Origin of the sequence: Glutamicibacter sp. HZAU (genome assembly GCF_004100365.1) — a bacterium.
GTDB classification, from domain to species: Bacteria; Actinomycetota; Actinomycetes; order Actinomycetales; family Micrococcaceae; genus Glutamicibacter; species Glutamicibacter nicotianae.
In genome coordinates this window covers 153173-209029 of record NZ_SCKZ01000006.1, presented here as the reverse complement: position 1 = coordinate 209029, position 55857 = coordinate 153173, and the positions used below count along the sequence as shown (strand labels likewise).

54 protein-coding genes, 3 rRNA genes and 1 riboswitch (1 of these 58 running past the window's edge) are annotated in these 55857 nt (G+C 63.0%); of the genes, 36 read left to right on the top strand and 21 right to left on the bottom strand.

Annotated elements, in window-relative coordinates; genetic code table 11:
* From thiD to EKH49_RS10710, 5 genes are all read right to left on the bottom strand, one after another.
* On the bottom strand, positions 1–309 hold the start of the coding sequence (gene thiD, locus EKH49_RS10730) for a bifunctional hydroxymethylpyrimidine kinase/phosphomethylpyrimidine kinase (protein WP_128470835.1). 1116 nt of this gene lie to the left of the window's left edge; only the first 309 of its 1425 coding nucleotides appear in the window; the start codon lies at positions 307–309; its stop codon lies off the left edge, out of view.
* Positions 306–947 carry a thiamine phosphate synthase gene (gene thiE / locus EKH49_RS10725; RefSeq protein ID WP_128470834.1) on the bottom strand — a complete coding sequence of 214 codons (642 nt, stop codon included), beginning with the start codon at positions 945–947 and terminating at the stop codon, positions 306–308. Before thiE ends, thiD begins: the two co-directional genes overlap by 4 nt.
* Positions 940–1734 carry a hydroxyethylthiazole kinase gene (gene thiM, locus EKH49_RS10720; RefSeq protein WP_128470833.1) on the bottom strand — a complete coding sequence of 265 codons (795 nt, stop codon included), beginning with the start codon at positions 1732–1734 and terminating at the stop codon, positions 940–942. The genes thiE and thiM overlap by 8 nt, the downstream gene beginning before the upstream one ends.
* Positions 1724–1818: riboswitch (TPP riboswitch) on the bottom strand. It overlaps the preceding gene by 11 nt.
* 34 nt (positions 1819–1852) lie before the next feature.
* Positions 1853–2221: a GntR family transcriptional regulator gene (locus EKH49_RS10715; protein WP_128470832.1), complete on the bottom strand. Its 369-nt coding sequence runs from the start codon at positions 2219–2221 to the stop codon at positions 1853–1855.
* Entirely contained in the window at positions 2218–3747 is a 1530-nt protein-coding gene (locus EKH49_RS10710; protein ID WP_128470831.1) for a hypothetical protein, read from the bottom strand. The genes EKH49_RS10715 and EKH49_RS10710 overlap by 4 nt, the downstream gene beginning before the upstream one ends.
* Before the next feature lie 89 nt (positions 3748–3836).
* Between EKH49_RS10710 and EKH49_RS10705 the strand changes: the two genes are divergently transcribed.
* Both EKH49_RS10705 and EKH49_RS10700 read left to right on the top strand, forming a co-directional pair.
* Complete coding sequence (locus tag EKH49_RS10705; protein ID WP_128470830.1) at positions 3837–5270, top strand: aldehyde dehydrogenase family protein; 1434 nt, start codon at positions 3837–3839, stop codon at positions 5268–5270.
* Between the two features lie 79 nt (positions 5271–5349).
* Entirely contained in the window at positions 5350–6798 is a 1449-nt protein-coding gene (locus EKH49_RS10700) for an amino acid permease (protein WP_038992683.1), read from the top strand.
* Here EKH49_RS10700 and pgm read toward each other — a convergent pair.
* Positions 6795–8393, bottom strand: coding sequence for a phosphoglucomutase (alpha-D-glucose-1,6-bisphosphate-dependent) (pgm, locus tag EKH49_RS10695; RefSeq protein ID WP_128470829.1), 1599 nt, complete (start codon positions 8391–8393; stop codon positions 6795–6797). The genes EKH49_RS10700 and pgm overlap by 4 nt on opposite strands.
* 56 nt (positions 8394–8449) lie before the next feature.
* Between pgm and EKH49_RS10690 the strand changes: the two genes are divergently transcribed.
* Positions 8450–8788: a DUF4190 domain-containing protein gene (locus EKH49_RS10690; protein ID WP_128470828.1), complete on the top strand. Its 339-nt coding sequence runs from the start codon at positions 8450–8452 to the stop codon at positions 8786–8788.
* A 64-nt stretch (positions 8789–8852) separates the two neighbouring features.
* Here the strand turns inward: EKH49_RS10690 and EKH49_RS10685 are convergent, their stop codons facing one another.
* Together EKH49_RS10685 and EKH49_RS10680 are read right to left on the bottom strand one after the other, a co-directional pair.
* Entirely contained in the window at positions 8853–10310 is a 1458-nt protein-coding gene (locus EKH49_RS10685) for a peptide MFS transporter (protein ID WP_083515630.1), read from the bottom strand.
* 52 nt (positions 10311–10362) lie between these two features.
* Positions 10363–11709 (bottom strand): amidase, encoded by a 1347-nt coding sequence (locus EKH49_RS10680; RefSeq protein ID WP_128470827.1) that lies wholly within the window; start codon positions 11707–11709, stop codon positions 10363–10365.
* A gap of 67 nt (positions 11710–11776) precedes the next feature.
* On the opposite strand from EKH49_RS10680, the gene EKH49_RS10675 reads away from it, so the two are divergent.
* Both EKH49_RS10675 and pheA read left to right on the top strand, forming a co-directional pair.
* Positions 11777–12103, top strand: coding sequence for a rhodanese-like domain-containing protein (locus EKH49_RS10675; RefSeq protein ID WP_128470826.1), 327 nt, complete (start codon positions 11777–11779; stop codon positions 12101–12103).
* A complete protein-coding gene (pheA, locus tag EKH49_RS10670; protein WP_128470825.1) occupies positions 12100–13023 on the top strand; it encodes a prephenate dehydratase in 924 nt (307 codons plus the stop codon). The genes EKH49_RS10675 and pheA overlap by 4 nt, the downstream gene beginning before the upstream one ends.
* A gap of 59 nt (positions 13024–13082) precedes the next feature.
* On the opposite strand, the gene EKH49_RS10665 is transcribed toward pheA, so the two are convergent.
* Positions 13083–14129 carry a diacylglycerol/lipid kinase family protein gene (locus tag EKH49_RS10665; protein ID WP_128470824.1) on the bottom strand — a complete coding sequence of 349 codons (1047 nt, stop codon included), beginning with the start codon at positions 14127–14129 and terminating at the stop codon, positions 13083–13085.
* Between the two features lie 38 nt (positions 14130–14167).
* Here EKH49_RS10665 and serS point away from each other — a divergent pair, with 38 nt between their 5' ends.
* Positions 14168–15445 (top strand): serine--tRNA ligase, encoded by a 1278-nt coding sequence (gene serS / locus EKH49_RS10660; RefSeq protein WP_128470823.1) that lies wholly within the window; start codon positions 14168–14170, stop codon positions 15443–15445.
* 124 nt (positions 15446–15569) lie between these two features.
* A complete protein-coding gene (locus tag EKH49_RS10655) occupies positions 15570–16400 on the top strand; it encodes an HAD family hydrolase (RefSeq protein WP_128470822.1) in 831 nt (276 codons plus the stop codon).
* A gap of 9 nt (positions 16401–16409) precedes the next feature.
* On the opposite strand, the gene EKH49_RS10650 is transcribed toward EKH49_RS10655, so the two are convergent.
* On the bottom strand, positions 16410–17012 hold the full coding sequence (locus tag EKH49_RS10650; RefSeq protein ID WP_128470821.1) for a hypothetical protein: 603 nt from the start codon (positions 17010–17012) through the stop codon (positions 16410–16412).
* Positions 17013–17118: 106 nt separating this feature from the next.
* Between EKH49_RS10650 and EKH49_RS10645 the strand changes: the two genes are divergently transcribed.
* The gene (locus tag EKH49_RS10645; RefSeq protein ID WP_161567505.1) at positions 17119–18258 is read left to right on the top strand and encodes a serine/threonine-protein kinase; all 1140 of its coding nucleotides are present in this window, start codon (positions 17119–17121) and stop codon (positions 18256–18258) included.
* Here EKH49_RS10645 and EKH49_RS10640 read toward each other — a convergent pair.
* Positions 18255–19508 (bottom strand): hypothetical protein, encoded by a 1254-nt coding sequence (locus EKH49_RS10640; protein WP_128470819.1) that lies wholly within the window; start codon positions 19506–19508, stop codon positions 18255–18257. The genes EKH49_RS10645 and EKH49_RS10640 overlap by 4 nt on opposite strands.
* The gene (locus tag EKH49_RS10635; protein WP_161567504.1) at positions 19505–21496 is read right to left on the bottom strand and encodes a vWA domain-containing protein; all 1992 of its coding nucleotides are present in this window, start codon (positions 21494–21496) and stop codon (positions 19505–19507) included. The genes EKH49_RS10640 and EKH49_RS10635 overlap by 4 nt, the downstream gene beginning before the upstream one ends.
* An 84-nt stretch (positions 21497–21580) precedes the next feature.
* Between EKH49_RS10635 and EKH49_RS10630 the strand changes: the two genes are divergently transcribed.
* Entirely contained in the window at positions 21581–22009 is a 429-nt protein-coding gene (locus EKH49_RS10630; protein WP_128470817.1) for a DNA-binding protein, read from the top strand.
* Positions 22010–22016: 7 nt separating this feature from the next.
* Here EKH49_RS10630 and yczE read toward each other — a convergent pair whose 3' ends face one another.
* Entirely contained in the window at positions 22017–22667 is a 651-nt protein-coding gene (gene yczE / locus EKH49_RS10625) for a membrane protein YczE (protein WP_128470816.1), read from the bottom strand.
* A 114-nt stretch (positions 22668–22781) separates the two neighbouring features.
* Complete coding sequence (locus EKH49_RS10620; protein WP_128470815.1) at positions 22782–23396, bottom strand: pyroglutamyl-peptidase I family protein; 615 nt, start codon at positions 23394–23396, stop codon at positions 22782–22784.
* 83 nt (positions 23397–23479) lie between these two features.
* Between EKH49_RS10620 and EKH49_RS10615 the strand changes: the two genes are divergently transcribed.
* Positions 23480–24688, top strand: coding sequence for a DNA recombination protein RmuC (locus EKH49_RS10615; RefSeq protein WP_128470814.1), 1209 nt, complete (start codon positions 23480–23482; stop codon positions 24686–24688).
* 73 nt (positions 24689–24761) lie between these two features.
* Here the strand turns inward: EKH49_RS10615 and EKH49_RS10610 are convergent, their stop codons facing one another.
* A complete protein-coding gene (locus EKH49_RS10610) occupies positions 24762–25241 on the bottom strand; it encodes an inorganic diphosphatase (RefSeq protein WP_038992659.1) in 480 nt (159 codons plus the stop codon).
* A gap of 97 nt (positions 25242–25338) precedes the next feature.
* Between EKH49_RS10610 and dacB the strand changes: the two genes are divergently transcribed.
* The 13 genes from dacB to panC all read left to right on the top strand — a co-directional run bounded on the left by dacB (position 25339) and on the right by panC (position 37596).
* Positions 25339–26703 (top strand): D-alanyl-D-alanine carboxypeptidase/D-alanyl-D-alanine endopeptidase, encoded by a 1365-nt coding sequence (gene dacB, locus EKH49_RS10605; protein ID WP_128470813.1) that lies wholly within the window; start codon positions 25339–25341, stop codon positions 26701–26703.
* Between the two features lie 17 nt (positions 26704–26720).
* Complete coding sequence (locus EKH49_RS10600; RefSeq protein WP_128470812.1) at positions 26721–27647, top strand: zinc-dependent metalloprotease; 927 nt, start codon at positions 26721–26723, stop codon at positions 27645–27647.
* On the top strand, positions 27644–28570 hold the full coding sequence (gene tilS, locus EKH49_RS10595) for a tRNA lysidine(34) synthetase TilS (RefSeq protein WP_236641126.1): 927 nt from the start codon (positions 27644–27646) through the stop codon (positions 28568–28570). Before EKH49_RS10600 ends, tilS begins: the two co-directional genes overlap by 4 nt.
* Positions 28571–28634: 64 nt before the next feature.
* Complete coding sequence (gene hpt / locus EKH49_RS10590) at positions 28635–29186, top strand: hypoxanthine phosphoribosyltransferase (RefSeq protein ID WP_128470811.1); 552 nt, start codon at positions 28635–28637, stop codon at positions 29184–29186.
* Between the two features lie 107 nt (positions 29187–29293).
* Positions 29294–31219, top strand: coding sequence for an ATP-dependent zinc metalloprotease FtsH (gene ftsH / locus EKH49_RS10585; protein ID WP_038992651.1), 1926 nt, complete (start codon positions 29294–29296; stop codon positions 31217–31219).
* A 9-nt stretch (positions 31220–31228) separates the two neighbouring features.
* A complete protein-coding gene (folE, locus tag EKH49_RS10580) occupies positions 31229–31807 on the top strand; it encodes a GTP cyclohydrolase I FolE (protein WP_073707224.1) in 579 nt (192 codons plus the stop codon).
* A gap of 7 nt (positions 31808–31814) precedes the next feature.
* Complete coding sequence (gene folP / locus EKH49_RS10575; protein ID WP_236641125.1) at positions 31815–32717, top strand: dihydropteroate synthase; 903 nt, start codon at positions 31815–31817, stop codon at positions 32715–32717.
* Positions 32704–33537, top strand: a complete 834-nt coding sequence (gene folK, locus EKH49_RS10570) for a 2-amino-4-hydroxy-6-hydroxymethyldihydropteridine diphosphokinase (RefSeq protein WP_161567503.1) — start codon at positions 32704–32706, stop codon at positions 33535–33537. Before folP ends, folK begins: the two co-directional genes overlap by 14 nt.
* Positions 33534–33995, top strand: a complete 462-nt coding sequence (locus EKH49_RS10565; protein ID WP_052253925.1) for a DUF3180 domain-containing protein — start codon at positions 33534–33536, stop codon at positions 33993–33995. Before folK ends, EKH49_RS10565 begins: the two co-directional genes overlap by 4 nt.
* The gene (locus tag EKH49_RS10560) at positions 33964–34461 is read left to right on the top strand and encodes a PH domain-containing protein (protein WP_128470809.1); all 498 of its coding nucleotides are present in this window, start codon (positions 33964–33966) and stop codon (positions 34459–34461) included. The genes EKH49_RS10565 and EKH49_RS10560 overlap by 32 nt, the downstream gene beginning before the upstream one ends.
* Positions 34458–35855 (top strand): PH domain-containing protein, encoded by a 1398-nt coding sequence (locus EKH49_RS10555; RefSeq protein WP_128470808.1) that lies wholly within the window; start codon positions 34458–34460, stop codon positions 35853–35855. Before EKH49_RS10560 ends, EKH49_RS10555 begins: the two co-directional genes overlap by 4 nt.
* A 2-nt stretch (positions 35856–35857) precedes the next feature.
* Positions 35858–36724, top strand: a complete 867-nt coding sequence (locus EKH49_RS10550) for a Rossmann-like and DUF2520 domain-containing protein (RefSeq protein ID WP_038992645.1) — start codon at positions 35858–35860, stop codon at positions 36722–36724.
* Between the two features lie 5 nt (positions 36725–36729).
* Positions 36730–37596, top strand: a complete 867-nt coding sequence (panC, locus tag EKH49_RS10545; protein ID WP_128470807.1) for a pantoate--beta-alanine ligase — start codon at positions 36730–36732, stop codon at positions 37594–37596.
* Here the strand turns inward: panC and EKH49_RS10540 are convergent.
* Positions 37593–38546, bottom strand: coding sequence for an NAD(P)H-dependent flavin oxidoreductase (locus tag EKH49_RS10540; protein ID WP_128470806.1), 954 nt, complete (start codon positions 38544–38546; stop codon positions 37593–37595). The two genes, panC and EKH49_RS10540, sit on opposite strands and share 4 nt — an antisense overlap.
* A gap of 446 nt (positions 38547–38992) precedes the next feature.
* Between EKH49_RS10540 and EKH49_RS10535 the strand changes: the two genes are divergently transcribed.
* The 3 genes from EKH49_RS10535 (at position 38993) to rrf (ending at position 44532) form a co-directional block, all read left to right on the top strand.
* A 16S ribosomal RNA gene (locus tag EKH49_RS10535) occupies positions 38993–40518 on the top strand.
* Positions 40519–41114: 596 nt separating this feature from the next.
* Positions 41115–44252: ribosomal RNA gene (locus EKH49_RS10530) — 23S ribosomal RNA — on the top strand.
* A 163-nt stretch (positions 44253–44415) separates the two neighbouring features.
* Positions 44416–44532, top strand: a 5S ribosomal RNA gene (gene rrf / locus EKH49_RS10525).
* Together the 16S, 23S and 5S rRNA genes form the textbook arrangement of a ribosomal RNA operon.
* A 377-nt stretch (positions 44533–44909) precedes the next feature.
* On the opposite strand, the gene EKH49_RS10520 is transcribed toward rrf, so the two are convergent.
* Complete coding sequence (locus EKH49_RS10520; RefSeq protein WP_128470805.1) at positions 44910–45431, bottom strand: hypothetical protein; 522 nt, start codon at positions 45429–45431, stop codon at positions 44910–44912.
* A 234-nt stretch (positions 45432–45665) separates the two neighbouring features.
* Between EKH49_RS10520 and EKH49_RS10515 the strand changes: the two genes are divergently transcribed.
* From EKH49_RS10515 to EKH49_RS10485, 7 genes are read left to right on the top strand one after another with little or no spacing between them, the layout of a single operon-like run.
* Entirely contained in the window at positions 45666–46223 is a 558-nt protein-coding gene (locus tag EKH49_RS10515; protein WP_038992024.1) for a dihydrofolate reductase family protein, read from the top strand.
* The gene (locus tag EKH49_RS10510; protein ID WP_161567502.1) at positions 46195–47301 is read left to right on the top strand and encodes a glycerophosphodiester phosphodiesterase; all 1107 of its coding nucleotides are present in this window, start codon (positions 46195–46197) and stop codon (positions 47299–47301) included. Before EKH49_RS10515 ends, EKH49_RS10510 begins: the two co-directional genes overlap by 29 nt.
* Positions 47302–47306: 5 nt before the next feature.
* On the top strand, positions 47307–47993 hold the full coding sequence (locus EKH49_RS10505) for a serine-tRNA(Ala) deacylase AlaX (RefSeq protein WP_038992022.1): 687 nt from the start codon (positions 47307–47309) through the stop codon (positions 47991–47993).
* Positions 47974–48705: an AzlC family ABC transporter permease gene (locus tag EKH49_RS10500; protein ID WP_236641124.1), complete on the top strand. Its 732-nt coding sequence runs from the start codon at positions 47974–47976 to the stop codon at positions 48703–48705. Before EKH49_RS10505 ends, EKH49_RS10500 begins: the two co-directional genes overlap by 20 nt.
* Positions 48702–49019 carry an AzlD domain-containing protein gene (locus tag EKH49_RS10495; protein WP_128470803.1) on the top strand — a complete coding sequence of 106 codons (318 nt, stop codon included), beginning with the start codon at positions 48702–48704 and terminating at the stop codon, positions 49017–49019. Before EKH49_RS10500 ends, EKH49_RS10495 begins: the two co-directional genes overlap by 4 nt.
* A gap of 53 nt (positions 49020–49072) precedes the next feature.
* Complete coding sequence (locus EKH49_RS10490) at positions 49073–49393, top strand: thiamine-binding protein (protein WP_128470802.1); 321 nt, start codon at positions 49073–49075, stop codon at positions 49391–49393.
* Positions 49390–50079: an O-methyltransferase gene (locus EKH49_RS10485; RefSeq protein WP_128470801.1), complete on the top strand. Its 690-nt coding sequence runs from the start codon at positions 49390–49392 to the stop codon at positions 50077–50079. The genes EKH49_RS10490 and EKH49_RS10485 overlap by 4 nt, the downstream gene beginning before the upstream one ends.
* A 9-nt stretch (positions 50080–50088) precedes the next feature.
* Here the strand turns inward: EKH49_RS10485 and EKH49_RS10480 are convergent, their stop codons facing one another.
* Positions 50089–50469, bottom strand: a complete 381-nt coding sequence (locus tag EKH49_RS10480) for a hypothetical protein (RefSeq protein WP_128470800.1) — start codon at positions 50467–50469, stop codon at positions 50089–50091.
* A 152-nt stretch (positions 50470–50621) separates the two neighbouring features.
* On the opposite strand from EKH49_RS10480, the gene EKH49_RS10475 reads away from it, so the two are divergent.
* Positions 50622–51128, top strand: a complete 507-nt coding sequence (locus EKH49_RS10475; RefSeq protein WP_236641123.1) for a GNAT family N-acetyltransferase — start codon at positions 50622–50624, stop codon at positions 51126–51128.
* 16 nt (positions 51129–51144) lie between these two features.
* Entirely contained in the window at positions 51145–51948 is an 804-nt protein-coding gene (locus EKH49_RS10470; RefSeq protein WP_128470798.1) for a spermidine synthase, read from the top strand.
* On the opposite strand, the gene EKH49_RS10465 is transcribed toward EKH49_RS10470, so the two are convergent.
* Both EKH49_RS10465 and EKH49_RS10460 read right to left on the bottom strand, forming a co-directional pair.
* Positions 51945–52454, bottom strand: coding sequence for a DUF2087 domain-containing protein (locus tag EKH49_RS10465; RefSeq protein WP_052253852.1), 510 nt, complete (start codon positions 52452–52454; stop codon positions 51945–51947). The two genes, EKH49_RS10470 and EKH49_RS10465, sit on opposite strands and share 4 nt — an antisense overlap.
* Positions 52455–52545: 91 nt before the next feature.
* Entirely contained in the window at positions 52546–53997 is a 1452-nt protein-coding gene (locus EKH49_RS10460) for an NCS2 family permease (RefSeq protein WP_128470796.1), read from the bottom strand.
* A gap of 169 nt (positions 53998–54166) precedes the next feature.
* On the opposite strand from EKH49_RS10460, the gene EKH49_RS10455 reads away from it, so the two are divergent.
* Positions 54167–55144 (top strand): universal stress protein, encoded by a 978-nt coding sequence (locus EKH49_RS10455; protein WP_038992016.1) that lies wholly within the window; start codon positions 54167–54169, stop codon positions 55142–55144.
* A 77-nt stretch (positions 55145–55221) separates the two neighbouring features.
* On the opposite strand, the gene EKH49_RS10450 is transcribed toward EKH49_RS10455, so the two are convergent.
* A partial coding sequence (locus tag EKH49_RS10450; protein WP_201739595.1) for a C40 family peptidase occupies positions 55222–55857 on the bottom strand: 636 nt, incomplete at its 5' end.

Below are 55857 nucleotides of genomic sequence, written 5' to 3'. Positions count from 1 at the left end.
GACCGGGTCCAGGACTACCGGAGCATCCACGGTGTCCAGCCAGCCGGTGACTGCGCGGATCACCTCGGCGTTGGCGAGCATCCCGATCTTGATTGCATCGATGCGGATATCCGCGCTGATGGCTTCAAGCTGGGCGAGGACGAAATCGCCGCTGATCGCCTGCACCCCGGACACCCCATGGGTGTTCTGCGCGGTCAAGGCGGTGATCACGCACATTCCGTAGCCGCCGTTGGCGGCAATGGCCTTCAGATCCGCCTGGATTCCGGCGCCACCGGAAGGATCGGATCCTGCAATGGACAAGATGTTCATTTGGCGGCCTCCCATGCCGAAACGAGCTGCGCGCTGGCCTGCTGCGGATCCTCTGCATTGCAGATGGCGCGGACCACTGCCATGCCCGCTCCGCCGCCGGCACGGATGGCTGCCGCGTCCTCGTGGGTAATGGCGCCGATTGCCACGCAGGGCAGCGAGGCCAACGTCGTGGCACGCGCAAAGCCGTTGAGGCCCAGGGGAGTGGGATGGTCCTTCTTCGTCGGGGTGGCGCGGACGGCCCCCACACCGAGATAGTCGATGACCGCGGCGTCCTTGTTCGCCTGGGACAGTTGCTCATCGCTGGAAGCGCTCAGTCCGATGACGCCTTCGCCGATGATCTGCCGGGCCAACTGCACCGGCACATCCTTCTGCCCGATATGGATGCCGTTCACGGCTGCACCGGCAGCCCGCGCCGCGAGGTAGACGTCGATGCGGTCATTGATCAGCAACTGGGCCTTGCCCTCGGTGAGCTTGGCGGCCGCGCAGGCCAGCTCGAAGAATTCCCGGGCGGTTTCATCCTTGGCGCGCAGCTGGATCCACTGGATTCCTCCGGCGACGGCGCCTTCGATCACTTCCAGGGTGCTGCGCGGGGTGCAACTGGCAGTATTGGCTACCAGGTAGGCTCCGTAATCATGCATGGTTCAGTTCCTCGTGCTTCAAAGTCTTAAGTTCTTCTGGATCGGTTGCGGACAGCGCATCAATGAATGCGACGGCGAAGCTGCCCGGACCTGTGCTGTTTTCCAGGGCCTTTTCAGCGGCCAGCCCGTAGAAGCCGTGGGCCGCGATGGCGGCCTCGAACGGGTCATCGTGGACCGCAATCATGCCGGCGCAGAACGCGCCCAACGCGCAGCCGCCGCCGGTGATCCGCGTCAAGCCGATGCCGTTGGTGTGCACCAGGACTGTCCGCGTGGCATCGATGATGGCATCGGACTGGCCGGAAATGGCCACCACGCAGTCATGCTGCTGGGCCAGCTCGCGTCCAGCCGCCAAGGCCGCAGAGACGTCATCCAAGGCATCTACACCGCGTGAAGCCGATTGCCGTCCGGCCAGGGCCAGGATTTCCGAGGCGTTGCCGCGAATCAGGGCCGGGCGTTGCCTGGCAATGTGCCGTGCAAAATCCGTGCGCACCGGCAGGGCGCCGACCGCTACCGGATCAAGGATCCACGGGGTGCCTGCTGCGCTCGCCGATTGCACGGCTTCTTCCATGGCGGCCAGCTGCTCGGTGCTCGGAGTTCCCAGATTCACCAAGACGGCGGAAGCCGCCTTTGCGAAGGGGCCGGCCTCTCCGGGCAGATCCGTCATGGCCGGGGACGCGCCGGATGCCAGCAGGACATTGGCGGTGAAATTTGCTACGACGGTGTTGGTCAGGCAGAAAACCAAAGGTGATTGTTGCCGGTATTCTTGGGCAACTGCATGCAAAGCCATGCGACATCCCTCCGCTAGCGTGAACTAGATCAGGTTCAACGGGTCTCATCTCAGTCGGTTGTTCCGACACCCCGTGTCACTGCCATAGAGCGTACGCACAAGCGGTTCCAAGGACAAGTTACTTACGCTCGCGCCGCGCCACCAAGGCCTTGAGCGTGGCCGCATCGACCTGCTGGGCGGCTGCCAGCGCCCAGAGGTGATCCACCGCGGCCAGCAGGTCTTCGCTGGCATCCACCGGCCGAAGCCGTTCGTTGACCACTGTGCCGGCCCGCCGCCGGGAGGTGATCAGACCTTCGGCTTCCAGTTCCTTGTAGGCGCGCGCTACCGTTCCGGCAGCAACGCCGAGGTCGGTGGCCAGTGCGCGCACGGTGGGCAGCTTGCTGTCTGCGGGCAATTCTCCCAGGGTGATCAGCGAGGCGATCTGCAAGCGGATCTGCTCGTAGGGTGCAGTGGCCGCCGCGAGGTCGACACTGATTTGCGTGCTCATGATGCTGCTGTCGGCTGCTGTGCACGCACCATCGCGGTACCAGGACGCTCCAGGAAAATCACCGCTGGGACAACGAAGACCAGAAGTGCAAACAGCCCCAGGCCTGCAGGGAAGCCGTAGCCAATCAGCAGCATGGCAAGCACAGCGCTGGTGGCAACGCGCATCGACCGCAGCTCCAGAACCCGCCGATACCAGATTTCTTCAGCTGGCGAGACGGCCCAGGGAATAGTCGCCCGGCGGCAGGACCAGATGAAGCCCATATGCGCCGCCGCAAGCAGCAGCAACAGCCCGATGACTAGTCCCCGGTTCGGAGGAGCGAACCCCCAAAGCGTCTCCAGCGGTGGATTCAATAGCAGGTAAGCGCAGATGGCAACCAGCAAGCCAGCGGCGATGTAGGACCACAAGGGCAGGGGTGCATGATGCTTTGGTGCTGCACTCGCCTGCCGAGCCACCTTGCTGGCGTAGCCCAGATACAGCGTATTGAGCACGATGTAGAGCAATGCCGCACCGGCAAAGAGCACCAGGATCCACGTAGTTCGTTCATTGGTCGGCATCCGGAATTCCTCATCCACGGGCAGGAATGACCAGCCGATGGCAACGGCGAGCAATGCAAGGGTAGCCGTGGTGTATTGCAATGCGAAGAGCTGATCTCGCAAGCGCGAGAAGGCGGTCCGTTCCCTGGTGGTGGAGTGGGCCGAGAATGTGGTGCGCGGACCCCAGAAGAACAGCGTAAGAGCCACCGCAAGGGCGCCATAGTTCAATAACTCGTACGGTCCACCGGTTGAATAGCCTTGCGAGTAATTGGCCACCGATACGCAAAATGCCAGCAGCACGATACCGGTATTGCGCAGCAACCGGTTGAGCCATACCGTGCGCAAGGCATGGTTGTCTTCGGCGGTGATGCCGGCCAAGGGGCGCCGGTTCAGGATCACTGCTGCAATCACCCCGGCGGCCACGACGATACCTGCCAGAGCCACGATGAAGACCGGGAGCATTTGGTTTCCGGGCAGCAGGCCATCGGTTGGGCCCGCAGAGGTGTAGGAGTAGCTGCCATCAGAATCGAACATAGTGGTTTCCGACTCTGGGATGCCAACGCTCCCTTCGACGCGGGAGGCAGGCCACAGCAATCCCACCGCGGCCAGCAGCAACAGCGCGACGAAAATCCCCAGGGACTTCGGGAACGGCGTCGCCAGGGTGCGCGCCTCCAGTGAGGCGGTGCGCACCGGCTGGAGTTCCTTGAGCCAGGTGAACAAGCCAATGAGGTAAACGAGAAGAATCCAGATTCCCGGCGAGAGAGCTGCAGCGAAAACCGAACTCGAATCGGTCCCGTTCATGGGAATGCGCCACGTCTGAGGCAGATCCCACGAAGTCGAAGCGAAGAATGCGATCAATGCGCACCAGAATGAGTGCGACTGGGCGCGGACGATAGCCGGTGCCTCACGCCGATGCGCCACGGAGCGCAACCACAGGTATATGACTGCGCCAACGAAAGCGATGGATATGGCGCTCGCCGGGATCTGGCTCATGGCCATTAATGTATCAACTATTTGATACATATTGAATCCCTTCGCGAATTAATCAGTGAATATCCGCCTCGTTGCCGTACGCTCAAAACATGGGTCTGTTTACTTCCACGCCGTTGCCCGAACCGGTCGGCGATTCCGCACCTCCGGTGGACGAGCATCCATCGCGCATTGCAACAGTTCTGAGCCATTTGCGGCGTTCTGCTGACACCCGGATCACGCATCCGCGACGCTTCCGCATGCAACAGCTCAAGGCCCTGGAAAAGATGCTCGACGAGCATCTGGAAGACTTCGTCCAGGCCCTGGCTGAAGACCTGGGCAAGAGCGCCACCGAGGCCAAGTTCTCCGAGATCGACGTGGTGCGCGCAGAAATAGATTTCGCCCAACGCCACCTCGCTGAATGGATGGATTCCACCAGCGTCAAAGTTCCGCTGGCCCTGCAGCCGGCCATGGCCAAGGTGGAGCCGCGTCCGCTGGGCGTCGTGCTGATTATCGGCGCCTGGAACTACCCGGTCCAGCTGGTACTCGCACCGCTGGTCGCGGCCATTGCCGCCGGCAACGCCGCGGTGATCAAGCCATCCGAGCTGGCTCCGGCCACCTCGGGCGTCTTGGCCAAGTTCCTCCCGGTCTACCTGGATGAACGTGTTTATGCGGTCGTTGAGGGAGGAGTGGACACATCCACCGAGCTGCTTGCCGCCCGCTGGGACCATATCTTCTACACCGGCGGTGAACGCGTGGCCAAGATCGTGGCTGCCGCGGCGGCAAAGCACCTGACGCCAACCACTTTGGAATTGGGCGGAAAATCGCCGGCCGTGGTGGAAAACGATTCGCTGGCTTCGGCAAAGCGCCTCGCCTATGCCAAATTCATGAATTCCGGTCAGACCTGCGTGGCCCCGGATTATGTCTTGAGCATTGGGGACTCCACTGAGCTCATCCAGCGCCTGGGCCAGGCCATCACCAGCTTCTACGGCAAGGAGCCGTTGACCCACCCGGACTACGGCCGCATCGTCAGCCGCAAGCACTTCGACCGGCTGTTGTCGATGTTCGAGCAGGGCGAGGTGGTTTTCGGGGGCGAATATGACGAGGAAACACTGCGCATCGCACCGAGCATCATGCGCAATCCAGATCTTGAGGGAAGCTTGATGACCGAGGAGATATTCGGTCCAATTCTTCCAGTGATCGAGGTGGAAAGCTTCGAGGAGGCCCTCGAATTCATCGCCCGGAGGCCGTCTCCGCTGGCTGCCTACCTGATGAGCGAAAGCCCGCGGCTGCAGTCGATCTTCTCCGACCGGGTGCGCGCCGGCTCAGTCGTGCATAATGCCCCGCTGGTCCAGATGGTCGTTCCAACCCTGCCTTTTGGCGGCATCGGACCGAGCGGGATGGGGGCCTACCATGGCAGGCACGGATTCGAGCGGCTTTCACAGATGCGCTCTGAACTCAACAAAACGACGGTAGTTGACACCCTGAGCGCAATATATCCTCCGTATTCATGGGCTAAGCGAAAGATTATTGATCGCTTACTGTAGCGCGGTTCATAGCGTTGTGGCTTGTCAGGGTGCTTGGATTGATAGGTTGGAAATCTTCAAGCATCAGGAGATGTAACGCATGACTGAGCCCGCACCGTCCCAAGACGGTCTGAAGCGTGGCCTCAAAGCTCGCCATATGCAGATGATTGCCATTGGCGGCTCGATTGGTACCGGACTTTTCGTCGCTTCCGGCGGCACCATTGCGCAAGCAGGACCCGGTGGTTCGCTGGTGGCTTATGCGCTGATCGGCCTGATGGTGCTGCTCCTGATGCAGTCACTGGGGGAAATGAGCGCCCGCCTTCCGGTCGCCGGGTCCTTCCAGACCTACGCGACGGTCTTCGTGAACCGCCACTTCGGCTTCGCGATCGGCTGGAACTACTGGTTCAACTGGGCAATCACCGTGGCTGCCGAACTGGTAGCCGCCGGGATCATCATGTCCTATTGGTTCCCGGATACTCCGGGATGGATCTGGGCTGCCGTCTTCCTGGCGCTGCTCACCGGCCTGAACGCGTTGTCCGCCAAGGCCTTTGGCGAGGGCGAGTACTGGCTGGCCGCGATCAAGGTCATCACCGTAGTGGTCTTCTTGATCTGCGGTGTCGCAATGATCTTCGGCATCCTGGGCGACTCCACGCCAGGTTTCAGCAACTGGACCGAGGGCGAGGCGCCATTCGTTGGCGGCTGGCTGTCGATCGTCTCGGTGTTCATGATTGCCGGCTTCTCCTTCCAGGGCACGGAGCTGATCGGCGTGGCCGCCGGAGAGGCAGAGAACCCCAAGCGCGATATCCCTCGGGCCATCAAGGCGATCTTCTGGCGGATCATGCTGTTCTACATCGGCGCGATCTTCGTGATTGGCATGCTGATCCCGTACCTGGATCCTTCGCTGCTCTCCTCCGAGGCATCGGATATCACCACCTCGCCATTCACCCTCGTCTTCGAGCGGGCAGGCGTGGCCTTCGCCGCGGCCTTGATGAATGCGGTGATCCTCTCGGCCATCCTCTCGGCGGGCAACTCCGGCCTATATGCCTCTGCGCGCATGCTTTATTCGATGGCGCTGGACGGCAAGGCGCCAAAGATCTTCGCCCGCTTGAACAAGCGCGGCGTGCCCATGCCGGCCATGCTGATGACCGCATCGGTGGGCCTCTTCGGCTTCCTGACCGCGATCATCGGGCAGGGTTCGGCCTATACCTGGCTGCTGAACGTCTCGGGCCTGTCCGGGTTCATCGCGTGGGTGGGCATCGCGGTGTGCCACTACAAGTTCCGCAAGGCATACATTGCCAGCGGACAGGATCTGGCGAAGCTCCCGTACAAGGCGCCGCTGTTCCCGCTGGGTCCGATCCTTGCCTTCGTGATCCTGATCGTGGTGATCGCCGGCCAGAACTACCAGGCCATCCTGGATGGAAACCTGCTGCAGATGGCTTCCAGCTACATCGGCCTGCCGATCTTCCTGCTGCTGTGGCTGGGCCACTGGCTGGCTACCCGCAAGCAGCCAGCCGTGGAAATCGACCCATGGACCGCGAAGCTGAATTAGCCAGCTAGCGCGGCATCGACAATCACCCGTGCCTCTGCCAGCACCTGCTGCAGATGTTCGGGTGATTTTGTCGATTCTGCATAGATCTTGTAGATGTCTTCGGTGCCCGACGGGCGCGCGGCAAACCATGCGTGCTCGCTGGTAACCTTCAGACCGCCAATCGGGAAGCCGGCCGCTTGCGTGGCCTTGGCGGTAATCGGATCCGAAGCCAGTTCGGTGGCGGTGACCATCGAGGGATCCAGCTTGCCCAGGATGGCCTTCTGCTCGCGGTTTGCCGGCGCATCGAAGCGGTCGTAGAAGCTGGGACCATGGCGCTCGACCAGCTCGGCATGCAGCTGGCTGGGGCTCTTGCCAGTTACCGCGCGGATCTCGCTGGCCAGCAGGGCCAGCATCAGGCCGTCCTTGTCGGTGCTGAACGCCTTGCCGGAGAAGTCCAGGAAGCTTGCCCCAGCCGATTCCTCGCCGCAGAAGGCGACCCTGCCCGAAGCCAGCGGCTCAACGAAGTACTTGAAGCCCACCGGAACCTCGCGCAGCACCCGGCCGTGGGAGGCCACCACCTTGTCGATAAGCACCGAGGAGACCAGCGTCTTGCCGATCTGGGCATCGGCGGGCCACTGCGGGCGGTGGGTGAGCAGGTAGTCGATGGCCACGGCCAGGAAGTGGTTCGGGTTCATCAGGCCGGCATCCGGGGTGACAATGCCGTGGCGGTCGGCGTCGGCATCGTTGCCGGTCGCGATGTCGTACTTCTCGCGATTGGCCACCAGCGAGGCCATGGCATGGGCGGAAGAGCAATCCATGCGGATCTTCCCGTCCTTGTCCAGGGTCATGAAGCCGAAGCGCGGATCCACGGACTCGTTGACCACTTCGAGGTTCAGGTTATAGCGCCGGGCGATCTCGCCCCAGTAGTGCACCGACGCGCCGCCCAGCGGATCTGCGCCAATGGAAATTCCGGAATCCGCGATGGCCTTGAAATCGATCACTTCCGCCAAATCGGCGATGTACAGTTCGCGGAAGTCGAATGGCTGGGCATTGGGCTCGCCGCGCTTGATCTGCCCGCTGGCCAGCAGCTCGTTGGCCCGTGCGGCGATGGGCCCGGTGATTTCGGATTCGGCCGGTCCGCCATGCGGCGGGTTGTACTTGATGCCGCCGTCGGTCGGCGGGTTATGCGAGGGCGTGATGATCAGGCCATCGGCCTGCTCGCCGCCGCTGGCGTTGTGCACCAGGATTGCATGGCTGACCGCTGGAGTGGGAGTCAGCCCGTCATCGGCCAGCACTCTGACGCCGTTGCCTGCCAGCACTTCCAGCGCGGTGCCGTATGCCGGCTCGGAGAGCGCATGGCTGTCCTTGCCCACGTACATTGGCCCAGTGATGCCCGCGCTGTTGCGGTAATCGACCACGGCCTGGGTGATCGCGGCGATATGCGCTTCATTGAAGGTGGTGTTCAGCGAGCTTCCGCGGTGTCCCGAGGTGCCGAAGATGACTGCCTGATCGGGGTTGGTGCTGGATGGAACCAGGGTGCTGTAGGCATCGAGCACCTCCTGCAGATTGATCAGGTCCGATTCTTGGGCTGGCTGGCCAGCTCGGAGGTGTGCCACAGATTGCCTTTCAGATTGATGCGCTTATCGCGGTTTCGTAGAAGAATGGTAGTCAAATGAGCTACTACCAGTATCCGCAGAACCCCTACCAACGACCGCCAGAATCCGCCGGCCTCTCGACGGCTTCCTTGGTGCTCGGCATCTTGTCGTTGCTGGGCTTCTCTGTCATTATCCTTGTTCCGCTGGCCGGAGTCATTATCGGACACCTGGCCTACCGGCGCGAACCTGCTTCCCGGGGCTTGTGCCTGGCCGGGCTGATCACCTCATGGATCGGATTAGCCCTAGCCATACTCGGATATGCGCTGGCCATCTGGTTCTTCTGGGCGATGTCCACCGGATTCGGCTACGGCTCGTATTACGACGACGTGATCTTCTCCCTCGGGTTCCTCCACTAGTTCCAGGGCATGAAAAAGCGGTTGGCTCATATCTGAACCAACCGCTTTCTCCATGCCCTAATGCCTAGTGGATCGAGCCCATCAGCTTCTTCAGGGCCGGGGTAGCTGCCATCATGGCGATACCCAGGACGACGGCGGTGCCGCCCATGCCGATGAAGTACGGGATCTCATTGCCTTCGGTGTAGTAGCCGGCCAGCACACCCGACAGGGTGGTGCCCAGCGAAACCGAGAGGAAGAACAAGGCGATCATCTGGGTGCCGAAGGCGGCCGGCGCCAGCTTGGTGGCAATTGCCTGGCCCACCGGCGAGAGCAGCAGCTCGGCAAAGGTGCACAGCAGCAGGATGCCGACCAGCGCCAGCAGCGGAGTCTTCACGAAGGATTCCAGCGGGATGAACAGCAAGAAGGCCGCGCCCACAACCACCAGCGACAGTCCGAACTTCATCGAGGTGCGTGGCTGGCGCTTGCCCAGCTTGGTCCACAGGGCGGCGAAGATGCCGGCGAAGATGATGATGAAGACCGGGTTGATCGAGGTGACCCAGCTCGGCGGCATTTCCCAGCTGCCCAGGTGGCGGTCCAGCCGCTGGTCCGAGTAGGCGGCGATGAAGGTGAACTGCTGCTGGAACAGGGCCCAGAAGGCAGCCGAACCGATGTAGAACGGAATGAAGGCCCAGACCTGCTTGCGTTCGGTGGCGTTGACCTTCTTGCTGCGCAGGATCAATGCGAAGTACACGATCGACGCGGCGATCACCACGTAGGCGATGGTGCTTGCCAGATTCTGCGGGGTCACGATCTTGGACGCGAATGCGGCAATGATCAGGACGATCACGGCGACGAAGATGACCACGTAGCGGTTGCGCTCGGCGGCAGGCAAAGGGTTGCTCGGGATGCGGCCGGATTCCGGCAGCTTCTTGCGGCCCATGGCGTAGATCGCCAGTCCGATGGCCATGCCGACAGCTGCGGCCGCGAAGCCGATGTGGAAACCGTACTTGACCTGCAGCCAGCCGGTGAGCAGCGGGCCGAGCAGGCCGCCGATGTTCACGCCCATGTAGAACAGGGAGAAGCCTGCATCGATGCGCGGATCATCCTTGGAGTACAGGGATCCGACCAGGGCTACGGCGTTGGCCTTCAGGCCGCCGGAGCCGATGGCAACGAGGACCAGTCCGACGATTAGGCCCACATAGCCGGGCAACAGGGCCAGGCCGATGTGGCCGAGCATGATCGCGATGGCCGAGAAGAACAGGACGCGTTCCGAGCCGAACAGGCGGTCGGAGAGCCAGGCGCCCAGGATGGTGGACAGGTACACGGCGCCGCCGTAGGCGCCGACCAGCGACAGGGCCAGGCCCTGGTCCATGCCCAAGCCGCCGTCGGTGACCGAGTAGTACATGTAGTAGGCCAGCAAGCCCTGCATGCCGTAGAAGGAGAATCGCTCCCACATTTCGACGCTGAACAGGCTTGCGAGCGCACCGGGATGACCGAAGAAGGTCTTTCCGGAAGATTTGGTGCTCGTTGTTGCAGTAGACATACGTAACATTTTTCGCTTTTGCCTACGCGAGTACCTACTTATATGGGAAAGCTCACAACTGCATCTGAGCGGCCAGCGCGAGCAGCAGGCCTTCGTCGGAACGCGGGGAAATCAGCTGAATACTCATGGGTAACCCCTCATTGGAGTGGCCCACCGGAACGGTGATGGCAGCTACCGAGGCGACGTTCACCATGGACGTGTAGGGGGTGTACTGGCACTGCAACATATAATCCACATCTGCCGTGGATCGTGTATTGTGCCCGATCTTCGGCGGGATTGACGCCATGGCAGGGGTAGCCACCACATCGAAGGCGGACCATTGGCGCACGAAATCCGCCGCAATCTGCTTCAACCGCGACCCGGCCTGCAGGCTCTGCTCCAGGGAGCGCTCGGCGGCGCGCCGGCGGAAGTCCCTTGCCAGTTCGCCCAGCAGCGAATCATCTAAGACCGGAACGGACTTCAGTCCGTTGGTCCACACCGCCGCGAAGGTTTCCGGATAGTCGGTGGCATAGTGCAGATTTGCCGGCTGGACGCGATGGCGTTCGCCCAGGTGTTCAAGCCCCTGGGCGAAGGCCGCCCGGGCTTCCTGCGACAGCTCAATCTCGTAGACGGGTTCAAAAGGCGAGTGGGTGCTGTACCCGATTTTCAGGCCATCCAGGCGCTGGGGGTAGCTGCCCTGCAGCAACGGCAGGTAGTGGTCCTTCCCGCGCATGGCGTCCAGCAGCAAAGCCGCATCCAGGGCATCATGGGCCAGCGGTCCGCTGACGGCTAATTTCGGCGCACCCATGGGGTCGGTGTAGCCATCGAGGATGTCGCTGGGGATGCGCCCCAAGGAAGGCTTCAGCCCCACCAGTCCGCAGGCCGCCGCCGGGATGCGGACCGAGCCGCCGCCATCGGAGCCCGGGCCCAGCGGAATCATGCCGGCGGCAATCGCCGCGGCCTGCCCGCCGGAGGAACCGCCCGAAGTGCGCGTTGGATCGAAGGGATTGCGCGAAGGGGGAGCGATGAGGTTCTCGGAATAGCTGCTCAGCCCGAACTCCGGGACCTGGGTCTTGCCCAGGATCACCACGCCCTCGGCGCGAAGCCTGGCCACCAAGGAGTGGTCGCGTCCGGCCACCGCCGCTGGCATGGCCGCGGTGCCGTGGGTGGTGGGCATCCCCGCCACATCGTTCAGGTCCTTGAACGCGGTGGGAAGACCGTGCAACCGGCCAATCTCGCCGCGGGCATGCGCCTCGTCGGCCGCTGCCGCGGCCTCCATCGCATTCTCCGCCACGTGGACGAAAGCACCGAGGTCCGCCTGCTCTTCGATGCGCTTGAGGTAGTGCTCGGTCACCTCGCGGCTTGAACGCTCGCCGCGGGCCAGCTCGTCTCGCAATTTCAGGGCGCTTGAGGGAAACATGTCGGCTTTCGACGCAGGAAATGACTAGTCTTATAAGCAAACACCCTATGTGAGAGGAATGCTAGCCGTGAGCGATTTTGAGACTGTCCAGGTCAATGACGTCCCCAAGGACGCCTTCATCCTCGATGTGCGCGAAGACTTCGAATGGGAAGCCGGCCGTGCCGCCGGAGCCACCCATATTCCCCTGGGCACCTTGCCGGAGAGGGTATCGGAGCTTGACCCGGATGTAGACACATACGTCATCTGCCGTACCGGCGGCCGTTCGGCCCAGGCCGCCTCGTGGCTCACCGCCATGGGCTACACCGCCTTCAATGTTGCCGGCGGCTCGGATGCGTGGATCGAAGCAGGCCTGCCAATGGAAGCGGACAACGGCCAGGAGCCAACCGTACGATGAACTACGCCTATCTGGGACCTGCGGGCACCTTCACCGAGTCGGCCCTCCTGCAGGTTCCCGGGGCTGCCGATGCGCAGCGGATTCCCGCCTCCAACGTCAACGTGGCGCTGTCCATGGTGCGCGAAGGTGCCGCCGATGCGGCGATGGTGCCGATCGAGAACTCGGTAGAAGGCGGCGTTTCGGCCACCCTGGACGCGATTGCCCAGGGCGAATCGCTGCAGATTGTCTCCGAGATCCTGGTTCCGATCACCTTCGTGCTGGCGGTGCGCCCCGGCATCGAATCGCTGGCGCAGATCAAGCAAGTCTCCACCCATGGGCATGCCTGGGCACAGTGCCGCTTATGGGCCGAAGCAAATATTCCCGGTGCCGCATTCACCCCGGCCTCCTCCACAGCCGCTGGCGCCCTGGCCCTCGAAGAGGCGGATCCTCCGCATGATGCGGCGATCTGCTCTCCGCTGGTGGCCCAGGAACGCGGCCTGAAGGTGCTGGTGAGCGGCGTCGAGGACAACGTCGGAGCGGTCACCCGCTTCATCCTGGTTACCCGCCCGGGAAGGATTCCGCAGCCGACCGGTGTGGACAAGTCAACGCTGATCCTGCCGCTTCCCGAAGACCGTCCCGGTGCGCTGATGGAACTCCTGGAGCAATTCACCGCACGCGGCGTGAACCTGTCGCGCATTGAATCCCGGCCTACCGGCAAGAGCCTGGGGGAGTACTTCTTCTCCGTGGATATCGAAGGCCATGTGGCCGAGGAACGCGTTGCCGCCGCGCTGTCGGGGCTGCACCGGCTATCCCCGAAGCTGCGCTTCCTCGGTTCCTACCCGGCGGCCCAAGGCCTGGAAGCATCCGTGGACACGCACAATTCCGACGCGGCCTTCAGCGAGGCCCGCGCCTGGGTGCAGTCGCTGCGCGACCGGGTCTAGGCACAGCGATCCCCCGGCCGTTCCTCCTGGATGGGAAACGGCCGGGGGGTCGGCAGCAGTTATGGGGTGCGCAGGCGCAGTGCGCTCGGGTTCACGGACACCTGCAGTTCATTGACCTGGCCGGTGGGGTCCCCATCGATCTGGGTATTCATCGGCTCATCGCAGCGCAGCGACACGCCAGTGGTCTGGTAGAAGCTCATGACCGGGATCTTGTTCTTGGCGCGGAATGCGGTCTTCAGCAGGATCCACGTCCAGCCCGCGGCCGAGCGCGGGGAGAGCACCACGGCATCCAGCACGCCGTCGTCGATCTTGGCGTCCGGCACGAAATCCAGGCCCTGCAGCTTGCCGCAATTGGCGAAGAGCACCGAACGGACCTTGCGGGTCTGCCAGCTCTCGTCCTCCGAGAGCTTGAAGCTGACCTTCTTGCGCCGGCCCGGCAGCTGGCGCAGGCCGGCTTCCGAATAGGCAAGCCAGCCAACCTTGGATTTCAGCTCTTCATTGGTGTCGTCGAACAGGTCTGCGTCGGTGCCCACGCCGGCGATGACCAGGAACGCATGGTCCGCCTCTTTGCCGTCCAGCAGCTGCAGCTTCATATGCCCGACGTCGATCCGGCGAACCATTCCGCGTACCGCGACCAGCGCCGCGGTATGCAGGTCATCCACGGGGATGTCCACGTTGCGGGCCAGCAGGTTTCCGGTGCCCAGCGGCAGGATCCCCAGGGACGCGTCGGTGCCTTCGAGCACTTCTGCGACGGCGCGGATGGTTCCGTCGCCGCCGGCGGCAATAATTGTGTCGCATTGCGCATCGAGTGCTTCCCGGGCTGCGTCCTGGCCGGGATTCTCCTTGGTGGTTTCAAGGACCAGGGGCGCTTCCAGTCCTGCCTCGGCGCAGACACGGGCCACCGCTTCCCTCGCTTCGCCAGCACCTGACTTGGAAGGATTGATGACCAGGGCCACCTTGGCGGCGACCGACTGGGCGGCCGCTTCGGGCTGCTTGGCCAGCGGCTTGCTGTAGTTCGAAAGCTTGCGCACCGAATACCAACTGGTCGCCGCGGCGGCAGCTGCAGCAACCACGGCAGAGAAAACGATCACACGATTTGTCTGCATAATGCTCTCATCGTACTCATGATTGCTACCCTTAACATGTGATCGACCTGAAAATGCTCACCGAAAATCCGGATTTGTACCGTGCCTCGCAACGCGCGCGCGGTGCCGACGAGTCGTTAATCGACCAGCTGCTGGCAGCTGACACGGCACGTCGTGAAACCATCGCCACCTACGAGCGCCTGCGTGCCGAGCAGAATGCGTTCTCCAAGAAGGTCGGCAAGGCCAAGGGCGACGAGCGCGCCGCCCTGCTTGCCGAGGTCAAGGAGCTCGCCGCCGCGGTCAAGTCTGCCCAGGCCGAGTCCGACGCGGCAGCCGCCAAGTGCACCGCGCTGCAGCGTTCCATCCCCAACCTGATCATCGACGGCATCCCCGCCGGCGGCGAGGACGACTTCACCGTCGTCAAGCACGTGGGAACCATCCGCGACTTCAAGGCCGAGGGCTTCGAGCCGCTGGACCACCTGCAGATCGCCGAGAAGCTGGACGCCATCGACATGGAGCGGGGCGCCAAGGTATCCGGCTCCCGCTTCTACTTCCTCAAGGGCATCGGTGCCCGCCTGGAAATCGCGATGATGAACATGGCCCTGGATGTGGCCATGGACCACGGCTTCATTCCGATGATCACCCCGACCCTGGTTCGACCGGAGACCATGCAGGGCACCGGCTTCGACGTCGAGCACGACGACGAGATCTACAAGCTCGAGCGCGACAACATGTACCTGGTCGGCACCTCCGAGGTGGCCCTGGCCGGCTACCACGCGGACGAGATCATGGATTTGTCCGATGGCCCGATCCGCTACGCCGGCTGGTCTTCCTGCTACCGCCGCGAGGCCGGTTCGGCGGGCAAGGACACCCGCGGCATCATCCGCGTGCACCAGTTCAACAAGCTGGAGATGTTCGTCTACGCCAGCGTCGAGGACGCCGAGGCGGAGCACGAGAAGCTGCTGGCCATGGAAGAGGACATGCTCGGCCGCATGGAGCTGGCCTACCGCGTCATCGACACCGCCGCGGGAGATCTGGGCATGAGCGCCGCGCGCAAGTTCGACTGCGAAGCCTGGGTTCCGACCCAGGGCACCTTCCGCGAGCTGACCTCGACCTCGAACTGCACCACCTTCCAGGCCCGCCGGTTGAATGTCCGCGAACGCGAGGTCATCGACGGCAAGGCAGGAAAGACCCGTTCGGTGGCAACCCTGAACGGTACCCTGGCCACGACCCGCTGGATTGTCGCGATCCTGGAAAACCACCAGAACCCTGATGGTTCGGTCAACGTGCCGAAGGCCTTGCAGCCGTACCTTGGCGGACTCGAAGTGCTCAAGTAGGCAATGCCGAGCAGGTGCCGGCCTCCCCTCGCGGGGCGGCCGGCACCTGCGTTTAACCGGTTGTTCACCCGTAGCTGTGCCTTGGGTCATCGCCAAATACCTGCGCTGGTGGTTAACTTGAGCCATGACTGTTATGACTAAGCTCGGCAACGACGACCGGCTGACCAAGCAAAAATTGATGATTTGCCTTGACGTGGACGGCACTATCGTCAACCACCAGGGCGAAATGAGCCAGCGCGTGCGCGACGCCGCGCGGGCAGTCGTGGCCCAGGGCCACGAAGTGATCATCTCCACCGGCCGCTCCCTGGGTGCGACCCTGCCCATCATGGAAGAACTGGGCATCGACCACGGCTACGTCGTGGTCAGCAACGGCGGGGTGCTCGCGAAGGTGTCAAAGGATGGCGTCGAGATCCTGCACCGCGAGATCTTCGACCCCTCGTCAGCGCTCACCGCACTGCGCGAACAGCTCCCCACTGCCAAGTACGCCCTGGAAAACGAACGCGGCGAATTCCTTTCCAGCGAGACCTTCGGCGACATGAGCTTCGGCGCCGAGAGCAGGGTGGTGGATTTCGGCGAGCTGGTGAACAGCAAGGCAGTGCGCGTGGTGGTCTTCTCCACCGACAACACCGCCGAGGAATTCGGGCATGCAGTGCAGAGCCTGGGGCTCTCCGGGGTGACCTACTCGGTGGGCTGGACCGCCTGGCTGGATATTGCAGCCGATGGCACCACCAAGGCCAGCGGGCTGGAGCGCTTGCGCGCCGTCCTGGATTTCCACGCCGATGACACGCTGGCCGTCGGCGACGGGCGCAATGACATCGAGATGCTCCAGTGGGCCGGCCACGGCGTGGCCATGGGCCAGGCCCCGGATGAGGTCAAGGACGCCGCGGACGCGGTCACCGAACACGTTGACGCCGATGGCCTGGCCCTCGTCCTGGAAGGCCTGCTGGCCGGTTAGCAGCCGCTGCTACAGCTGGTCGGTGTACTCCAGCAGCCGGGCGATCGCCGCCCGCGCACCCAGCTCGTCGTTGTAGCCCGAGCGCACGATCGCCGCGGAAACCGCCTGCGGGGTGATGCCCAGGATCTCGGCGACGGCTTTCTGCTGCCCGCGCACCCCGGGGGTGAGCAGGTCGACAACCGCCCATTCGGCCTCGGTGCGGGTGCGGATCCAATGCCCGAGCATGCGCAGCAGGCCTTCGAGCTCGCCGTCCATCTCGTCGTTGCCCGAGGACACGCAGATCGGGACCCTTTCGCCACGGTGGCTGGCGGCTTCCAGGGCGCCGAGCGCGCGCCGCACCGCCTTGCCTTCGACCAGGCCGGCCTCCACGGGCACCGGCTCATACAGGCTGCCGATGCCCAGCCCGATATTGCAGAAGTTCAGCCGTGCCGCACGCAGCAGCGCGTCCACTGCAGCGTCGGGGCCATCGGGCACCCCGAGCAGCAGCTGGCCGCTGAGCGCGGTGAACGGCGCGCGCGTGCCGACCTGTTCCAGCTGGTGCCACAACTGCTCGCTGGCGGCGGCAACATCGGTGACCGAGCGGGGCCGGGGGCTGAGCGCAACGACAAACATGCTTCAAGTATTGCCTGTGCCGGAGGCATTTGTCCTGCAAATGCAAGAAGTGACGCACCGAGGCGCGCCCCGCTAAGCTGGTACCGGAAACTTCGAAGGAGCGTTGGTGGCGGGCGAAATCATTGCGGGGCGGTTCGAACTCATCGAGCAGATCGCCCGGGGCGGCTCTGGGACCGTGTGGCTCGCCCGCGACCTGCAGCGCGGCCAGCAATGCGCCGCCAAGGTGATGCGGCAGAGCTACAGTGGCGAGATCCTGCGCTTCGTGCGCGAGCAGGGCGTGAAATTCGACCACCCGCACCTGCTCACCCCCTACGGCTGGGCTGCCGTCGATGACCGGGTGGTCATCGCCACTGAGCTGATGCGCGGCGGCAACCTGCATACCGCAATGCAGGATTACGGGGCCTTCTCCGCGCCGCTGGTGGCCGAGATCCTGGTGCAGCTGCTGGACGGGCTGTCCCATGTGCACGAATCCGGCTGGGTGCACCGCGATGTCAAGCCCGCCAATGTCCTGCTCGAATCCACCGGCGACGGGGTGCCGGTGGTGCGCCTGGCCGACTTCGGGATCGCCACGCACCGCGACGAGCCGCGGCTGACCGAGCACGGCGTGGTGGTGGGCACCGCGGGGTTCATTGCCCCCGAACTTACCGGCGGGCACCAGCCCGAGCCCTTCCAGGACCTCTATGCGCTGGGCGTGCTGGCGGTGCAGCTGCTGCACCCGCAGCTGCGCGGCGATGCGCTGGCCGAACGGTGCCGCACCGGCGGCTTCTGCACCGAGGAGGAACTGGAAGCGGTGCTCGACGGACTGCTCTCCCGTGATCCGCGGCAACGCAGTGCCGCGGCGGCCCGGGCGCCGCAGGCGCTGGCCGGGTTGCGCCGCGAGGACGGCTACGAGGTCGCCTCCGGAGAACGCCTGGAGGTCTTCGACCACTTCGCGCCGCAACTAACCCAGGACGCACCTCAGCCATCTGGCACCGAGACGCAACCAGCGGTGCCATCCGAGACGAGACCCGTAGTGCAATCCAAGACGCACTCCGTTGCTGAACCAGCACCAGCGCCGGCCCCGAAGCCTTCCCGAGGCGGTCCGCGCTCCGCGGTCCAGCTGCTGCCGTGGATCGCCTTGCTGCTGGCTCTGGTGCTCGGTGTGCTCTCCCTCTGGTTGGTGTTCGGCCAGTCGCCGGACGCGGCAACGGCCTTCGCGGCAGCCGCAGTGGCTGGCGTGGAGGCCGCCTGGCCGCCCGGAGGCTAGACGCGCTGCTTGCCCGCTGCCTGGGCACGCCGGCGCCAGAACCACAGGCCGGCGTAGCCGGCCAGGGCCACGGCCGCGCCGCCGGCCAGAGCGCCGAGCTGCGCGCTGCCCGGCAGCCAGCTGCCGGATCCCGCCGCCGTGCCGCCGGATTCTGCCTGTGCCGCGGGTTCCCAGCCATCGGTGCCGGTGGCCTCTCCGGTGACCTCGATGGCCAGCTCGAAGTTCAGCGGGTTCAGCCCGCGCGGCTCATAGGCTGTGCCGGCCACGGTGATGTAGTAGTCCCCCGGATAGCCCAGCTTCGGATGCGAGCCGTCGACCTGCAGGTCGCGGGACACCGTCGTGGCCAGGCTGCGCGTCAGCGAGGCGCCGGCATCGTCTGCAGATAGTTCCTGCTTGGCGGTGCCGGTCATGATACCCTCCTGCAGCAGCGGGTTGTAGGTGCCGGTGACCAGTTCCTTGGCGCTGGCATTGGGGGAGTCGAGCACGGTCATCCGGTAATTCAGCCGTTGCCCCTGCGCCACATGGACCTTGTAGTACTTCACCTCATTGGGGAGCACCGAGTCAGAGTAGGCGGCGCCGGAGGACAGTTCGGCCGCGGCGGAGAAGCCGCTGCCGCCGGACACGGCCTGCGCCTCGGCATCCAGCGTGACCGACACCGGCGGCAGATTGCCGGGGGTGGTGCCGGTGAGCGTGGCCGGATCCAGCGCCGGCTGCACCACGACGGTGATCTGCACCGGCAGCTGCGCATCATCCTGCCAGCGCCCATCGCGCTGCAAGGAGAGATGCAGTTCGTCGTTGTTCTGGTCCAGGCAGCGCGAGTAGCCCTCGGCCTTCTTCGGCTGGGAGTCCAGTGCCACCAGCGGAAGGCTGTCGATGTTGCGGCGCGAGGTGGAATTGCTGCCCCTGTCGCACCAGTCCCCGTTGGCCTGCACCAGCGCGGCCGACAGTTCGGTGCTCTCCTGGCTGGTGGGTTGCTGCGATGGATCGACTACCAGCTGCGCGCTCACGTGCAGCCGTTCGCCGTCGGCAATCTGCGGCAGCCGGTAGTACAGCGCGGCGTCGTCTCCGGTGGTCGGCAGCTCGTCGACCCACTGGCCAGCCTCCAGCTGCGGGGCCGATCCCTGGTCCTGTGCGCCGTCGACCTGCTGGCCGACAGGTTCATGCAACAGGATTTCCGCTTCGGAAGCCAGCGCGCCAGCGGCCGGCGACAGGGCCAGTCCGGCACAAAGCAGGGCGGCAAGGATTCTCATGGTCGGCCTCCTGGCACGGTCGGGTCGATGTTGTCGGAGTGCTCATGGGCGGCTGTGGCCCGGTTTCGGAAGAGGAAGGTTCCCGCGCCCAGCAGGGCGGCGGTGCCCACCAGGCCGCCGGTGAACCAGGGCCACAACGGTGCCGAGGAGGCTGCCGGGGCGGTTTCGGCCTGCGGTTCGCTTTCGGACGGGGAAGGGGCGGCCGATGATGCAGGGGCGGCTTCCGCTTCAGTGGCGGTTTCCGATTCCGTGGCACCGGCCTCGGGCGAGGCGGAGGGCATCTCGCTGGCCTCGAAGATCGGGGCGGCACCGGCGAACTCCTTCTCGGTGCCGGTCACGTCGACGGCCAGCTCGTAGTCATAGGGCACGCCGTTGGCCTTTTGCATCCATGTGTCCGAGTAGATGACCACATAGTAGTCGCCGGCCAGGTAGTTCGACCGGCCGATGTAGCTGTCATAGTTCGACTGGTCCACCGCGGTGCGCATGGACCGGGTGATCGTTTCCCCGGAGGTGCTCCCGTGGAGCCGGCCGGTGCCGAGCATGTCCACGCCGTCCCGCACCGGGGAGTAGACGCCCATGGTCACGGCCTGGGCGCTGGCATCCTCGTTGTTCCCGCTGGTCAGCCGGAGATTGAGCTTCTGGCCGTTGCCCACGTGGACCTTGTAATACCGTGCCTCGCTGCTGAGCACCGAGTCGGAGTAGATCGTGCCGGACTTCACCGGCAGCGCGTCGTTGAAGCTCGAGCCGCCGAGGACCGGCTCTGGCGTTCCGGTGAGGGTGACCGACTGCGGCTTGTCCTCCTCGCTTGCCGGGGCGCCCAGCAGCGCGGCGTCCACCGCAGGCTCAAGCACATAGCGCAGCTCCACGGCCATCGGGTCCTCGTGGAACAGCGAGCCCTCGCGGGTGACCTTGGCGAACAGCTCGCCGGTGCCGTCGGCGAAGCAGCCGTAGCTGGAGTCCTGGACGAACTCGGGGCTGCGGGTGTAGGCGGCCAGCGGACGGCCGAGCTCGTCGCTGCCCACCGTGTAGCTGTCGCCCGAGGCGCACTGCGAGCCCTGGCCGTTGACCAGTTCGACGATGACCTTCGCCGGGTCGTCGTCATCCGCGTCGATCTTCTGCTCGGGGATCATGGTTGCGGAGAAATGAGCATACTGCCCGGGCTGCAGCGGGCCGATCTTGTAGTACTTGGTCGTGCCGTCGTTCGAGTTCCAGCTGTCGGTTTCACCCTTCTCCAGCTCGTCGAGGTACTGGCCGGGGACCATCAGCGGCGCCTCGTGCAGGCGGGCGCCGCCCTCGATGGGCGTGCCAGCCGTGGAGTATCCCTGGAAGGCGCGCAGCGTGCGGCTGGTCAGCTCCTCTTCCAGCGACTGCGCGTCGTCGACGTCCACGTAGCTTCCGCCGGTGGTCTCGGAAATGCATTCGAGTTGCTTGCGGGCCTTGTCGTTCACCTTGAAGCCGATGGTGTGCACGGTCAGGGCGATGCCCTGTCCGGCCAGGTCCTTGGCGGCCTCGCAGGCCGGCGGCTTGTCGCAGTTCTCTTCGCCGTCAGAGACCAAGATGATCGACTTGGGCCCTTCGATGCCTTCCAGGTCCTTGGCCGCATGGAGCAGCGAGGCGCCGATCGGGGTTTCGCCCACGGCCTTGAGCTCATCGATCTTCTTTGACAGTTTCTTCTTGTCCACGGTGCCCGGTTTCTGCACGGTGGTGATGTCGTCGCATTTGCCCGGGGACTTCGAGCCGTAGACGACCAGGCCCATCGTGGCATCTTCCGGGGCATTGTCGATCAGGCTCTTGGCCGCGGTCTTGGCGGCGTCGATCCGCTTGGTGCCTTTGGAGTCGGCGTCCTTTTCCAGCATGGAGCTGGAGTAGTCCATGACGACGACCACTGGTTCGGTGGTGGTTTGCTCATCGGCGTGGACTGCGGCCAGCGGCACGGCGGCCAGCAGCGCTGCCAAGAGCGGTGCGAGTAGATGTCGGCGAAGCATCATGCTTTCCTTCCGGCGGTGATGTTTGCAATTGCAAATATAGGCCATTTGTTTGCAATTGCAAACCCCCGTGCGAAGATTGTTTCCATGGACAGTCCTATCGAACAGCAGCGGAGGCTGTATGGCGCGCCGCTGGCGGAGCGTTTCGGGCAAGTAATGGAAAAGTATGCCTTGTCCCAGCGCTCGCTGGCCCAGGTGCTGGGCCTCTCTGCGCCGATGCTCTCGCAGCTGATGGGAGCCAAGCGGATCAAGATCGGCAATCCGGCGGTGCTTGGGCGGCTCATGATGCTCGAAGCCCGATCCGACGAAGCGGATTTGCAGGCGGTGCTCCAGCAGGCCGAGCTGCTCGATGCCGCCACTGCCACCCATGGATCGGCGGAAGCGGGGGAGGGTGCGGCGGCCAGCGAGTACCTGCGGTCGGTGGGCAGCCCGGAAGTGCTCGCAGAGATGGCAGGGCTCGCCCGGGCCCGTGGCCACGAACAGCTGGCCGAAGTGCTGGAGCGGGCCGCGCGCTAAGCGCCCCTCAGACGCCCGCGGTCGCGCGCTGCGCGTCCAGGCGCACCGTGGTGTAACGGAAGAAGAACTGCGTGGCGGGGCCGATTAGCAGCGCATAGGCCACCGTGCCCACGCCCACCGGACCGCCGAGCAGCCAGCCGATCCCCAGTACGCACACCTCGATGATCGTGCGCAGCAGGCGGATAGATTTGCCGGTGCGCAGATGCAGCCCGGTCATCAGGCCATCGCGCGGCCCGGGCCCGAAATGGCAGCCGATGTACAGTGCGCCGCCCAGTCCATTGATGACTATGGCGCCCACCAGGGTCAGGATCTGCCAGCCCAGGCCATGGACATCGGGGATGAGCCAGAGGAAGAAATCCAGGCCGAGCCCGATGAGCAGCACATTGGCGATGGTGCCCAGCCCCGGCCACTGCTTCAGTGGAATCCAGGCCAGCAGCACCACGACGCCGACGAGGATCACGATGGTTCCCAGCGACAGCGGAATGTGGTTGGCCAGCCCCAGATGCAGCACATCCCACGGATCCACGCCGAGCTGGGCGCGGATCAGCAGTGCCATGGCCAGCGCAAAAAGCATCAGGCCGATGAACAGATTTGCCAGGCGTAGCGGAAGCCTTCCAGCGCGCAGCTGATCAAGCGGGGTGAGATTATGCAGGGTCATGATGATTCAAGGCTAGCCTCGCGCCGAACCGCCACAGAAATCCGCAGGTATCAGTTGGTCATATTCCCGGTGCCAGTTAACGAAGGGCAAAGCGTCGTTGAAAAGCGGGCCAACTCAGCCCAGTGCACCCAGTATCGCGATGCCCAGCGCCTGCGGCAGCTCGCTCAGGCCTGAGCGCTGCTGCTGGATAGCCGTTGCATCGGTTTCGGCGCCTACCGTTGCCCGGATTCCCGGCGGACGCAGTGCGGGAACATGAATGAACAATGCCGGGACCGGCTGGGAATAGGCCAAATAGGCAACGTGATTGCACACGAACCGCCCGGCATCCTCGGACACGCTGGCCTCGTGGCCGGCGGCCAGCAGGGCCCGGACGGCAGCCGCAGGATCGAGGCTCGCTTCCATGCGCGCCGGGGCGTACGCCTTGATCGCCGTTGAGCGCGGCTGGTCGCCATCATTGTCTGGGATGCGCGCATCATCCTCGTTGGCCGCCCAGCGCTCTGGCGTAATCGATGCCCGTCCGCCGGCTTCGCCAACGCAGATCAGCGCATCGGGCTGATGCTCGGCCAGCAGCGATGCAAGCACCTGCCCGGAGGCCGCGAAGGACACCGGCAGGATCGCGGTGGTCACCTCGTGCTCGCCAAGTCGAGCCGGAAGCTGGCGGACGGCCTCGCCGCTGGCATTGAATGCGTCATTGCCGAAGGGCTCGAAACCGGTGACCAGAATGTGCATGAACCCATTATGTCCCCAAACTGTCGGTGTCCGCTGATATGACTGGGGTAATGGTTCACTCGACAGATCTTGGCTAGGTGCTCATGATAATCGCGGTTTTTGTCCTCGTCATCCTCAATATTCTTGTAACGGCATATGTTGCTTTGCTGCTGATTCGCAGGACTTCCGGCTCCGAAGGCACCCAGATCCAGGACGCGGTGCGAGGTGGAAATGCGGAGCTGAGGCAAGAACTGGGAACCCAGCGCACCGAACTGCGCCAGGGCATGGGCGAAGTGCGCACCGAGCTCGATGCGAAGCTGACCGCGATGGCCGAAGCCAATGCGAACCGGCATCTGCAGGTCCAGGTGCTGCTCCAGCAGGAAATGGAAAAGCTGCGCGCCGGCAATGAAGCCAAGCTCGAGAAGATGCGCGAAACCGTGGACGAGAAGCTGCAGGGGACCCTAGAGAAGCGGCTCGGGGATTCCTTCGAGCTGGTCAGCAAGCGGCTGGAAATGGTCCAGAAGGGACTGGGAGAAATGCAGTCCCTGGCCCAGGATGTCGGCGGGCTCAAGCGCGTGCTTACCAACGTGAAAAGCCGTGGATCCTGGGGCGAAGTGCAGCTGGCACGCCAGCTGGAAGACATCCTCACCGCAGAGCAGTACGAGCAGAACGTTGCCGTGGTCCCCGGCAGCCGCGAGGTCGTCGAGTTCGCAGTGATCCTTCCCGGCCGGGATGCCGGAACGATCTACCTGCCCATCGACTCCAAGCTGCCTCAGGAAGACTACGAGCGCCTGCTCGATGCCCAGGAGCACGGAGACAAGGCGGCCATCGCCGCGGCCGGCAAGGCGCTGGACCGGGCAATCCTCGAACAGGCCAAGCTGATCTCCAGCAAGTACATCGCCCCGCCGTACAGCACCGACTTCGCCATCATGTACCTGCCCACCGAAGGCCTGTTCGCCGAGGTGGTGCGCAGCCCGGGGCTGGCCAGCAAGCTGCAGACCGAGCACCGGGTGCTGGTCACCGGGCCGACCACCCTGATGAGCCTGCTGAACTCGCTGCAAATGGGCTTCCGCACCCTGGCCATCGAGAAGCGCAGCAGCGAAGTGTGGCAGGTGCTCTCGGCAGCCAAGGAAGAATTCCGCAAGTACGGAGATGTTTGGGACAAGCTGGGCAAGCAGCTGGCCACGGCGCAGAACACGGTGCGGGATGCCGGCACCCGGACCCGCGCGGTGGAGCGCAAGCTCAAGGACGTGCAGACCCTGGAAGTTGCCGCGCAGGACGACGTGCTCAGCTCGCTGCTGCCCGATGCCTGAGGCTGGCCAGCGCAAAAGCAATGGCGGCGACCCCCGCATGGGGATCGCCGCCATTTCAGCTCAAATCCAGCGACTAGGCCTTGAAGCGCTCGATGGAGCGAGCCAGCTCGGCTTCGGCAGCCTCGCGGCCTTCCCAGCCCTCGGCCTTGACCCACTTGCCTGGCTCCAAGTCCTTGTAGCGGGTGAAGAAGTGCTCGATCTCCTTGATCAGCCATTCGTCGATGTCTTCAAGTTCCTTGATGTGGTCAAAGCGCTTGTCGGCAGGAACGCACAGCAGCTTGGCATCGCCACCGCCATCGTCGGTCATGTTGAAGACGCCAATCGGGCGGGCTTCCACGACAACGCCTGGGATCAGGTCGACACCCGGGAGGTAGACCATGGCGTCCAATGGATCGCCATCTTCGCCCAAGGTATCGTCGAAGTAGCCGTAGTGGGTTGGGTACTGCATCGAGGTGAACAGCACGCGATCCAGGCGCAGGCGGTGGGTCTCGTGGTCGATCTCGTACTTGACGCGCGATCCGGTAGGGATCTCGATGGTCACGTCGTGGCTCATGAAAAGCACACTCCTAAACTAGTCTTAGGGATATCCGCTAATAAGGGTATCGCCCCATTGCGCCTGATGGATAAAACTGCGAGAGGAATGTAACCATATGAACACTGCCGCCCGACGCGCCATAACGCTGGGGGTGGCGATTGTTGCCGTGGTTGCAGTCGTCGTGGCGATGCTCCTGGCCCCGCGATTCTTCACCGGGGAGCCCGAAGCTTCCTACACCCCGGCCAGCGCGCAACTGGCCGCGCCATCCCCAGTCGCCGTGCAGGATCTGGACCCCGAAGCCGTGCAGCCGGACCCCGGGATCCTCGCCGCGAAGCTGGATGCCATCCTTGCCGACAAGCCCGACCGGACCTCCTTCAGCGCCCAGGTGGTGGACGTCGCCACGGGCAACGTCCTGTATGACAAGAATGCCGCCGCAAACGGCACCCCGGCCTCCAGCCTGAAGGTCGCCACCGCCATCGCCGCCCTCGACGCCCTGGGCGGAGGCACCCAGCTGTCCACCAGCGTGCTGCTCGATGGCGGAACGCTGATCCTGCGCGGCGGGGGCGATGTGCTGCTGGGCGACGGGGAATCCGACCCGGCGCACCCCAAGGGCTATGCAGGACTGGCGACCTTGGCCAAGCAGACCGCCGATGAGCTTGAAAAACGCGGGATCGGCGAGGTCGAGCTGTGGCTGGACGACTCGCTGTTCGGCGACGCGCACAGCAACCCGGACTGGGACAAGTCGTTGTTCACCTCGAACAATATTGGCGAGGTCTACCCGATAGCGCACTACGCCGGGCGTGCCGGGCAGAGCACCAGCACCGCCTACCAGTCCGACGCCGCCCAGCAGGTCCGCAAGGTCTTCGCCCGGGCCCTGGGCGAGCGCATCACGGTGACCGAGGGCGGCCGCGGCCCCTATGCCGGCGGCGAGCAGATCACCGAGGTGAAATCCGCGCCGCTGCGTGATGTCGTCAAGCACATGCTGCTGGTCTCGGATAACTACATCGCCGAAACCATGGGACGGCTGGTCGCGCTCAAGCGCCAGATGCCCGCCGAGCAGGCGGGAGCCGCCGTCGCCGCGGTAGCCGCCGAGCACGGGGCGAGTGGCCTTTCGCTGGTGGACGCCAGCGGCCTGGCCGCCAAGAACCAGATTTCGCCCGCCGCGCTGACCGCAGTGCTGCGCTCGGCGGCCACCAGCGGCAAGCCGGAATTGCGCGAGCTCGTCTATTCGCTGCCGGTCTCCGGCTACAACGGCACCCTGATGCACCGCCTGGACGGTGCCGCGACACTTGGTCTGGTCCGTGCCAAGACCGGCTCGCTGACCGGCGTGGCCACGCTGACCGGCATGACCATGACCGAGGACGGGCGCCTGCTCGCCTTCTCGATCTATGCCAACCAGCCCAACGGAGCACTCGCACCCCACAAGCCAACCATTGACTCTGCAGTCACCGCCATCCGCGGTTGTGGCTGCCGGAGCTGAAAGCTCAGGAGCAGTAAATGAACCAGTTCGTCGATTGGAAGCTGGCGGCCAAGGCCGCGAAAACCCTGATGCCCGCCGGGCCGAAGATCCAGGCCCAGGATGCCGCCCGGATCGTCGAGGAACTGCGCATCGCCGCCGGCGAAGGCCTGGTGGAGGCCGAGAAGGTCTCCAGGCTGGCCTCGACTGCGCCAGCGCAGACCCTGGTGGTGGACCGCTCAGGCTGGGCCAAGGCCGTCAGCCAGAACTTCGCGGCCATGCTCCCGTCAATGCGCCAGGATGTCCCCGGCGCGGTACCGCTGATCGCCGGCGCCGAACTCGGCGCGGTGCTCTCGGTGCTCGGCACCCGGGTGCTGGGCCAATTCGATCCGTTCGTCGGACCCCGGCTGCTGCTCAATGCCCCGACCATCACCCAGATCCGCGGCGAACTGAACGTCAACGCCCGCGACTTCTACCTGTGGATCGCCACCCATGAGCAGACCCACCGCCTGCAATTCGAGCATGCCCCCTGGATCCCCGAGGTCATGAAGCAGACGCTGGCCGAGGCCTTCGAGCCGCTGGCCGGCACTACCAATTCCATGGGCGCACTGGGCGAACGCCTGAAATCCATGAAGTCCGAGGTTTCCGAGCTGACCAGCATCATGTCGGTGCTGGAGGGCCACGCCATGGTGGTGATGAACGATGTCACCTCGATCCGCAGCATCAAGACCATCCGCCGCCGCTTCGAAGCCCGCGGCGAGAACCGCTCGGCCCTGGCGATCCTGCTGGGCAAGCTGCTGGGCCTGGATGCCAAGGCGCTGCAGTACAAGCGCGGGGCGAAATTCGTGCGTCATATCGTCGATGAGATCGGCTATGAAGGCTTCAACGAGATCTTCACCGCCCGCGAGCTGTTCCCCAGCTCCGAGGAACTCGAGCACCCCGAACGCTGGCTGGCCCGCACCCGATGAGCCGCGCCCTGCACCTCGCCCGCGGCGCGATCCAAGCCAGCTGCGCGCCGGGGCTGAACCTGATCGGGGTCTCCGGCGGCGCCGACTCGCTGGCCCTGGCCATTGCCGCGGCGACGCTGCCTGGTTCCTTCGGCGCGGTGGTCATCGACCACGGCCTGCAGGCCGGCAGCGCCGAGGTGGCCGAGCACGCCGCCGCGCAGTGCCGCGAGCTGGGGCTGGATCCGGTGCAGGTGATCCGGGTCGAGACCTCGAAAGATGAGGATTCGGCGCGCAAGGCCAGATACCGGGCCTTCGAAGCGGCGATCATCCAGCACAATGCGCAGACGCTGATGCTCGCGCATACCCGCGACGACCAGGCCGAGCAGGTGCTGCTCGGATTGCTGCGCGGATCGGGTACCCGTTCGCTGGCAGGCATCCCGGCCAGCCGCGGACCCTACCGGCGGCCCCTGCTGGAACTGTCCCGGGAGCAGACCGAGCAGATCTGCCGGGAGGCGGGCCTGGACTTCTGGGAAGATCCGAGCAACACGGACACCGGCTACCGGCGCAATCTCATCCGCCACCGGATCCTGCCCTTGCTGCGCGCGGAACTCGGCGAGCACCTGCCCGAAGCCCTGGCGCGCACCGCCAGCCTGGCCGCCGCCGATGCCCAGGCACTGGATTCCTGGGCGCAGGCGGCCAAGGCGGAGCACGGGTTGCGGATCGCGGAACTGGCCAAGCTGCCGGTGGCCGTCAGCTCGCGAGTATTACGCCTGGCCGCCATGGAAGCCGGTGCCCGGAATGTGGGCCATGAGCGAACAGCGGCGCTCTGCGCGCTGGCCGGATTCGGCGTCCCCAAGTCCAAATCAGCTGGTCCGGTGCAGCTCGATGGCGCGATCAGCGCCTTCCGCCGGCAATCGGTGATAGTTTTCACCACAACCGGCTAAACAACAATCCGCCAAATGTGGCACTCTAGGTAAGTACCACACCTCTAGAATCAGGAGAATTCTCGTGGATTCCAATGCAGTCAAGGCCGATCTTGCGCACGTTCTGTACACCAAGGAAGAAATCCAGACCCGCGTGGAGGAACTCGCCGCGCAGATCGACAAGGATTACGAAGGCCGCGACATCCTCGTGGTAGGTGTGCTCAAGGGCGCCGTGATGATCATGGCCGACCTGGTCCGCGCGCTGAACTCCCACCTGACCATGGACTGGATGGCAGTGTCATCCTACGGTTCGGGTACCCAGTCCTCCGGTGTGGTGCGCATCCTCAAGGACCTGGATTCCGACTTGATGGGCAAGCACGTGCTGATCGTCGAGGACATCATCGACTCCGGCCTGACCTTGTCCTGGCTGAAGTCCAACCTGGAATCCCGCGGCCCGGCATCGGTGGAAATCTGCACCCTGCTGCGCAAGCCCGAGGCAGCCAAGGTGGAAATCGATGTCAAGTACGTCGGCATGGACATCCCGAACGAATTCGTCGTGGGCTACGGCCTGGACTACGCGGAAAAGTACCGCAACCTGGATTGCGTGGGCACCTTGGCCCCGCACATTTATCAGTAGGGAACTTTTCGCGCCATTGGGGCGTTGAGAAGTATCGAAGGTGGCGTGACCCGGACGCCAGAGCAGTGCGTGAGGGGGATGCGCCAGGCGCGGGGCCTGGCGGATCAATGAAAACGAAGAAGCTTTTTAACAGCTGGATCATTTGGGTTTTGGTCGGCGTCGTCGCAGTGGTGCTGTTCCTGCCGATGGTCTTTGGCAATAATTCTGCCAAGGTGGATACCTCCGTCGGCTTGCACCAGCTGACAAGCGGCAATGTCACCGAAGCGAAGATGTTCGACGGCGACCAGCGTGTCGACCTGAAGTTGCGCGACGCCCTGAAGGTGGACGGCGTGGACAAGGGCACCACGGTGAGCTTCTACTACTCGACCGCCCGCGCCGAACAAGTGGTCGATGAGATCAACAAGGCCAATCTGGGCAAGTTCACCGACCAGCCGGTGGAAAGCAACTGGCTGCTGTCGATGCTCGGGATCATCATCCCGTTCCTGCTGATCGCCGGCATCTTCTGGTTCATCCTCGCCCGCTCGCAGGGCGGCGGTTCCAAGGTCATGCAGTTCGGCAAGTCCAAGGCGAAGCTGATCACCAAGGACATGCCGCAGGTGACCTTCAAGGACGTCGCCGGCGCCGACGAGGCAGTGGAAGAACTCCACGAAATCAAGGAATTCCTGCAGGAACCAGCCAAGTTCCAGGCCTTGGGCGCGAAGATCCCCAAGGGCGTGCTGCTCTACGGCCCTCCGGGCACCGGCAAGACCCTGCTGGCCAAGGCGGTGGCCGGCGAAGCCCAGGTGCCGTTCTACTCGATTTCCGGCTCCGACTTCGTCGAGATGTTCGTCGGCGTGGGCGCCTCGCGCGTGCGCGACCTGTTCGAACAGGCCAAGAACAATTCCCCGGCGATCATCTTCGTCGACGAAATCGACGCGGTGGGCCGCCACCGCGGCGCCGGCATCGGCGGCGGCAACGACGAGCGCGAGCAGACCCTGAACCAGCTGCTCGTCGAGATGGACGGCTTCGACGCCACCACCAACGTCATCCTGATCGCCGCGACCAACCGTCCCGACGTGCTGGACCCGGCGCTGCTGCGCCCGGGCCGCTTCGACCGGCAGATCCCGGTGGAGGCACCGGACTTGAAGGGCCGCGAACAGATCCTGTCGGTGCACGCCAAGGGCAAGCCGATGGACGCCACCGTGGATCTGAACGCCGTCGCGAAGAAGACCCCGGGCTACACCGGCGCCGATTTGGCCAACGTGCTCAACGAGGCCGCGCTGCTCACCGCACGCTCCAACGCGAACCTGATCGACGACCGCGCGCTGGATGAGGCCATCGACCGCGTCATGGCCGGCCCGCAGAAGCGCACCCGGCTGATGGACGAGCACGAGCGCAAGGTCACTGCCTACCACGAGGGCGGGCACGCGCTGGTCGCCGCCGCGATGAACCAGACCGCACCGGTCACCAAGATCACCATCCTGCCGCGCGGCCGCGCGCTGGGCTACACCATGGTGGTTCCGGAATCCGACAAGTACTCGGTCACCCGCAACGAGCTGCTGGACCAGATGGCCTACGCCATGGGCGGGCGCGTCGCCGAGGAGATCGTCTTCCACGACCCGTCCACCGGAGCATCGAACGACATCGAGAAGGCCACCGCCACCGCGCGCAAGATGGTCACCGAATACGGCATGAGCGAGAAGGTCGGCGCGGTGCGCCTGGCCGGCTCGGCAGCCGAGCAGGGCATGGGCAACGCCGCCCGCGAATTCTCCGACGAAATGGCCCACCTCGTGGACCAAGAGGTACGCGAGCTGATCGAGCAGGCGCACAACGACGCCTATCAGGCGCTGACCGCCAACCGCCATGTGCTCGACCGCCTGGCCCTGGCCCTGCTGGAGCGCGAGACCCTGAACCAGGCGGAGATCGCGGAGATCTTCGCCGACCTGGTCAAGCGCGAGAAGCGCGAAGTCTGGCTGAGCAACGAGGCCCGTCCGGTGCACAGCGAGGGCCCGATATTAAGCCCCAAGGAGCGCGCAGCTTCCTCGACCGACTAGGATCGAAGCGTGAGTGAACTGAAAGAGATTGACCAGCCGCGGATCGCGGCAGCCGTGCGCGAGATCCTGGAGGCCATCGGCGAGGACCCCGACCGCGACGGCCTGGTCGACACCCCGAAGCGGGTGGCCAAGGCCTACGCGGAGTTCTTCGCCGGCCTGCACCAGCAACCGGCAGACCACCTGTCCACCACCTTCGACATCGAGCACGATGAGATGGTGCTGGTCAAGGACATCCCGTTCTACTCGACCTGCGAGCACCACCTGGTGCCCTTCTACGGTTCGGCGCATATCGGCTACATCCCGGGCAAGGGCGGCAAGGTCACCGGCCTGTCCAAGCTGGCCCGCCTGGTCGAGGTGTACGCCCGCCGCCCGCAGGTCCAGGAACGCCTGACCACCCAGATCGTCGATGCGCTGGTGGAGCACCTGAGCCCGGCCGGCGCGATTGTCGTTGTCGAATGCGAGCACATGTGCATGTCCATGCGCGGGGTGCAGAAGCCCGGAGCGAAGACCGTGACCAGTGCGGTGCGCGGCCAGCTGCGCGAGACTGCCACCCGTGCCGAAGCCATGAGCCTGATCCTCGGAAAGTAGGAACCCCATGTCGCTTGGAGCGATCCCGGGCACCGGCCCGAACACCAGCCCCCTGCCCGTCATCCGCAAGTCCAAGAAGAAGACGATGGCCGACCTGCCCACCGGCCGCACCCTGGTCATGGGCATCCTGAACGTCACCGAGGACTCCTTCTCGGACGGCGGGAAGTACCTGTCCACCGATGCCGCGATCGACCAGGGCCTGAAGCTGCTCTACTCCGGCGCGGACATCATCGACGTGGGCGGCGAATCCACCCGCCCCGGCGCCAAGGACGTGGATCCGGCCCTCGAGCAGGAGCGCATCATCCCGGTCATCGAAGCCCTGGTGAAGGCCGGCGCCGTGATCTCCGTGGACACCATGCATGTCTCCACCGCCCGCGCGGCCATCGAGGCTGGCGCGCACATCATCAACGACGTCTCCGGCCTGACCTACGAGCAGGGCATGCCCGAGCTGATCGCTGAAACCGGCGTCCCCTACGTGCTCATGCACCGCCGCGGCACCGCGCAGAACATGGTCGCCGAGGCCAACTACCAGGACGTGGTCGCAGAGGTCATCGGCGAGCTGCGCGGCCTGCGCGACGAGTTCGTCGCCAAGGGCGTGGCCCCGGAACAGATCATCATCGACCCGGGACTGGGCTTCGCCAAGGATGCGGAGCACAACTGGGCGCTGCTGGCCAACGTCCCTGCCATGGAAGAGCTCGGCCACCGCGTGCTGATCGGCACCAGCCGCAAGCGCTTCTTGGGCGAGCTGCTGGCCGAAGGCTCCAAGAGCCGGGCACCGCTGGAACGCGATGCGGCAACCGTGGCCACCACCGTGCTCGGCGCCCGCGACAAGGTCTGGGCGGTGCGCGTGCACGATGTCGCCGGCAGCCGCGACGCCATCGAAGTCGTGCAGGCCTATGGATCGCATTAGCATCTACGGAATTTCGGCCACCGGCTACCATGGCGTGTTCGAGCATGAGAAGCGCGACGGCCAGGAATTCATCATCGACGTGGTGCTGCACGTGGACATCACGCGGGCGGCAGCCAGCGACAATGTGCTGGACACCGTGCACTACGGCGAAGTCAGCGAGCTGGTGGTCGAGCAGATCAAGGCCGGCCCGTGGGACTTGATCGAGAAGCTGGGCAGCGAAATCGCCGAGGCGATCCTCGCCGCCTACCCTTCCGTGGCCGCCATCGACGTGGTGGTGCACAAGCCGCAGGCGCCGATCCCGGTGCCATTCAGCGATGTCACGATCTCGCTGACCCGGCACCAGAAACAGCACACCGCGATCATCGCGCTGGGCGCCAACCTGGGCGACCCGCAGGCCACGCTGGCCGCCGCGGTGCAGGAGCTCGGTGCGGAAACAGAGCTGCTCAAGGTGTCCCCGCTGGCCATCACCAAGCCGGTGGGCGGCCCGCCGGACCAGCCGGACTACACCAACCAGGTAGTCCAGGTGCGCACCCGGCGCTCCCCGCATGAGCTGCTGGATTTATGCCAGTCCATCGAGGCCAAGCACCACCGCACCCGCGAGGTGCGCTGGGAAGCACGCACCCTGGATTTGGACTTGATCGCCTACGACCAGCTGCGCCTGGATGACGAGCGGCTGACCCTGCCGCATCCGCGCGCCGCGATCCGCGGCTTCGTGCTGGCCCCGTGGAGCTGGATGGATCCGGACGCGGTGCTGGACGGGCAACTGGTGTCCCGGCTGGCCGCCGAAGCCGCCGATGCGAAAGACATCATCCGGCTATGACAAAGCTGAAGCTGCGCTGGCTGTTCGCGTGCGCCGGGTTCGGAGCCGCGGCCGGCTGGATTGCGCTGCGCCTGCTCACCTCGGCCGGCCGGTATGCTCCGGTGCTGGACTACTCCGCGCTGTACTCGCTGGGCGCAGTCTGCGCGGTGGTGCTGTTCCTGGGGATCCGGGTGAAGCGCTCCACCCAGGGCAAAGCCGACTTCGAGCCGATCGCCGCGGCCCGCACTCTGGTGCTGGCGCAGGCCTCGGCCTATGCCGGCGCGGTCATCGCCGGCTGGCATGTTCCAGCCATCATCATGCTCTGGGCGGCCACCGGCATGACCCCCACCCTGACCCGCGGCTTGGTGCTGGCCGGTGCCGGGCTCCTCATGGTGGTCATTGGGTATATTGTTCAGCAACTGTGCAAACTTCCACCGGAGGATACCGATGGCAACAGCGACTCCGTGGTCACCGAGTAGCTTCACCCCAGCCCACCGGGACTATGCCAAGGTCAAGCTCACCACCTGGGCGATCACCTGGGGCGTGATCCTGCTGGCCTCCCTGGTTCCTGCCGTGCTGGCCGCAACCGGCGCCGGCATTGCGCCGTGGCTGGTGCTCACCCCGATCCTGCTGGTGCTGCTGCTGGCACTGCTGGCCCTGCGCATCATCCGCCGCCAGGTCGCCGCACTGGGCTACCTCGAACGCGAGGAAGACTTCATTGTCCGCTCAGGGGTGATGTGGCGCAAGCAGGTAGTCATTCCCTACGGCCGGATGCAGTATGTCGAGGTCAACAGCGGACCGCTGGAGCGCCGCTACGGCCTGTGCCAGTTGACGCTGAACACCGCAGGCTCCGGCGCCACCGCGCACGTCTACGGGCTGCCCGAGCGCGAAGGCCAGGAATTGCGCGAACGGCTCGTGGCCGCCGGCGAAGAGCAGATGCTATGAGCCAGTCCGTGGAACCGGCCGCCGGTGACAGCGCCGAGCCATGGCAGCGGGTGCACCCGGCCAGCCCCTTCGTCCACGGCTGGCTGGCCATCATCGGCCTGGTCTACATCTACTGGCAGAACACCGACGAACTGTCCTGGGTTGAACGCTTTTCCGGCGACAGGCTGATCTGGACCGTCGCGGGCGCCGGCATCGCCCTGCTCGTGGTGCTCATCTTCTACTTCCTTTCCTGGTATTTCACCCGCTACAAGCTCACCAGCACGCACGTGTACGTGAATTCAGGGATGCTCTTCCGCAGCCAGAAGCAGGCGCGCATCGACAAGGTGCAGGGCATCGACATCGCCCAGCCGCTGGTTGCCCGGCTGCTGGGACTTGCCGAGCTGCGCTTCGACGTGGCCGATTCCTCCGAGTCGGTGCTGCGCCTTTCCTTCCTGCGCAAGGCCGACGCCCACGCGTTGCGTCAGGTCATCCTCCAACGGGCCCGCGGCGGACGACCCGCGCATGCCCCAGAAGCCGAACAGGCTGCGGCAGATGCGCCCGCGCCGGCCGATCCGCAGCCTGCCATGCAAGCATCGCCGCTGATGGCCAAGGTGCCCATCGGTCGGCTGATCGCCTCGCTGTTCCTGCAGCTGCCGGTGATCATCGGTCTGCTTGCCTGCCTGTCGATGGTGGTGCTGTGGATTACCGGGGTCGAGGGAATCATCGCCGGCCTGGTGCCCTCGGTGCTGGCCTTCGGCAGCTGGTTCTACAAGCAGCTGAACCAGGGCTGGAACTTCACCGCCAGTGCCTCGGACACCGGCATGCGGATCAGCTACGGTCTGGCCGACACCCGCCAGCACTCCATTCCCTCCGGCCGGGTCCAGGCCATTTCGGTGACGGCCCCCTTCTTCTGGCGGATGCTGGGCTGGTACAAGGTGGAGGTCAACGTGCTGGGCACCAAGAGCGATGACGCCGACAACCTGCAGGTGCTCCCGGTGGGCGACTTCGAGTCGGTCGCCCGGATCATGGGGATCCTGCTGCCGGACCTAGGCGTCGAGAACCAGCGCGAGGTGCTGGCCACGGCGGTGAGCACCGGATCCGAGCACGGGTTCATCGGCTCCCCGGAACGCGCCAAGCCGTTGTCCCCCGGGGCATGGAAGCACCAGGGATTTTTGGCCACCGGCACCACGGTGATTTCCCGGTACGGCTGGCTGGCGCGCCAAGCCAGCTTCGTGCCGCATAACCGGGTGCAGGGCATGAGCTGGATACAGGGGCCGTGGGAGCGAGGACGTAGACTGGCCGGTGTCCGCTTGCACAGTGCTGGCGGAAGCATCACCGGATACGTGCATCAGATTGATGCGGACACCGCGGCAGAATTTATCCGGGCGCAAACCCGGCGCCTGGTTGAAAGGTAGAAGTGGACGCACCACGCTTGGGAATCGGCATCATCTCGGCCGGCAAGGTAGGCACCGTGCTCGGTGCGGCGCTGGCCGCCAGCGGGCACCGGATCACCGGCATCCATGCAGTCTCGGAGGCTTCGCGCGATCGCGCCGACGCCCTGCTGCCCGGCGTGGAACTGCTGGACCCGGCAGAAATCCTGCGGCGCAGCGAACTGGTGCTCTTTGCTGTGCCGGATGATGTGCTCGGCGAACTCGTGGCCGGGCTGGCAGCGGGCGGGCATTTCTCCGTGGGGCAGCTGGTCGCCCACACCGCCGGGCGGTACGGCACCTCGATCCTGCAGCCGGCCATGGACGCCGGCGCCTTCGGCCTGGCAATCCACCCGGCAATGACCTTCACCGGGATGAGCATGGACCTGCAGCGGCTGACCGATTGCGTTTTCGCGGTCACCGCCGACGAGGCCATCCTGCCGGTCGCCCAGGCGCTGGTGGTGGAGATGCGCGGAGAGCCGGTGGTGATCGCCGAGCAGGACCGGGTCAGCTACCACGCGGCCCTGGCCCATGCGGCAAACCACCTGAACACCATCACGGCGCAATCGGCCGATATCCTGCGCCGCATCGGCGTGGAAGAGCCATCCAATACCCTGCGAGCCCTGATGTACGCGAGCCTGGATAACGCGCTGCGTTCCGGAGCCGGCGCCCTGACCGGCCCGGTGGCCCGCGGCGATCGCGGGACGGTGACCGCGCACCTGCAGGCGTTGGCCGACGACCCGGCAGAAACGAATAATTCCTACCGGAGCCTCTCGCGGGCGACGGCACTGCGCGCGGCCGACCGCGGGCTGATCTCCCAGAGCACGCTGGAAGAGCTCTTGCGAGTTCTAGAATAGATAGCGTGAATACCCCGAAGATTGTCAAGACCCGTGCCGAGCTGAAGGCCGCCATTGCCGCAGCCAACCCGGGATCGCTGGGCTTCGTGCCCACCATGGGAGCCCTGCACAGCGGCCACGCTTCGCTGTTCAAGGCAGCCCGTGAAGAAAATGAACTTGTCGTCATTTCAGTATTCGTCAATGAACTGCAGTTCAACGATGCCAACGACTACGCGAAGTATCCGCGCCAGTTCGACGCCGATGTCCAGCTGGCCGCTGCTGCCGGGGTGGATATCGTCTTTGCCCCGGAAGCTTCCGAGATCTACCACGCCGGCCTGCCGTTGGTGAAGTTGGACTCCGGCGCAATGGGCGAAATGTATGAAGGCGCCTCGCGGCCGGGCCACTTCGATGGAATGCTGGCAGTTGTTGCCAAGCTGCTGCACCTGGCAGACCCGCGCCGTGGCGAATACCGCGCCTACTTCGGCCAGAAGGATGCCCAGCAGTTGGTGCTGATCCGCCGCATGGTTGCCGACCTGGATTACCCGGTAGAGCTGCGTGCGGTGCCGATCGTGCGCAGCGAGAAGGGCCTGGCGCTGTCCAGCCGCAATGCATTGCTCAGCGAGGAAGAGAAGGAAGCGGCATTGGTGCTGCACCGTTCGATCCAGCTGATTGCCGATCGCGCGGCACGCAACGAGCCGCTGTACATCGAAGATGCCATCGGCATGTACCAGATGGAACCTCTGGTTCAGCTTGACTACTTCGTCGTCGTCAACCCGGATACCCTGCAGGAACTGGCATTCAACTGCCAGGACACCCCCTTTACCGGAGAAGGCCTGGTCCTTGTCGCGGCGAAAGTGGGCAGTGTCCGGCTGATCGACAACCAGCCGATCTAGGAAAAGCGCCGGGCAGCATCCGAGAGGATCTGGCGGAAGCCGCACAGCTCCCGCATGACGTCGGCGGCCGGCTGCTCGGCATCCACGAACTGCACTGCCTCGCCGGCGTAAACCGGAGCGATGTCCGTCATCGCTTCGGCCCGGGCCTTGATCATCTGCTCGCGCAGTGCATCGTTCGGCTCCCAGGCAGACAGGTCCTCGTGCTTGTCGCTGAACGCATTGCGCAGGGCGCGCCCGCCGAATTCCGGCGCCCATGGCAGTTGCTGGGCAATATCGAAGGCACGCGTGTAGATGGTGCCATCCAGGCCCGCGTTGCGCACTGCGCTCTTCATGTTCTCGTGCCCGCTGGCTTCTGTTGCCGAAAGGAAGCGGGTGCCGATCCAGGCGGCTTCGGCGCCAGCTGAAAGCACCGCGGCGACACCCCGTGCGGTGCCGATGCCGCCTGCCGCGATCACCGGCTTCTGGTGCTGGGCGGTTGCCAGCTGGAGCAACGGCAGGGTTCCAGCTTCATTGCGACCGTGTCCGCCTCCTTCTGCGCCACGGGCAATGATGATGTCGATGTCATCAGCCATGGCGCGTTCCAGATCTGCCGCGTTGCCTACCTGCATGGCGGTCAGAACTCCAGCCTCATGGGCTACCGCCGCGGCCCGGGTGACATCGCCGAAGCTCAAGGTCACCAACGAGGGCCCGAACTCCAAGAAGGCCTCTAGCGGGGAGAGATCCGTTTCCAGCGCCCAGGCCATGAAGCCGACGCCCCATGGAGTACTCAGGGATTCAACGAATTGCGTTTGCTGTTCAATCCAGTCAGCTGTGGGAGTTGCAGGCGAACCGATCATCCCTACACCTCCCGCGTGGGAAACAGCTGCAGCCAAGGCGCCGCCAGCCGCGCCAGCCATAGATGCATTGAAGATGGGTTCACGGTATCCAAGGAGTCTTTGCAGGTCGCTCATGAGCCCAGACTAGAACAGCGGAATGCATGTGACCTAGAACGCGGCCCCTCGATTTGTAAGTGCCCAAGAACCTGTGTATAGTTTTTATCTGTTGCCGGAACGGAAACAACACGGAATCTACCGATTGTTTACCCGGCAGCCAATCACTTTTCACTGAAGGTTTTCCGCCGATTTTGATCGGATAAGGAAGTCTGGTAAGTTGGAAAAGTTGCTCCGGAGCGAAGCAGTGGCCACCAAGGGTGGCTGGTGTGGTGTCGAGAGTGTTTGTTGTTTGAGAACTCAATAGTGTGCCAAGTTTGTTGATACCGAATATTTTTATTTGGTGAATACATAACATTTGCTTGAATCATTGCACCCCCGTGTGATGGTTTGAGTGTTTTATTATTCGCCAGGACTTCATCGGCTTCGCCCTTATTTTCCAAGGGGTTGCTGGTGGCTTTTTATTTTTTATGGAGAGTTTGATCCTGGCTCAGGATGAACGCTGGCGGCGTGCTTAACACATGCAAGTCGAACGATGAAGCCCAGCTTGCTGGGTGGATTAGTGGCGAACGGGTGAGTAACACGTGAGTAACCTGCCCCCGACTCTGGGATAAGCCCGGGAAACTGGGTCTAATACCGGATATGACCATGGAACGCATGTTTTGTGGTGGAAAGATTTATCGGTGGGGGATGGACTCGCGGCCTATCAGCTTGTTGGTGAGGTAATGGCTCACCAAGGCGACGACGGGTAGCCGGCCTGAGAGGGTGACCGGCCACACTGGGACTGAGACACGGCCCAGACTCCTACGGGAGGCAGCAGTGGGGAATATTGCACAATGGGCGCAAGCCTGATGCAGCGACGCCGCGTGAGGGATGACGGCCTTCGGGTTGTAAACCTCTTTCAGTAGGGAAGAAGCGAAAGTGACGGTACCTGCAGAAGAAGCGCCGGCTAACTACGTGCCAGCAGCCGCGGTAATACGTAGGGCGCAAGCGTTATCCGGATTTATTGGGCGTAAAGAGCTCGTAGGCGGTTTGTCGCGTCTGCCGTGAAAGTCCGAGGCTCAACCTCGGATCTGCGGTGGGTACGGGCAGACTAGAGTGATGTAGGGGAGACTGGAATTCCTGGTGTAGCGGTGAAATGCGCAGATATCAGGAGGAACACCGATGGCGAAGGCAGGTCTCTGGGCATTTACTGACGCTGAGGAGCGAAAGCATGGGGAGCGAACAGGATTAGATACCCTGGTAGTCCATGCCGTAAACGTTGGGCACTAGGTGTGGGGGACATTCCACGTTTTCCGCGCCGTAGCTAACGCATTAAGTGCCCCGCCTGGGGAGTACGGCCGCAAGGCTAAAACTCAAAGGAATTGACGGGGGCCCGCACAAGCGGCGGAGCATGCGGATTAATTCGATGCAACGCGAAGAACCTTACCAAGGCTTGACATGTGCCAGACCGCCTCAGAGATGGGGTTTCCCTTCGGGGCTGGTTCACAGGTGGTGCATGGTTGTCGTCAGCTCGTGTCGTGAGATGTTGGGTTAAGTCCCGCAACGAGCGCAACCCTCGTTCCATGTTGCCAGCACGTAGTGGTGGGGACTCATGGGAGACTGCCGGGGTCAACTCGGAGGAAGGTGGGGATGACGTCAAATCATCATGCCCCTTATGTCTTGGGCTTCACGCATGCTACAATGGCCGGTACAATGGGTTGCGATACTGTGAGGTGGAGCTAATCCCTAAAAGCCGGTCTCAGTTCGGATTGGGGTCTGCAACTCGACCCCATGAAGTCGGAGTCGCTAGTAATCGCAGATCAGCAACGCTGCGGTGAATACGTTCCCGGGCCTTGTACACACCGCCCGTCAAGTCACGAAAGTTGGTAACACCCGAAGCCGATGGCCTAACCACCTTGTGTGGGGGGAGTCGTCGAAGGTGGGACTGGCGATTGGGACTAAGTCGTAACAAGGTAGCCGTACCGGAAGGTGCGGCTGGATCACCTCCTTTCTAAGGAGCTAACCATTATTGGTTGCCCATGCTGGACACGAGTGTTGTCCGGGTGGGTTGCTCATGGGTGGAATATCAATGGACTCAATACCGGAAAACGTGCTGGCTGATGCTGGTGCGGGGTATTGGCTGTGGCCGCGTGGTGCTTGGGCATCTGCTAGTACGCATTGCAGGGGGTTTTCTTCTTGCGGTGCTGGAATGCGGTGTGTGGGTGTTGTGTGGTTTGTATGGTTTGGCATGCTGTTGGGTTTTGAGGCAACAAGCCTCCTTTCCTGGTGAATGGTTGCCGGGGTTCTTCCTGTGGGGAGGGTCCTGGTGGTGTTCGCTTGGGTGAGGGGTTCTTGGTGTTTCGGTGTTTGTCCTGTGTTTGCTGCAAGGATGTCCTGTTGGATTGATGCTGGCCTTTGGTTGGTGTTGGTTTTGGGGTGTTGTTGCGGGGGTGCGGGGTTGTTGTTTGGGAACTGTATAGTGAACGCGAGCATCTTGCAGATGAGATGAGCTTGGGGGTCCTTTTCCTTGGATCCTTGGGTGTTTGAGTCTTGTCTGCGTGATTTTGTTAGATTGTTTTATTGCTCAATTCTGAGACTTTGATTTGTGTTGAAGTTTTTAAGGGCGCACGGTGGATGCCTTGGCATCAAGAGCCGATGAAGGACGTGGGAATCTGCGATAAGCCTGGTGGAGTCGATAACCGGACGTTGAGGCCAGGATTTCCGAATGGGGGAACCCCGCACCATGTTATGTGGTGTGACCTGCAGCTGAATGTATAGGCTGTGTGGAGGGAACGCGGGGAAGTGAAACATCTCAGTACCCGCAGGAAGAGAAAACAATAGTGATTCCGTTAGTAGTGGCGAGCGAACGCGGATGGGGCTAAACCGGTTGGTGTGTGATAGCGGATAGGCGTTGCATCATCGGGGTTGTGGGGTTGACATGTACCAGTGCTATCTTGCTGGTGGGATGAGGTGCAGGCGTATAGGTGAATCGGTTGGAATGCCGGACCATAGAGGGTGATAGTCCCGTAGGTGTAATGCGTGTCTGCCGTTCTAGTGTTGATGCCCGAGTAGCACGGGGCCCGTGAAACCTTGTGTGAATCTGCCAGGACCACCTGGTAAGCCTGAATACTACTTGATGACCGATAGTGAATCAGTACCGTGAGGGAATGGTGAAAAGTACCCCGGGAGGGGAGTGAAATAGTACCTGAAACCGTGCGCTTACAATCCGTTAGAGCTGGGGACTTGTTCCCTGGTGATGGCGTGCCTTTTGAAGAATGAGCCTGCGAGTTAGTGTTACGTCGCGAGGTTAACCCGTGTGGGGAAGCCGTAGCGAAAGCGAGTCTGAATAGGGCGTTTGAGTGGCGTGATCTAGACCCGAAGCGAAGTGATCTACCCATGGCCAGGTTGAAGCGCGTGTAAGAGCGTGTGGAGGACCGAACCCACTTCAGTTGAAAATGGAGGGGATGAGCTGTGGGTAGGGGTGAAAGGCCAATCAAACTTCGTGATAGCTGGTTCTCCCCGAAATGCATTTAGGTGCAGCGTTGCGTGTTTCTTGCTGGAGGTAGAGCTACTGGATAGGCGATGGGCCCTACAAGGTTACTGACCTTAGCCAAACTCCGAATGCCGGCAAGTGAGAGCGCAGCAGTGAGACTGTGGGGGATAAGCTTCATAGTCGAGAGGGAAACAGCCCAGAACGCCAACTAAGGCCCCTAAGCGTGTGCTAAGTGGAAAAGGATGTGGAGTTGCTGTGACAACCAGGAGGTTGGCTTAGAAGCAGCCACCCTTGAAAGAGTGCGTAATAGCTCACTGGTCAAGTGATTCCGCGCCGATAATGTAGCGGGGCTCAAGCACACCGCCGAAGTTGCGTCATTCAAATATTAACCTGGTTTCGATTGGGTGTTTGGATGGGTAGGGGAGCGTCGTGTGGACGGTGAAGTCGCGGTGTAAACCAGCGGTGGAGGCCACACGAGTGAGAATGCAGGCATGAGTAGCGAATGACGGGTGAGAAACCCGTCCGCCGAATGATCAAGGGTTCCAGGGTTAAGCTAATCTGCCCTGGGTTAGTCGGGACCTAAGGCGAGGCCGACAGGCGTAGTCGATGGACAACGGGTTGATATTCCCGTACCGGCGAAGGACCGCCCATACTGAGCTGTGGATGCTAACCATGACGGATCCGGTGATTTGTTCCTTCGGGAATGGTTGCTGGTGGTGTGGTGGGAACCGATGCAGTGAGGTCAGCGTATTAACAGGTGTGACGCAGGAAGGTAGCCGAGCCAGGCAATGGAATTGACCTGGTCCAAGGGTGTAGGAAGAGCGGTTGGCAAATCCGCCGCTCATGTTTCTGAGACCTGATAGGCGCCCCGTTTATGGGGTGATTCGGTGATCCTATGCTGCCTAGAAAAGCATCGGCGCGAGGTCCCAGTCCGCCCGTACCCCAAACCGACACAGGTGATCAGGTAGAGAATACTAAGGCGATCGAGAGAATCATGGTTAAGGAACTCGGCAAAATGCCCCCGTAACTTCGGAAGAAGGGGGGCCTGCCCCGTGATGAGAACTTGCTTCTCTGATGCGGGTGTGGGCCGCAGAGACCAGGGGGAAGCGACTGTTTACTAAAAACACAGGTCCGTGCGAAGTCGCAAGACGATGTATACGGACTGACTCCTGCCCGGTGCTGGAAGGTTAAGAGGACTGGTTAGTCACTTTTGTGGCGAAGCTGAGAATTTAAGCCCCAGTAAACGGCGGTGGTAACTATAACCATCCTAAGGTAGCGAAATTCCTTGTCGGGTAAGTTCCGACCTGCACGAATGGAGTAACGACTTCCCCGCTGTCTCAACCATGAACTCGGCGAAATTGCAGTACGAGTAAAGATGCTCGTTACGCGCAGCAGGACGGAAAGACCCCGAGACCTTTACTATAGTTTGGTATTGGTGTTCGGTGCAGCTTGTGTAGGATAGGTGGGAGACTGTGAAGCTTGGACGCTAGTTCAGGTGGAGTCATCGTTGAAATACCACTCTGGCTGTACCGGTCACCTAACTTCGGACCATGATCTGGTTCAGGGACAGTGCCTGATGGGTAGTTTAACTGGGGCGGTTGCCTCCTAAAATGTAACGGAGGCGCCCAAAGGTTCCCTCAGCCTGGTTGGCAATCAGGTGTCGAGTGTAAGTGCACAAGGGAGCTTGACTGTGAGAGTGACAGCTCGAGCAGGGACGAAAGTCGGGACTAGTGATCCGGCGGCACCTCGTGGAAGGGCCGTCGCTCAACGGATAAAAGGTACCTCGGGGATAACAGGCTGATCTTGCCCAAGAGTCCATATCGACGGCATGGTTTGGCACCTCGATGTCGGCTCGTCGCATCCTGGGGCTGGAGTAGGTCCCAAGGGTTGGGCTGTTCGCCCATTAAAGCGGTACGCGAGCTGGGTTTAGAACGTCGTGAGACAGTTCGGTCCCTATCCGCTGCGCGCGTTGGAAATTTGAGAAGGGCTGTCCTTAGTACGAGAGGACCGGGACGGACGAACCTCTGGTGTGTCAGTTGTACTGCCAAGTGCATCGCTGATTAGCTACGTTTGGAAGGGATAACCGCTGAAAGCATCTAAGCGGGAAGCCTGCTTCGAGATGAGATTTCCATGCACCTTTGTGTGTGAGAGGCCCCCAGCTAGACCACTGGGTTGATAGGCAGGATGTGGAAGCAAGGACTGAAGACTTGTGNGTAGCTGACCTGTACTAATAGGCCGATGGCTTACAACACACAATAAAACAATGATTGAACTGATATTTTTCAATGCTGTTCGCGTTCACTATGCGGTTACGAGACAACAACCTCAAACCGAGAATACTTGGCTTTGTGCGTGCTTTGCTGCATGCCACCGAAGGCAACACCAAACCGTAGGGTTTGTGTGCTTCGTGATTGTTACGGCGGTCATAGCGTGGGGGAAACGCCCGGTCCCATACCGAACCCGGAAGCTAAGGCCCATTGCGCCGATGGTACTGCACTCGTGAGGGTGTGGGAGAGTAGGTCACCGCCGGACTTAACCTAAGTGGGTTTGAGGCTCTAACCAGTGATGGTTGGAGCCTCACCTGTTTAACCCGTGAGTGTGGTGCGGGGTGGCCAGGCGCAACGTCTGGCCCTGCACTCGTTTAATTGCCGCAGCTGTTGTCCAGCCTCGCAGCCGGCCCATCATCGAGGTATGGCTGAGAAAGCGTCGTTCCTTTCCGCAGGACCGGCGATCGCATCGCTGGTGTTTGATGACGTTTTTGCTATCGGAATGGCGTAGTTCACGCTGCATATCCCGTAGACCCTGATCAAAGTTCTACTGATCGTGCTTGCGGTCGCGTTGATTGGCGCTGCCGCGGGAACAATCGCCGTGGCAATGGCTTGTTTCATCCGATCCAAGAATTGAGAAGGCTAATGGGCCGCTTCTTCAGATTCAATGACTGAAGCGAGCGCCAAATCTTCAACCGTGAGCATCACGGTGCTATCCCGCCGATTGAATAACTGTAAGGTGATGCTCCGGCCATTGCATCGCCAAATGCGAATGGACTGATCCTCGTCTTCCCAGGGGCGTTCCGGAGCGCCATACACCTCTGAGAGTTCTGCCTGCAAAACAGCAAACCCAGACCGGGTGACTGGATCTTGGGGGACCTGAGAACTGTAGAGGAACGTACAGACACTGAGGAATTGTTGACGGTACGTATCCCAAGTACTCGATATTTTTCCTGGCAGGCCGAGGTCCAGACTCGTCATCTGATGAGGTGAATCCTGGTCGTCGGAATCAATCGCGGTGCCTGATACGAATCCAAGCGCATCGAACAGGGCCTCACGCTCAACTTCAGTCTTTGGCCAAGAGCCTTGGACCAAGCCCTGGATAATGGGCACAAGGTCGTGCGGGACAGGGGACAAACTGATGACTGAGTCTGGCTGTGTCATGCAGCGAGCCTACCTTTGATGCATAGGATCGCGGAAGCCGAACTCGGCATGGCTGCCCGGCAGCGAGTACCCCGGTCTTGGACTGTGGACAGTTATTTCTGTCGCGATCGCGCAGTCCCCGTTCACTGCAAATTCCCTGGTGCCCTAAGACAGCTGCTTGACGCAATAAGCGCCTAATCCTAGAGTCAGGGCACCGGGGTTCGTCCGGCAAGCAAATGGCTGCAGGAGCTTCTGATGGGTTTACTGGCATTTAGCTACAACGTCATGCTGGATGGCTGCGTCGATCATCGAGAAGGCATCGCCGACGATGAATCGCACGACTATTTCACGGGTCTGATGAATGCGCATGGAGCGATGCTCTGGGGTCGTGTTACCTACGAACTGATGGAGGAGTACTGGCCAGCTGTGGCTCGGGGCGACATCTCAGCGCCGCCAGCGCTGCTTCGCTGGGCACAGCAACTGGAGGCGAAGCCCAAATACGTTGTCTCGAGCACTCGCACGGCATATTCATGGAATAACTCCCACCTGCTAAGTGGAGAGCTGCGCGCCTGTGTACTGAGGCTGAAAGACCAGTACCCCGATGGTGTGCTTCTGGGCAGCGGCAAGCTGGCAACAGCTCTGGACAGGATGGAACTCATCGATGAGTACCACTTCCTAATTCACCCAGTTATCGCCGGCCATGGTCCAACGCTGCACCAGGCAGGGTTGCAGAAATCCCGTCATCTGGAATTGATCTCAGCGCAACCGCTCTCCAGCGGTGCGATTGCAGCCAGTTATCGGCGAGTTCGCTGATCCCATGCGGATGACGATTTTGCCTTGGAAATCCGGGGCAGAATCGGAAATGCAGACACCTTTTCTTGCCGGGGAGTTTCGAGTTTTTCATGATGGCCGCAGGAGCTTGCAACTGCACGCAAAAGACCTGAACGCAGTTGATGAAATATGCGTCGAGCCAAGGCTAATCTACAGTATCAAGGAGCGGGGATCGCGTAGCGTAGGAAGCATGGATACGCTTTTCTTCGCCCATCGCGGCAGCTCCCATAAATATTCGGAGAACACTCGTGCCGCCTATCTACAGGCCATCGACGAAGGTGCCGATGGAATTGAATGCGACGTCCATCTGAGCAAAGACGGAATCGTTGTTTGCCACCACGATCCAACGGTCGACCGCACCTCCGATTCATCCGGTCTCGTTGCCGGATATACCTTGGCGGAAATGAAAGCCATGGACTTCACCGGAGTCGTACCGAACATCGTCCCGGCCGAGTATGGGACCGAAAACGAGCAGCTCCTGAGCCTCGGCGAACTCTTCGCTCTCATTGAAGAACGCGGCAAGCCAATTGGTTTGGCCATCGAAATCAAGCATCCAAGCCCCTATGGCCACCTGCTGGAAAAGGGCGTGCTGCAGGTCCTTGCAGCGCACGGGTTCGACCCGCAAACCGGGACCGCCGGCTCGCAGGGACAGATTGCCGTGACCTTGATGAGCTTCGAGCCGAATTCCCTGCGCTATCTGGCCCGCACGGTCAGCACTGCGCTGTTGTGCCAATTGATGACCGAAGTCAATCCGGACTACGTCCAGCAACTGATTGATTCGGGTGACGTGGGCAGGGCCGGTGTCTACGAGGTGCTGTACCGCTCCGTGCCTGAAGGAATCGAACTGATCAACGCAGGGGGAGCTGGAATCGTCGGATCCGGCGTCGCCTGGACCCGAGCCAACGAGCATCTTGTGCGACGGTGGCTGGAGCAAGGATTGAAAGCGCGGATCTGGACGGTCGACCGTCCGGCAGATGCGCAATTCCTGGTGGACCTGGGCGTTGGGGAACTGACCAGCAACCGTCCGGCAGAACTACGCAAAGAACTGGAGCTGAGCTAGGAAACATGAGCACCGAAGAAACCGCACAGGTCAATCTGTACCTGCAGGACACCTATGTTTTCGCCACCGAAGCTGAAGTCATTGCTGCGGGCAGCGATGACGAAGGCCAGTGGATTGCCCTTAGCCCGAATATCTTCCATCCGCGCGGCGGCGGCCAGCCTGAAGACTCGGGCACCGTAGACGGGCTGCCGGTATCGGTCCAGCGCGGCGAGAACGGTCTGGTGATCCTGTACGGTGCCGGCACCAAGCAGGTGGGAGATCGGGTCGAAGCCGAGATCGATGGCGAGCTGCGCCTTGCCCATGCAGCCCTGCACACCGCCGGGCACGTCTTGGGCTTTGCCGGTGAAGATCGCGGCTGGCAGCACAAGGGCCACTCGCACTTCCCCGGGCAATCCCGGCTCGACTTCGATCCGGTGACCGTTGATCTGCCGTTGGGCGATGAGAACGAACGGGCCGCGGCGAAGGCCATGATCCAAGACCGCGTCAATGAACTCATTGCAGGTGGCGGTGAAGTCACAACCACCATCGATGAAGAGGGCATCCGCACCGTGACCATCGCCGGGGTGAATGCTGAACCGTGCGGCGGCACCCACGTGAAGCATCTGGACCAGCTGGAGCACGTTGAAATCGGCGAGGCGAAGGTCAAACGCGGTGTCTACAAGGTCAGGTACGATGCCCGCCACGTCCGCTAGCTGGTTCACGCCGGCGACCAAGATGGGCCTTTCCATCGCGATCGCCACCGGGCTCTACGGCATTTCCTTCGGGGCGCTGTCCATCGCCGCGGGCCTGAATCTATGGCAAACCGTTGCCCTGAGCGCCCTGATGTTCACCGGCGGCTCGCAGTTCGCCTTTATCGGGGTCATCTCCGGTGGCGGTGCCGCCTCGGCGGCATTCTCCGCGGCTTCGCTGCTGGGCATCCGCAATGCCGTGTACGGGATGCAGATCAAGCAAACCTTGCGCCCGTTGGGGCGGCAGGTGCCGTGGATGGCCCAGGTGACCATCGACGAATCCACCGCGGTGAGCTTGGGGCAATCGGATCCGGCGGAGAAGCGCCGCGGATTCATTGCCGCCGGTGCCGGCGTTTACGTCCTGTGGAACCTGTTCACCCTCGTTGGCGCCTTGCTCGGCGAACGCATGGGCGACCCTGCCGCGTGGGGCTTGGATGGCGCCGCGGTTGCGGCCTTCATCGGGCTGCTCTGGCCGCGGCTGAAATCAGTCGAACCGATCATGATCGCGATAGCCGCAGCGATCCTCACCGCGCTGGCGGTACCGGTCACCGCGCCGGGCTTGCCGATTCTGGTGACGGCGGCCTGCGCCGCGATCTACGCCGTGGCCACCGGCCGCCGTGCCCCGGCGGCGACCGAGCACGGCGAACTGGAAAGCATTGAGGAGGAGAAGGCATGAGCGAGTTGAGCTGGTGGATTCTCGGGGCCTGCCTGACGGCCTACGCCATCAAGCTCTGCGGCTTCTTTGTGCCCCGCAGGGTCTTGGACTCGCCGACCATGTCGCATGTGGCCGCCACACTGACCATCGCGCTGCTGGCCTCCTTGGTGACGGTCAATGCCTTCACCTCGGGACAGGAACTGGTCATCGATGCCCGGATCGGCGCCCTCGTGGCCGCGATCATCGCGCTGGTTTTCAAGGCACCTTATCTTGTCGTCGTTGTTGCCGGCGCCCTGGCCGCGATCGTGCTCAGGGCCAGCGGACTGGCTGCCTAGATATTGCCTGCAAGGCGGATGACAAGCCCAGCGCGTAGTGGGACAGTGGAAGCATGATTGTAGCTTTCTCAGTAGCACCTAGTAATGACAACCCCAACGGTTCGGTCCATGACGCAGTGGCTGAAGCGGTGAAAGTCGTCCGGGATTCCGGCCTTCCTAATCGCACCAGCTCCATGTTCACCGAGATCGAAGGCGAATGGGATGAAGTCATGGAGGTGGTCAAGCAGGCCACCTTGGCTGCTGGCCGATTCGGTTCGCGCGTATCGCTGGTGCTGAAAGCCGATATCCGCCCAGGCTACGAGGGCGAGCTCGACGGCAAGATCCAGCGGCTCGAGAAGGCTATCAAGGATAGTGAGGAGAACATGTCGTCATGATCCACCATTCAGCCGAACATGATGCCGGTGCAGTCGACGAATACCTGGAGCGGGAGCTGGGGCTGCGCGTTGCAGCCTTGGAAGCAGGCCGCGAGCATTCCCATAGCGCCGGACTTCCGCGGATTGAAGTCAGCCCGGCCCAGGGAAAGTTCCTCCAGCTGCTCGCCGAGATCACAGGCGCACGCAGGGTCCTGGAAATCGGAACCCTCGGCGGCTACTCGACCAGCTGGCTTGCCCGGGGCGTGGGAGAAACCGGCACCGTCATCAGCTGCGAATTCGAGCCGCTGCATGCCTCGGTTGCACGGGAGAATTTGCAGCGGGCAGGGCTGTCCGAACGCGTTGAAATCAAGTTGGGTGCGGCCCAGGGGTCTTTGGATTCGCTGATTTCCAAGCGAGTTGCTTCATTTGACCTGATCTTCATCGATGCAGATAAGCGCAATAACGTGGCCTACCTCGAACGGGCAATGAAACTGTCGCATCCGGGGACCGTGCTGGTGCTCGACAACGTGGTGCGCAGCGGGGCAGTCTTGGATGACCCTGCTCGGCACGGGACCCAGGAGGCCGATGTGCGGGGGATCCAGGACTCCTTGCGGTGGTTGCGCGATGATCCGCGCGTATCAGCCACCGCCCTGCAGACAGTGGGCGTCAAAGGCTGGGACGGATTCGCGCTCGCACGCGTCCTCTAGCGGCCACGGCTATCGCGTAGGAGAGTGCTCGGGGAGCTCGGCATCGAGTTCCCCGGCTTCGTCTTGCTTGAACGGCGGCGATTTCAGGATCAAGAAGTACACGCCCAATCCGCAAAGCACGCCCATCGGCGGGCCTACCCAGAGGGCGTGCTCGGTATTGCGCACCAAGCCCGCAACAACTGGGCCAACCAGCATGGGAACGATGTAGTAGTAGTGGTCCGGCTCAGCAGGGCCCCAGAAGCGTTCGAATCTGGCAAGAATGCTGAAGCCGGCGGCCAAGAGGACGCAACCGAGCAAAATCACCCAGAAGGTTGAGGAAAGGCTGATGGTCAGGGTCAGTGAACCGACAAGGCCACCGGTCAAGGCAGCGTACTTTGTATTCCGGTCCAAGCCCGACCCCCTTTTGAGCCAAGAAATTTGCAACTACATCAAAAGTTTTTCAAACATCTGGATAGTCCGCAATCCTACTTAAGTAGGAGGGTGCCTTGGTGAGTTGGAAGAAATTAGCGAAGCCACTGCCGTAGGCTAGAGAAGTGCCGCAAATGAACGACTATCGAATCCGACTGGCTACTGAACAAGACGTCCGCCCCGCACTGCAGATGAAATTGCAAGCCTGGAGGGAAGCGTACGCCGAACTTCGCGATGAATCATTTTTCGCCCACCATGAAGGCCAGCTCGATGGCCAGGTAGCCTGGTGGGAACGCGGGCTGGCATCCGGCGCGCAATTCTTCATCGCCGAAGACCGCGATGGACGCATCATCGGGCTAGCCGGCGGGACACCGGCCATCGATGAGGACAAGGACGCCGGGGTAGACATCGAACTGGGCATGCTCTATGTCCTGGCAGAGTATTACGGCACCGGACTGGGCCAGCACCTCTTCGACGTGGTCCTGGGAGAGCGCGATGCGCTGGTCTGGGTCTTGCAGGGCAACGAGCGGGCCCTGGCCTTCTTCGCGAAGCAGGGATTCACCCCCGATGGAACCAGCGAAGCCCTGGCTGGCAGCTGGAAAGGCTTGATCGAGCAACGGATGGTGCGCGCAGGTGGCTAGGGATACCAAGGAATCAATGCTCGGAGAATTTCCGATCGATACCGGTACGGCGGTGATCGAGGCCGATCCCTACGGTGCCAGCCGCTACATCCTGAAGGTCAACGGCGTGCCGTCCTCGCATGTGGATTTGGATGATCCGACGTATCTCGATTTCGAGTACATGCGCTGGATGGAACCGATCTTCACCATCGGTTTTCCTGCCGGGCAATTTGATGGCCGCGCCCGCAAGCTGCGCGTGCTCCACCTCGGCGGAGGCGGCTGCTCCATGGCCCGCTGGGTTGCCGCCAGCTATGAAAACGCCCGACAGGTCGTGGTGGAGCTGGATGCCAAGCTGGCCGAGCTGGTGCGCGTGAACTTCGAGGTGCCGCGTGCCCCGCTGGTGCGCCTGCGCGTGGGGGACGCGGCGCAGGTGCTGCCCACCTTGAGCGATGCGAGCCGCGATGTGATCATCCGCGATGTCTTTGCCGGCAGCACCACCCCGCGCGAGCTGACCACTGCCTCCTACGCCCGTGAAGCGCAGCGGGTGCTGGACGCCGGTGGCGTCTACATCATGAATTGCGGCGATACCGCGGACCTGGCCGGCGCCAAGGCGGAAGCCGCGACGCTGCTGGAGGTCTTCGAGCATGTGGCCATGGTCGCCGACCCGCCGATGCTCAAGGGCCGCCGCTACGGGAACATCGTGTTCCTGGCCAGCGACGAGCCGCTCAAGCTCGGCCCGGCCTTCGAGCGCAGCCTGCGGACCGCGCCGTTGCCCGCGCAGCTGGTTGCCGGCGAAGCCGTGCGCCGCTTCGCCACCGGCGCCGCGCCGATTACCGGCTAGCTGACGGTGCCCATCCGGTAGCCGGTGCCGTCGGCGGCGCGCTGCAGCAGGCCGTGGTCGACCATGTAGCGGCGCAGCAGCGCGACATCCGGGTGGAACACCCGCAGCCGTTCATTGAGCTGCTCTTCGCGCAGCTCTTCCCCATCGCCGATGACCGCGTTGCGCAGGTAGAGAACCACCTCGTGGCGGTCCGCCGGTTTCGCTGGGAGGGATTGCAGCCGGTGCCCGTCGAAGAAGCGGCGGATCCCGCTGCGGTTGGCCTTCGCGGCCGAGGCCGAGGCCAAGGTCTTCTCCAGCAGTTCATCATCCAGCGCCCACCCGGAGCCGTCGTGGCGCAGCAGCCCGATGCTGGCCCAGCGTTCCAAGTCCTTGCGCTCGGACTTGCTGGCTGGCTCGGGCGCACCCTGCCCGCTGAGCACCGCGCCGAGAAGCCGGCGCATCGAAGGGTTCTTCAAGCCTGCTGCCACCTGGATCCACTGCCCGGCGGTATTCTGCTGTTCGCTCATAGGCCCCATCCTATCCAGTTCCCGCCGGTGCGAAGACAAAAGGCGCCCCGCCATCGCAGTCGCGATGGCGGGGCGCCGAAGGGTTGCGGGGCTACTTGACCCCGGCCCACATTTCAATCAGGCCGATGCCGAAGAACAGCACGAAGGCCGCGGAAACAACCCACATCAATGGGTGGATTTCCTTGGCGCGTCCCTGGGTGGCGCGGATGAACACGTAGGCGATGAACCCGGCGCCGATGCCATTGGCGATCGAGTAGGTGAACGGCATCAGGGTGAAGGTCAGGAAGGCCGGCAGAGCGATGCCCCAGTCGTTCCAGTCGATCTTGGAAACCTGGGTGATCATCATGAAGCCGACGACCACCAGGGCCGGAGCCACGGCTTCGAAAGGCACCAGGTAGATCAACGGGCTCAGGAACATCGCCACGATCATCAGCAGGCCGGTGACCACCGAGGCCAGGCCGGTGCGGGCGCCCTCGCCGATGCCGGCGCCGGACTCCACGAAGATCTGCGCCGAGGAGCTCGAGGTGCCGCCGCCGACGATTGCGCCGGCCGCGTCCACCAGCAGGACCTTGTCCACATCGGGGATCTGCCCGTTCTCGTCCATGGAACCGGCTTCGGAAGCCAAGCCCACCATGGTGCCCATGGCGTCGAAGAAGATCGAGAGCAGGATGACGAAGGCCAGCAGCGAGGCGGCGGTGACGCCGATCTTGCTGAAGGCGCCGAACACGCTGACCTGGCCGATCAGCGACAGGTCCGGCAGGGTCCATTCAGGCAGCGACGGAACCACCAGCGACCAGGTGTTGGTTTCCATCGCGCCGATGTGGAAGACGGCTTCGAGGATGTTGGCGAGGATCGCGGAAACGACGATGCCGATCAGGATTGCGCCCTTGACCTTGCGCACCACCAGGGCCATGGTCAGCAGCAGGCCGACGACGAAGACCAGGATCGGCCAGCCCATCAGCTCGCCGTCGAAGCCCAGGCCCACCGGCACGGTGGTGTTCGCGGCATCCGGAAGGCGCTGGACGAATCCGGCATTGACCAGGCCGATCAGGGCGATGAACATGCCGATGCCCACCACGATCGCGGTCTTCAGCCCGGCGGGAACCGCGTTGAACACCGCGGTTCGGAATCCGGTAAGCACCAGGCCGAACATGACCACACCGGCAATGAGCACCAAGCCCATGACGTCGGCCCAGGTCAGTTCCGGGTTCGTGGCCACGGTGATGGCCACGAAGGCATTGACGCCCAAGCCGGTGGCCATGGCGAATGGGTGACGGGCCCAGATGCCCATCAGGATGGTCAGGATGCCGGCGACAAATGCGGTCACTGCGGCAACGCGCTGGATGCCCAACTCGCCACCGGAGGAATCGGCACCGGAAAGAACCAGCGGGTTGAGGACGACGATGTAGCTCATCGCGAAGAAGGTGGCGATGCCGCCGCGAACTTCGGTGGAGAACGTTGAACGCCGTTCCGAAATCTTGAAATATCGGTCGATGCGTGCGCTTATAGCAGTCCCGGACGGGGATTTTGTGGAGGAGGGCATGGAAAAATTCTATGACGTTTCAGCCGCTGATTCATATCGATCCAGCTATTCAGTAGGCTGTACGCGAAAACTTTAGACCCAACTCACACCTAGAACTGCGGAAGCAAGTACATTGGTGGTAAGGGAAATCACAACCCGTTGTATCTGAGGTATTTGAGGAGCGAGTCTGATGAGTGACGAAGCACCAGTAGCAGCAGAGAAGATCGAAGGAATTGTCGTTGGCGTAGACGGTTCCCAGCAGAGCAAATGCGCTTTGCGCTGGGCCGAACGCGAAGCGGTGCGCCGCGGCAGCGTATTGAATATCGTGTCCGCCTATACCATCCCGGTGTTTGCCGCATCCTCCATGGACGCGGGCTACTCAACCCTGGACGACGATCTGATCCGCGGGGGTGCCGAGGACATTGTGCGCCAGGCCCGTGCAGAGCTCGAAGGCAGCACAGCAACCATCCGCACCTATATCGAGTCCGGGGACCCGTCGGGCGTGCTGCTGGATCTGAGCCAGGACGCGGAATTGGTAGTAGTCGGAACCCGCGGCCGCGGTGGCTTCGTGGGCCGCCTGCTCGGTTCGGTCTCCTCGGCGCTGCCAGCGCACTCCAAGTGCCCAACTGTCGTGGTGCCGCTGGCCATGGCCAAGGAACAGGAGGAAGCCGGCGCCGCCGTCGCGGCGGACCGCAAATGCATCGTGGTCGGCGTCGACGGCTCGGACCGCGCCCGTTCTGCGGTGCTGGCGGCAGCGGAGGCGGCCATCGCCAGCGACCTGACGCTGCGGCTGATCTGCGCGGTGCCGCCGGTGGGAGCGGCGCTGGCCTGGATGCCGGCGACCGTGGACCAGGAAGCCGTGCTCGAAGACGTGCGCTACCAGATGAGCGTGGGCACCAAATGGCTCAAGTCGCATTATCCGACGGTGAAGATCGAAACCGACGTGGTCTCCGGGCCGCCGGTTGAGGTGCTGATCCGCGAGTCCGAGCATGCGGTGCTGACCGTGACAGGCTCCCGCGGCCGCGGCGGCTTCACCGGGATGCTGCTCGGCTCGACCTCGCAGGGCGTCTTGCACCACTCCAAGGGACCGGTCATGGTTGTGCCCGACTCGGAAGATCCTCGGCTGGAGAACCGCAAGGACTTCGACACCAGGGCGCAGGAGCAGTAGCCGCGCCGCAACAGCCAGCATGCACGAAGGCCGCGCACCCACCGGGTGCGCGGCCTTCTTGCTCGAGGGGACCCAGCTTAGTAGCGGGCTGCCTTCGGGTAGAGGTTGTTGACGTAGCTCAGCGGAGTCACCGAGATGCCGGCACTCGGGTTGCGAGCGTGGACTACCTGGCCGTTGCCGATGTAGATGGCTACATGGTAGAACGAGGATCCGCCGTTGGACGATGAGAACACCAGGTCGCCTGGGCGCAGATTGCTCAGCGAGACATACTGCGGGGCGCTGGCGAACTGCTGCGACGAGGTGCGTGGCAGGCTGATGCCGGACTTGCCGAAGGCGCGCTGCGAGAAGCTCGAGCAGTCGAAGGCATCCGGTCCGTTGGCGCCGTAGACGTAGTACTTGCTCGGATCATCTGCCGTCTTCAAGGCCCAGGAAATCGCTGCCGAGTAGTTGCTGGACTGCGGAGCAATCTCAGGCTTCGGCTCTGGCTTTGGTTCCGGTTTGGGCGTCGGCTTCGGGGTGACCTTGGGCTTCGGCTCTGGCTTCGGGGTGACCTTGGGCTTCGGCTCTGGCTTCGGGGTGACCTTGGGCTTCGGTTCGGCCTTCTTGGTTGGCTCTGGCTTCGGTTCGGCCTTTTTGGTTGGCTCTGGCTTCGGTTCGGCCTTTTTGGTTGGCTCTGGCTTCGGTTCGGCCTTTTTGGTTGGCTCTGGCTTCGG

What these genes read in the sequence shown, in the direction of transcription:
- EKH49_RS10455 (WP_038992016.1), top strand. Translation starts at nt 54,167, where the DNA reads ATGAGTGACGAAGCACCAGTAGCAGCAGAGAAGATCGAAGGAATTGTC.
- EKH49_RS10555 (WP_128470808.1), top strand. Translation starts at nt 34,458, where the DNA reads ATGAGCCAGTCCGTGGAACCGGCCGCCGGTGACAGCGCCGAGCCATGG.
- EKH49_RS10600 (WP_128470812.1), top strand. Translation starts at nt 26,721, where the DNA reads ATGAACCAGTTCGTCGATTGGAAGCTGGCGGCCAAGGCCGCGAAAACC.
- EKH49_RS10655 (WP_128470822.1), top strand. Translation starts at nt 15,570, where the DNA reads ATGACTGTTATGACTAAGCTCGGCAACGACGACCGGCTGACCAAGCAA.
- dacB (WP_128470813.1), top strand. Translation starts at nt 25,339, where the DNA reads ATGAACACTGCCGCCCGACGCGCCATAACGCTGGGGGTGGCGATTGTT.
- thiM (WP_128470833.1), bottom strand. Translation starts at nt 1,734, where the DNA reads ATGGCTTTGCATGCAGTTGCCCAAGAATACCGGCAACAATCACCTTTG.
- EKH49_RS10690 (WP_128470828.1), top strand. Translation starts at nt 8,450, where the DNA reads ATGAGCTACTACCAGTATCCGCAGAACCCCTACCAACGACCGCCAGAA.
- EKH49_RS10560 (WP_128470809.1), top strand. Translation starts at nt 33,964, where the DNA reads ATGGCAACAGCGACTCCGTGGTCACCGAGTAGCTTCACCCCAGCCCAC.
- folK (WP_161567503.1), top strand. Translation starts at nt 32,704, where the DNA reads ATGGATCGCATTAGCATCTACGGAATTTCGGCCACCGGCTACCATGGC.
- EKH49_RS10615 (WP_128470814.1), top strand. Translation starts at nt 23,480, where the DNA reads ATGATAATCGCGGTTTTTGTCCTCGTCATCCTCAATATTCTTGTAACG.
- EKH49_RS10500 (WP_236641124.1), top strand. Translation starts at nt 47,974, where the DNA reads ATGCCCGCCACGTCCGCTAGCTGGTTCACGCCGGCGACCAAGATGGGC.
- EKH49_RS10630 (WP_128470817.1), top strand. Translation starts at nt 21,581, where the DNA reads ATGGACAGTCCTATCGAACAGCAGCGGAGGCTGTATGGCGCGCCGCTG.
- EKH49_RS10620 (WP_128470815.1), bottom strand. Translation starts at nt 23,396, where the DNA reads ATGCACATTCTGGTCACCGGTTTCGAGCCCTTCGGCAATGACGCATTC.
- EKH49_RS10495 (WP_128470803.1), top strand. Translation starts at nt 48,702, where the DNA reads ATGAGCGAGTTGAGCTGGTGGATTCTCGGGGCCTGCCTGACGGCCTAC.
- EKH49_RS10700 (WP_038992683.1), top strand. Translation starts at nt 5,350, where the DNA reads ATGACTGAGCCCGCACCGTCCCAAGACGGTCTGAAGCGTGGCCTCAAA.
- EKH49_RS10635 (WP_161567504.1), bottom strand. Translation starts at nt 21,496, where the DNA reads ATGATGCTTCGCCGACATCTACTCGCACCGCTCTTGGCAGCGCTGCTG.
- EKH49_RS10610 (WP_038992659.1), bottom strand. Translation starts at nt 25,241, where the DNA reads ATGAGCCACGACGTGACCATCGAGATCCCTACCGGATCGCGCGTCAAG.
- EKH49_RS10705 (WP_128470830.1), top strand. Translation starts at nt 3,837, where the DNA reads ATGGGTCTGTTTACTTCCACGCCGTTGCCCGAACCGGTCGGCGATTCC.
- EKH49_RS10540 (WP_128470806.1), bottom strand. Translation starts at nt 38,546, where the DNA reads ATGAGCGACCTGCAAAGACTCCTTGGATACCGTGAACCCATCTTCAAT.
- EKH49_RS10520 (WP_128470805.1), bottom strand. Translation starts at nt 45,431, where the DNA reads ATGACACAGCCAGACTCAGTCATCAGTTTGTCCCCTGTCCCGCACGAC.
- EKH49_RS10650 (WP_128470821.1), bottom strand. Translation starts at nt 17,012, where the DNA reads ATGTTTGTCGTTGCGCTCAGCCCCCGGCCCCGCTCGGTCACCGATGTT.
- EKH49_RS10490 (WP_128470802.1), top strand. Translation starts at nt 49,073, where the DNA reads ATGATTGTAGCTTTCTCAGTAGCACCTAGTAATGACAACCCCAACGGT.
- yczE (WP_128470816.1), bottom strand. Translation starts at nt 22,667, where the DNA reads ATGACCCTGCATAATCTCACCCCGCTTGATCAGCTGCGCGCTGGAAGG.
- tilS (WP_236641126.1), top strand. Translation starts at nt 27,644, where the DNA reads ATGAGCCGCGCCCTGCACCTCGCCCGCGGCGCGATCCAAGCCAGCTGC.
- ftsH (WP_038992651.1), top strand. Translation starts at nt 29,294, where the DNA reads ATGAAAACGAAGAAGCTTTTTAACAGCTGGATCATTTGGGTTTTGGTC.
- EKH49_RS10475 (WP_236641123.1), top strand. Translation starts at nt 50,622, where the DNA reads ATGAACGACTATCGAATCCGACTGGCTACTGAACAAGACGTCCGCCCC.
- folP (WP_236641125.1), top strand. Translation starts at nt 31,815, where the DNA reads ATGTCGCTTGGAGCGATCCCGGGCACCGGCCCGAACACCAGCCCCCTG.
- EKH49_RS10680 (WP_128470827.1), bottom strand. Translation starts at nt 11,709, where the DNA reads ATGTTTCCCTCAAGCGCCCTGAAATTGCGAGACGAGCTGGCCCGCGGC.
- EKH49_RS10460 (WP_128470796.1), bottom strand. Translation starts at nt 53,997, where the DNA reads ATGCCCTCCTCCACAAAATCCCCGTCCGGGACTGCTATAAGCGCACGC.
- EKH49_RS10715 (WP_128470832.1), bottom strand. Translation starts at nt 2,221, where the DNA reads ATGAGCACGCAAATCAGTGTCGACCTCGCGGCGGCCACTGCACCCTAC.
- EKH49_RS10565 (WP_052253925.1), top strand. Translation starts at nt 33,534, where the DNA reads ATGACAAAGCTGAAGCTGCGCTGGCTGTTCGCGTGCGCCGGGTTCGGA.
- pheA (WP_128470825.1), top strand. Translation starts at nt 12,100, where the DNA reads ATGAACTACGCCTATCTGGGACCTGCGGGCACCTTCACCGAGTCGGCC.
- EKH49_RS10515 (WP_038992024.1), top strand. Translation starts at nt 45,666, where the DNA reads ATGGGTTTACTGGCATTTAGCTACAACGTCATGCTGGATGGCTGCGTC.
- EKH49_RS10470 (WP_128470798.1), top strand. Translation starts at nt 51,145, where the DNA reads ATGCTCGGAGAATTTCCGATCGATACCGGTACGGCGGTGATCGAGGCC.
- EKH49_RS10640 (WP_128470819.1), bottom strand. Translation starts at nt 19,508, where the DNA reads ATGAGAATCCTTGCCGCCCTGCTTTGTGCCGGACTGGCCCTGTCGCCG.
- EKH49_RS10505 (WP_038992022.1), top strand. Translation starts at nt 47,307, where the DNA reads ATGAGCACCGAAGAAACCGCACAGGTCAATCTGTACCTGCAGGACACC.
- EKH49_RS10465 (WP_052253852.1), bottom strand. Translation starts at nt 52,454, where the DNA reads ATGAGCGAACAGCAGAATACCGCCGGGCAGTGGATCCAGGTGGCAGCA.
- EKH49_RS10685 (WP_083515630.1), bottom strand. Translation starts at nt 10,310, where the DNA reads ATGTCTACTGCAACAACGAGCACCAAATCTTCCGGAAAGACCTTCTTC.
- EKH49_RS10485 (WP_128470801.1), top strand. Translation starts at nt 49,390, where the DNA reads ATGATCCACCATTCAGCCGAACATGATGCCGGTGCAGTCGACGAATAC.
- thiE (WP_128470834.1), bottom strand. Translation starts at nt 947, where the DNA reads ATGCATGATTACGGAGCCTACCTGGTAGCCAATACTGCCAGTTGCACC.
- EKH49_RS10710 (WP_128470831.1), bottom strand. Translation starts at nt 3,747, where the DNA reads ATGAGCCAGATCCCGGCGAGCGCCATATCCATCGCTTTCGTTGGCGCA.
- EKH49_RS10665 (WP_128470824.1), bottom strand. Translation starts at nt 14,129, where the DNA reads ATGCAGACAAATCGTGTGATCGTTTTCTCTGCCGTGGTTGCTGCAGCT.